The organism is Micromonospora sp. LOL_015 (assembly GCF_048060275.1).
Lineage (GTDB): Bacteria > Actinomycetota > Actinomycetes > Mycobacteriales > Micromonosporaceae > Micromonospora_E.
The window spans coordinates 57,672-114,508 of record NZ_JBHMIO010000004.1 but is presented as its reverse complement, the minus strand read 5'-3'; the positions used below and the strand labels follow the sequence as shown (position 1 = coordinate 114,508).

General features: G+C 70.2%; 54 protein-coding genes and 1 pseudogene (2 of these 55 cut by a window edge). 33 read left to right on the top strand and 22 right to left on the bottom strand.

The genetic code is table 11. From position 1 onward, the window contains the following. Window positions 1-284, bottom strand: partial view of a hypothetical protein gene (locus tag ACFHWU_RS05945; protein ID WP_416590005.1) — the 5' end (the start) only. The gene continues 664 nt to the left of window position 1, outside the view; the window shows 284 of its 948 coding nt (coding positions 1-284); its start codon is at window positions 282-284; its stop codon lies beyond the left edge, outside the window. 273 nt (window positions 285-557) lie between these two features. Then, window positions 558-1,580, bottom strand: a complete 1,023-nt coding sequence (locus ACFHWU_RS05940) for a LacI family DNA-binding transcriptional regulator (protein ID WP_416557006.1) — start codon at window positions 1,578-1,580, stop codon at window positions 558-560. Window positions 1,581-1,727: 147 nt separating this feature from the next. Here ACFHWU_RS05940 and ACFHWU_RS05935 point away from each other — a divergent pair, with 147 nt between their 5' ends. The 10 genes from ACFHWU_RS05935 (at window position 1,728) to ACFHWU_RS05890 (ending at window position 14,125) form a co-directional block, all read left to right on the top strand. Continuing rightward, on the top strand, window positions 1,728-3,755 hold the full coding sequence (locus tag ACFHWU_RS05935; RefSeq protein ID WP_416590004.1) for a beta-galactosidase: 2,028 nt from the start codon (window positions 1,728-1,730) through the stop codon (window positions 3,753-3,755). Further along, complete coding sequence (locus tag ACFHWU_RS05930) at window positions 3,752-4,666, top strand: carbohydrate ABC transporter permease (RefSeq protein ID WP_416590003.1); 915 nt, start codon at window positions 3,752-3,754, stop codon at window positions 4,664-4,666. Before ACFHWU_RS05935 ends, ACFHWU_RS05930 begins: the two co-directional genes overlap by 4 nt. Next, window positions 4,663-5,553 carry a carbohydrate ABC transporter permease gene (locus tag ACFHWU_RS05925; RefSeq protein ID WP_416557009.1) on the top strand — a complete coding sequence of 297 codons (891 nt, stop codon included), beginning with the start codon at window positions 4,663-4,665 and terminating at the stop codon, window positions 5,551-5,553. Before ACFHWU_RS05930 ends, ACFHWU_RS05925 begins: the two co-directional genes overlap by 4 nt. 54 nt (window positions 5,554-5,607) lie before the next feature. Beyond that, window positions 5,608-6,930 carry an ABC transporter substrate-binding protein gene (locus tag ACFHWU_RS05920; RefSeq protein WP_416557010.1) on the top strand — a complete coding sequence of 441 codons (1,323 nt, stop codon included), beginning with the start codon at window positions 5,608-5,610 and terminating at the stop codon, window positions 6,928-6,930. Between the two features lie 10 nt (window positions 6,931-6,940). Beyond that, window positions 6,941-9,034, top strand: a complete 2,094-nt coding sequence (locus tag ACFHWU_RS05915; RefSeq protein ID WP_416590002.1) for an alpha-galactosidase — start codon at window positions 6,941-6,943, stop codon at window positions 9,032-9,034. Window positions 9,035-9,172: 138 nt separating this feature from the next. Further along, window positions 9,173-11,434 (top strand): FAD-dependent monooxygenase, encoded by a 2,262-nt coding sequence (locus ACFHWU_RS05910; RefSeq protein ID WP_416590001.1) that lies wholly within the window; start codon window positions 9,173-9,175, stop codon window positions 11,432-11,434. A 74-nt stretch (window positions 11,435-11,508) separates the two neighbouring features. After that, window positions 11,509-11,811, top strand: a complete 303-nt coding sequence (locus tag ACFHWU_RS05905) for a putative quinol monooxygenase (protein WP_416557013.1) — start codon at window positions 11,509-11,511, stop codon at window positions 11,809-11,811. After that, a complete protein-coding gene (locus ACFHWU_RS05900) occupies window positions 11,808-13,076 on the top strand; it encodes a cytochrome P450 family protein (RefSeq protein ID WP_416557014.1) in 1,269 nt (422 codons plus the stop codon). Before ACFHWU_RS05905 ends, ACFHWU_RS05900 begins: the two co-directional genes overlap by 4 nt. Before the next feature lie 62 nt (window positions 13,077-13,138). Further along, window positions 13,139-13,825: a TcmI family type II polyketide cyclase gene (locus ACFHWU_RS05895; RefSeq protein ID WP_416557015.1), complete on the top strand. Its 687-nt coding sequence runs from the start codon at window positions 13,139-13,141 to the stop codon at window positions 13,823-13,825. 105 nt (window positions 13,826-13,930) lie between these two features. Next, on the top strand, window positions 13,931-14,125 hold the full coding sequence (locus tag ACFHWU_RS05890) for a hypothetical protein (protein WP_416590000.1): 195 nt from the start codon (window positions 13,931-13,933) through the stop codon (window positions 14,123-14,125). Between the two features lie 39 nt (window positions 14,126-14,164). On the opposite strand, the gene ACFHWU_RS05885 is transcribed toward ACFHWU_RS05890, so the two are convergent. Next, complete coding sequence (locus ACFHWU_RS05885; RefSeq protein WP_416589999.1) at window positions 14,165-14,545, bottom strand: hypothetical protein; 381 nt, start codon at window positions 14,543-14,545, stop codon at window positions 14,165-14,167. A gap of 126 nt (window positions 14,546-14,671) precedes the next feature. Between ACFHWU_RS05885 and dapF the strand changes: the two genes are divergently transcribed. Together dapF and ACFHWU_RS05875 are read left to right on the top strand one after the other, a co-directional pair. Continuing rightward, window positions 14,672-15,667: a diaminopimelate epimerase gene (dapF, locus tag ACFHWU_RS05880; RefSeq protein ID WP_416557019.1), complete on the top strand. Its 996-nt coding sequence runs from the start codon at window positions 14,672-14,674 to the stop codon at window positions 15,665-15,667. Between the two features lie 323 nt (window positions 15,668-15,990). Then, window positions 15,991-17,862 carry a S8 family peptidase gene (locus ACFHWU_RS05875; protein WP_416589998.1) on the top strand — a complete coding sequence of 624 codons (1,872 nt, stop codon included), beginning with the start codon at window positions 15,991-15,993 and terminating at the stop codon, window positions 17,860-17,862. On the opposite strand, the gene ACFHWU_RS05870 is transcribed toward ACFHWU_RS05875, so the two are convergent. From ACFHWU_RS05870 to ACFHWU_RS05860, 3 genes are all read right to left on the bottom strand, one after another. Further along, entirely contained in the window at window positions 17,859-18,329 is a 471-nt protein-coding gene (locus ACFHWU_RS05870) for a hypothetical protein (RefSeq protein WP_416589997.1), read from the bottom strand. The genes ACFHWU_RS05875 and ACFHWU_RS05870 overlap by 4 nt on opposite strands. A gap of 211 nt (window positions 18,330-18,540) precedes the next feature. Next, window positions 18,541-20,289 carry a hypothetical protein gene (locus ACFHWU_RS05865; RefSeq protein WP_416589996.1) on the bottom strand — a complete coding sequence of 583 codons (1,749 nt, stop codon included), beginning with the start codon at window positions 20,287-20,289 and terminating at the stop codon, window positions 18,541-18,543. Window positions 20,290-20,624: 335 nt separating this feature from the next. Beyond that, window positions 20,625-20,882: a hypothetical protein gene (locus tag ACFHWU_RS05860; protein WP_416589995.1), complete on the bottom strand. Its 258-nt coding sequence runs from the start codon at window positions 20,880-20,882 to the stop codon at window positions 20,625-20,627. A gap of 339 nt (window positions 20,883-21,221) precedes the next feature. Between ACFHWU_RS05860 and ACFHWU_RS05855 the strand changes: the two genes are divergently transcribed. Continuing rightward, window positions 21,222-21,587, top strand: a complete 366-nt coding sequence (locus ACFHWU_RS05855; RefSeq protein WP_416589994.1) for a cellulose binding domain-containing protein — start codon at window positions 21,222-21,224, stop codon at window positions 21,585-21,587. A gap of 254 nt (window positions 21,588-21,841) precedes the next feature. Then, on the top strand, window positions 21,842-23,116 hold the full coding sequence (locus ACFHWU_RS05850; RefSeq protein ID WP_416589993.1) for a hypothetical protein: 1,275 nt from the start codon (window positions 21,842-21,844) through the stop codon (window positions 23,114-23,116). Here the strand turns inward: ACFHWU_RS05850 and ACFHWU_RS05845 are convergent. Beyond that, window positions 23,079-23,303 carry a hypothetical protein gene (locus ACFHWU_RS05845; protein ID WP_416589992.1) on the bottom strand — a complete coding sequence of 75 codons (225 nt, stop codon included), beginning with the start codon at window positions 23,301-23,303 and terminating at the stop codon, window positions 23,079-23,081. The genes ACFHWU_RS05850 and ACFHWU_RS05845 overlap by 38 nt on opposite strands. Window positions 23,304-23,329: 26 nt before the next feature. Then, window positions 23,330-23,467, bottom strand: a complete 138-nt coding sequence (locus ACFHWU_RS05840) for a hypothetical protein (RefSeq protein WP_416557027.1) — start codon at window positions 23,465-23,467, stop codon at window positions 23,330-23,332. 201 nt (window positions 23,468-23,668) lie between these two features. On the opposite strand from ACFHWU_RS05840, the gene ACFHWU_RS05835 reads away from it, so the two are divergent. Next, entirely contained in the window at window positions 23,669-25,507 is a 1,839-nt protein-coding gene (locus tag ACFHWU_RS05835) for a GNAT family N-acetyltransferase (protein ID WP_416589991.1), read from the top strand. 37 nt (window positions 25,508-25,544) lie between these two features. On the opposite strand, the gene ACFHWU_RS05830 is transcribed toward ACFHWU_RS05835, so the two are convergent. Then, complete coding sequence (locus ACFHWU_RS05830; RefSeq protein WP_416567732.1) at window positions 25,545-26,810, bottom strand: low temperature requirement protein A; 1,266 nt, start codon at window positions 26,808-26,810, stop codon at window positions 25,545-25,547. Window positions 26,811-27,022: 212 nt separating this feature from the next. Next, on the bottom strand, window positions 27,023-27,901 hold the full coding sequence (locus ACFHWU_RS05825) for a LysR family transcriptional regulator (protein WP_416557030.1): 879 nt from the start codon (window positions 27,899-27,901) through the stop codon (window positions 27,023-27,025). 132 nt (window positions 27,902-28,033) lie between these two features. On the opposite strand from ACFHWU_RS05825, the gene ACFHWU_RS05820 reads away from it, so the two are divergent. Continuing rightward, window positions 28,034-28,897, top strand: coding sequence for an aldo/keto reductase (locus ACFHWU_RS05820; protein ID WP_416589990.1), 864 nt, complete (start codon window positions 28,034-28,036; stop codon window positions 28,895-28,897). A gap of 319 nt (window positions 28,898-29,216) precedes the next feature. Further along, complete coding sequence (gene cas6, locus ACFHWU_RS05815) at window positions 29,217-29,426, top strand: CRISPR system precrRNA processing endoribonuclease RAMP protein Cas6 (protein WP_416589989.1); 210 nt, start codon at window positions 29,217-29,219, stop codon at window positions 29,424-29,426. Window positions 29,427-29,429: 3 nt separating this feature from the next. On the opposite strand, the gene uppS is transcribed toward cas6, so the two are convergent. Further along, a complete protein-coding gene (gene uppS, locus ACFHWU_RS05810) occupies window positions 29,430-30,206 on the bottom strand; it encodes a polyprenyl diphosphate synthase (protein WP_416589988.1) in 777 nt (258 codons plus the stop codon). Window positions 30,207-30,450: 244 nt separating this feature from the next. On the opposite strand from uppS, the pseudogene ACFHWU_RS05805 reads away from it, so the two are divergent. Then, window positions 30,451-31,071 (top strand): annotated as a pseudogene (locus tag ACFHWU_RS05805) (DUF6518 family protein). A 118-nt stretch (window positions 31,072-31,189) separates the two neighbouring features. On the opposite strand, the gene ACFHWU_RS05800 reads toward ACFHWU_RS05805, so the two are convergent. After that, a complete protein-coding gene (locus ACFHWU_RS05800; RefSeq protein WP_416589987.1) occupies window positions 31,190-31,588 on the bottom strand; it encodes a nucleotidyl transferase AbiEii/AbiGii toxin family protein in 399 nt (132 codons plus the stop codon). A gap of 201 nt (window positions 31,589-31,789) precedes the next feature. Between ACFHWU_RS05800 and ACFHWU_RS05795 the strand changes: the two genes are divergently transcribed. Continuing rightward, entirely contained in the window at window positions 31,790-32,323 is a 534-nt protein-coding gene (locus ACFHWU_RS05795) for a DJ-1/PfpI family protein (RefSeq protein ID WP_416557036.1), read from the top strand. A gap of 45 nt (window positions 32,324-32,368) precedes the next feature. Here ACFHWU_RS05795 and ACFHWU_RS05790 read toward each other — a convergent pair whose 3' ends face one another. The 3 genes from ACFHWU_RS05790 to ACFHWU_RS05780 all read right to left on the bottom strand — a co-directional run bounded on the left by ACFHWU_RS05790 (window position 32,369) and on the right by ACFHWU_RS05780 (window position 34,017). Next, window positions 32,369-32,920, bottom strand: a complete 552-nt coding sequence (locus tag ACFHWU_RS05790) for a Uma2 family endonuclease (protein WP_416589986.1) — start codon at window positions 32,918-32,920, stop codon at window positions 32,369-32,371. Window positions 32,921-32,998: 78 nt separating this feature from the next. After that, window positions 32,999-33,193: a DUF397 domain-containing protein gene (locus tag ACFHWU_RS05785; protein ID WP_416567739.1), complete on the bottom strand. Its 195-nt coding sequence runs from the start codon at window positions 33,191-33,193 to the stop codon at window positions 32,999-33,001. Beyond that, window positions 33,190-34,017, bottom strand: coding sequence for a DUF5753 domain-containing protein (locus tag ACFHWU_RS05780; protein WP_416589985.1), 828 nt, complete (start codon window positions 34,015-34,017; stop codon window positions 33,190-33,192). Before ACFHWU_RS05780 ends, ACFHWU_RS05785 begins: the two co-directional genes overlap by 4 nt. Window positions 34,018-34,225: 208 nt before the next feature. Here ACFHWU_RS05780 and ACFHWU_RS05775 point away from each other — a divergent pair, with 208 nt between their 5' ends. Further along, window positions 34,226-34,588, top strand: coding sequence for a hypothetical protein (locus ACFHWU_RS05775; RefSeq protein WP_416589984.1), 363 nt, complete (start codon window positions 34,226-34,228; stop codon window positions 34,586-34,588). A gap of 10 nt (window positions 34,589-34,598) precedes the next feature. Here ACFHWU_RS05775 and ACFHWU_RS05770 read toward each other — a convergent pair whose 3' ends face one another. The 3 genes from ACFHWU_RS05770 to ACFHWU_RS05760 are packed head-to-tail and all read right to left on the bottom strand — an operon-like array spanning window position 34,599 to window position 38,402. Next, a complete protein-coding gene (locus ACFHWU_RS05770; protein ID WP_416589983.1) occupies window positions 34,599-35,480 on the bottom strand; it encodes a hypothetical protein in 882 nt (293 codons plus the stop codon). 4 nt (window positions 35,481-35,484) lie between these two features. Further along, the gene (locus tag ACFHWU_RS05765; protein ID WP_416589982.1) at window positions 35,485-37,584 is read right to left on the bottom strand and encodes a hypothetical protein; all 2,100 of its coding nucleotides are present in this window, start codon (window positions 37,582-37,584) and stop codon (window positions 35,485-35,487) included. Then, entirely contained in the window at window positions 37,581-38,402 is an 822-nt protein-coding gene (locus ACFHWU_RS05760) for a hypothetical protein (protein WP_416589981.1), read from the bottom strand. Before ACFHWU_RS05760 ends, ACFHWU_RS05765 begins: the two co-directional genes overlap by 4 nt. Window positions 38,403-38,563: 161 nt before the next feature. On the opposite strand from ACFHWU_RS05760, the gene ACFHWU_RS05755 reads away from it, so the two are divergent. Together ACFHWU_RS05755 and ACFHWU_RS05750 are read left to right on the top strand one after the other, a co-directional pair. Beyond that, window positions 38,564-39,100: a hypothetical protein gene (locus ACFHWU_RS05755; RefSeq protein WP_416589980.1), complete on the top strand. Its 537-nt coding sequence runs from the start codon at window positions 38,564-38,566 to the stop codon at window positions 39,098-39,100. Between the two features lie 71 nt (window positions 39,101-39,171). Continuing rightward, the gene (locus tag ACFHWU_RS05750) at window positions 39,172-39,858 is read left to right on the top strand and encodes a Crp/Fnr family transcriptional regulator (protein WP_416567742.1); all 687 of its coding nucleotides are present in this window, start codon (window positions 39,172-39,174) and stop codon (window positions 39,856-39,858) included. A 965-nt stretch (window positions 39,859-40,823) separates the two neighbouring features. Here the strand turns inward: ACFHWU_RS05750 and ACFHWU_RS05745 are convergent. The 4 genes from ACFHWU_RS05745 to ACFHWU_RS05730 form a co-directional block, all read right to left on the bottom strand. Further along, complete coding sequence (locus ACFHWU_RS05745; RefSeq protein ID WP_416557080.1) at window positions 40,824-41,750, bottom strand: septum formation family protein; 927 nt, start codon at window positions 41,748-41,750, stop codon at window positions 40,824-40,826. A gap of 121 nt (window positions 41,751-41,871) precedes the next feature. Then, window positions 41,872-42,894: a polyprenyl synthetase family protein gene (locus ACFHWU_RS05740; RefSeq protein ID WP_416589979.1), complete on the bottom strand. Its 1,023-nt coding sequence runs from the start codon at window positions 42,892-42,894 to the stop codon at window positions 41,872-41,874. Next, window positions 42,891-45,104 carry a cytochrome P450 gene (locus ACFHWU_RS05735; RefSeq protein ID WP_416589977.1) on the bottom strand — a complete coding sequence of 738 codons (2,214 nt, stop codon included), beginning with the start codon at window positions 45,102-45,104 and terminating at the stop codon, window positions 42,891-42,893. The genes ACFHWU_RS05740 and ACFHWU_RS05735 overlap by 4 nt, the downstream gene beginning before the upstream one ends. A gap of 20 nt (window positions 45,105-45,124) precedes the next feature. Continuing rightward, a complete protein-coding gene (locus tag ACFHWU_RS05730; RefSeq protein ID WP_416590088.1) occupies window positions 45,125-46,420 on the bottom strand; it encodes a cytochrome P450 in 1,296 nt (431 codons plus the stop codon). A 428-nt stretch (window positions 46,421-46,848) separates the two neighbouring features. Here ACFHWU_RS05730 and rpe point away from each other — a divergent pair, with 428 nt between their 5' ends. The 11 genes from rpe to ACFHWU_RS05675 form a co-directional block, all read left to right on the top strand. Continuing rightward, the gene (rpe, locus tag ACFHWU_RS05725) at window positions 46,849-47,529 is read left to right on the top strand and encodes a ribulose-phosphate 3-epimerase (RefSeq protein ID WP_416557076.1); all 681 of its coding nucleotides are present in this window, start codon (window positions 46,849-46,851) and stop codon (window positions 47,527-47,529) included. After that, entirely contained in the window at window positions 47,523-48,488 is a 966-nt protein-coding gene (locus tag ACFHWU_RS05720) for a response regulator (RefSeq protein WP_416567746.1), read from the top strand. The genes rpe and ACFHWU_RS05720 overlap by 7 nt, the downstream gene beginning before the upstream one ends. Before the next feature lie 494 nt (window positions 48,489-48,982). Further along, window positions 48,983-50,044: a bifunctional diaminohydroxyphosphoribosylaminopyrimidine deaminase/5-amino-6-(5-phosphoribosylamino)uracil reductase RibD gene (gene ribD / locus ACFHWU_RS05715; protein ID WP_416567747.1), complete on the top strand. Its 1,062-nt coding sequence runs from the start codon at window positions 48,983-48,985 to the stop codon at window positions 50,042-50,044. Between the two features lie 4 nt (window positions 50,045-50,048). Next, complete coding sequence (locus ACFHWU_RS05710; RefSeq protein WP_416589976.1) at window positions 50,049-50,720, top strand: riboflavin synthase; 672 nt, start codon at window positions 50,049-50,051, stop codon at window positions 50,718-50,720. Beyond that, window positions 50,717-52,015, top strand: a complete 1,299-nt coding sequence (locus ACFHWU_RS05705; protein WP_416567749.1) for a bifunctional 3,4-dihydroxy-2-butanone-4-phosphate synthase/GTP cyclohydrolase II — start codon at window positions 50,717-50,719, stop codon at window positions 52,013-52,015. Before ACFHWU_RS05710 ends, ACFHWU_RS05705 begins: the two co-directional genes overlap by 4 nt. Next, window positions 52,015-52,500, top strand: coding sequence for a 6,7-dimethyl-8-ribityllumazine synthase (gene ribH / locus ACFHWU_RS05700; RefSeq protein ID WP_416589975.1), 486 nt, complete (start codon window positions 52,015-52,017; stop codon window positions 52,498-52,500). The genes ACFHWU_RS05705 and ribH overlap by 1 nt, the downstream gene beginning before the upstream one ends. 91 nt (window positions 52,501-52,591) lie before the next feature. Further along, a complete protein-coding gene (locus tag ACFHWU_RS05695; RefSeq protein ID WP_416589974.1) occupies window positions 52,592-53,158 on the top strand; it encodes a SigE family RNA polymerase sigma factor in 567 nt (188 codons plus the stop codon). After that, window positions 53,158-54,297: a Gmad2 immunoglobulin-like domain-containing protein gene (locus ACFHWU_RS05690; RefSeq protein WP_416589973.1), complete on the top strand. Its 1,140-nt coding sequence runs from the start codon at window positions 53,158-53,160 to the stop codon at window positions 54,295-54,297. Before ACFHWU_RS05695 ends, ACFHWU_RS05690 begins: the two co-directional genes overlap by 1 nt. 117 nt (window positions 54,298-54,414) lie before the next feature. After that, entirely contained in the window at window positions 54,415-54,678 is a 264-nt protein-coding gene (locus tag ACFHWU_RS05685; protein ID WP_123604575.1) for a phosphoribosyl-ATP diphosphatase, read from the top strand. 67 nt (window positions 54,679-54,745) lie between these two features. Continuing rightward, window positions 54,746-55,594: an ATP phosphoribosyltransferase gene (gene hisG, locus ACFHWU_RS05680; RefSeq protein ID WP_416557068.1), complete on the top strand. Its 849-nt coding sequence runs from the start codon at window positions 54,746-54,748 to the stop codon at window positions 55,592-55,594. 190 nt (window positions 55,595-55,784) lie between these two features. Then, window positions 55,785-56,837, top strand: the 5' portion of a protein-coding gene (locus ACFHWU_RS05675; protein ID WP_416589972.1) for a serine/threonine-protein kinase. 57 nt of this gene lie beyond the right edge of the window; only the first 1,053 of its 1,110 coding nucleotides appear in the window; it begins with the start codon at window positions 55,785-55,787; the stop codon falls past the right edge of the window.

Genomic DNA, 56,837 nt, shown 5'->3' with positions numbered 1-56,837 from the left:
CACTGGGCGCCGTACTGGCTACCCGAGTCGGGCAGCGCGAACAGATTGTATGAACCCGGATCGGGAACCGAGACATTCACCCGGCCCCGCGAGTCGCTGCGGGTCGGACAGACGGCAGGAAAGCTGAACGTGAATACCGGAACGGCGAATACGCAGATGCCGGTCACCGGCTCACCGGTGACGGCATCCACCACGTCGGTGCGGATGCCCGGCCCGTCGAAGGTCGTCGTCGCGTACGCCTGCGGTGCGATCGTGGCACCGCCCAGGAGGGCTGCGGCGACCACCGAACCGAGCGCGATCCTCCGTTTCCGGTTGCCGACCGAGCGTGGTTCGACGGCGCGGTGGGCCCCGCCTTTGCCGCCTGTGGAAAATCGAGTGATTCTCAACGAGGTTGCCCCTTTCGCATTTGCACTGCACTGCTAGGTGCCAGATGCGTTTGTAGCACGGATCATCGTCAATTCCCGGTTGCGGATGCCGGTGCGGCGAGCGTTTCGCTGTCGATCGGTGCCCGCAATGCCTGGAAACGCGCAACCAAGTTTGGTTCCGGGTGACGCCGCTCAGGCGGACTCGCGCCATACGACGGGGGTCGGCAGCAGCGTCCCGCCGGATGCGATGGAGTTGCCGTCGATCTGGTGCAGCACCAGGTCGGCGGCGCGGGCGCCGATCTCTTTCGCCGGCTGGTGCACGGTGGACAGCAGCGGGTTAGTGCGTAGCGCCCAGGCGCTGTCGTCGAATCCGACGACCCCGACATCGGCCGGCACGGTCCGGCCGGCCTCACGCAGGGTCTGGATCGCTCCGGCGGCGACCACATCCGAGGCGGCGAAGATGCCGTCGAGGTCGGGTGCCCGATCCAGGAGGGCCCGCATGCCGTTGACGCCGCACGAATAGTCGTAGAAGGGGACCTCGGCAACCAGGCGGGAGTCGAACCGGTCGCCGAGAGCCTGGCGGAAGCCGGTGAGCCGGTCGGCACCGGAGTCCCGGTTCAGGGCAGCAGCGATCATGCCGATCCGTCGCCGGCCGGTGGCGGCCAGGCGGGTGGTGATCTCGCGCGCTGAGCCGACGTTGTCGACGCCGACGAACGGGATCTCCTGCGCCAGGTCGGGCGGATGCCCGACGAAGGTGGCCGGCAGCTTCAGGTTGGTGACGACCCGGGTGATCGGGTCGTGCGCGCGGGCCGAGACGATCAGCGCGCCGTCGACGAAGCCGCCGCTGAGGTAGCGAGCAACCCGTTTGGTGTCCCGGTCAGAGTCGACCACCAGGTTGACCATCTGATACTCGGCGACGGAGAGCACCGCGTTGGCGCCCAGCATGAGGGCTCCGATGTTCGGGTCCTCCATGAACAACGAGTGCGGTTCGAGCACGATGAAGCCGACTGCCTGGGAACGCTGGGTGACCAGGTTACGGGCGGCGGTGTTGGGGACGTAGCCGACCTCGGCGATGGCGGCGAGGATCGCGGCGCGGGCGGCGGGGGAGACGTAGCCGCCGTTAAGGACCCGGCTGACCGTGCCCCGGGACACACCGGCGCTTGCGGCGACGTCGTGCACGGTCGCCCGCTTCGTCGTCGGTCTCGGCCGGTTCACGTCGAACACTGTAGCGGCCGGCCCTTGACCTGCGACGGAACGCGCCCTTAACGTGTGCACGTTCACACATTCGTTCGCCGACTGTTCGCCCGGCGAAATGTGTGCACGTGCACAGAGTCAGTTCGTTCCGGCAGCGAGGACACCCCGATGAAACCGCCCCGTGACCGGCCGGCCGCACCACTGCTGCCGTCGATCCGCGGCATCGTGCTGGGCTGCGACTACAACCCGGAGCAGTGGCCGGCAGCGGTGTGGCGCGAGGATGTGGCGCTGATGCGTCAGGCCGGCATCGGCCTCGTAGCCATCAACATCTTCGGTTGGTCGAGCATCGAGCCCCGGCCGGGCGAGTACGACTTTGCCGCCCTCGACGAGGTGATCGGCCTGCTGCACGACGCCGGCATCAAACTCAACCTCGGCACCGGCACTGCTTCCCCGCCACCCTGGCTGACCACCCGGCACCCCGAGCTGCTGCCGCAGGCAGCTGACGGCACCACCCGGTTCCCCGGTGGTCGGCAGGCGTGGTGCCCCAGCTCGCCGGTGTTCCGCAGGCACGCCCTGGCGCTGGTTGAGCAGGTCGCCCAACGCTACGGCGGGCACCCCGCGTTGGCGCTGTGGCACGTGTCCAACGAGCTTGGCTGCCACAACGCGCTGTGCTACGACGAGGCCAGCGCGGTCGCCTTCCGGAGCTGGCTGCGAAAGCGCTACGACAGCCTTGACACGCTCAACGACGCCTGGGGCACGGCCTTCTGGAGTCAGCGCTACGGCGACTGGGACGAGGTGGAACCACCCCGGGCGAACCTGTCAGTGCCCAATCCGGCGCAGCTACTGGACTTTCACCGGTTCAGCTCCGCGCAGTTGCTGGAGCACTACCGCGCCGAAGCGGCGGTGCTGCGCCGGCACAGCACCGCGCCGATCACCACGAATCTGATGGTAACCGCCCATATCAGAGATCTAGACTACTGGTCCTGGGCGCCTGACCTGGACGTCGTGGCCAACGACCACTATCTGGACCACCGGCTCGGCGACCCGGTCGCGGAACTGTCCTTCGCCGCCGACCTCAGCCGTGGGCTAGCCGGCGGAGCGTCGTGGATGCTGATGGAGCAGGCGACCGGCGCGGTCAACTGGCAGCCCTGGAACCTCGCCAAGGAGCCAGGCCAGATGATCCGCAACTCGCTCACCCACGTCGCCCGGGGCGCCGACGCGATCTGCTTCTTCCAGTGGCGGGCCTCCGCCGCCGGGGCTGAGAAGTACCACTCGGCGATGCTGCCGCACGCCGGCACCGACACCACCACCTGGCGGGAGGTGCTGCGGCTGTCGGAGGTCTTGGACCGCGTCGGTGAGGTCGCCGGCACTCGGGTGCGCTCCGACGCGGCCCTGCTGTTCAGCTGGGAGTCCTGGTGGTCCGCCGACGGTCCGGCCCGCCCGTCGACCGAGATCCGCTACCTCGACCAGGTGCACGCCGCCTACACCGGCCTGCGGGAGCTCGGCGTGACCTGCGACGTCGTCGCGCCGGACGTCGACCTCGCCGGCTACCGGCTGGTCGTCGTGCCGTGTCTGCACCTGGTGACCGATGAGCAGGCCGCCGCGCTGGCCGAGTACGTCGACGCGGGCGGCCACCTGCTGGTGACCTTCTACAGCGGCATCGTCGACGAACACGACCGGATCCGCCTCGGCGGCTACCCCGGTGCCTTCCGCGAGCTGCTCGGCGTGGTCGGCGAGGAGTTCGTCCCGCTGCTGCCCGGTGTCGAGGTCACCCTGGACAACGGAGCCCGCGCCCGGTGGTGGACCGAGCGGTTGCGAACCACCACCGCCGCGCCCCTCGCCCGGTACGCAGACGGCCCGCTGCCCGGCACCCCGGCGGTCACCCGCAACGCCCACGGCGCCGGCACCGCCTGGTACGTGGCGACCGCGCTGGCCTCCGACGGACTGCGGGACGTGCTGCGTACCGCCGCCGACAGGGCCGGGGTGACCCCGCACGGTCCGGAGAACGACGGCTCGGTCGAGGTGGTCCGGCGCGTCGGTACCGACCGCAGCTACCTGTTCGTCGTCAACCACGGCCGTCGGGAAATTCGCCACGCCGCCAGCGGCTACGAGCTCGTCACCGGGACCCCGGTCGACGGGCAGCTGCGGGTCGGCCCCGGCGAGGTCCGGGTGGTCAGAGAGGAGCCGGCTCGGTGAGCAGATTCCGTACGGTGCGGTCGACGGCTACCGGCCGTCGCCGGGCACCCGTACCGCACAAGCGCGCCATCGCGATATTCGTGGTGCCGTTCGGGGCGCTTTTCGTGCTGTTCTACGCCGTCCCCATCGGCTATGCCGTGGTCCAGTCTCTGTACGTGGTTGAACGCACCGGCACCTTCGGTCCGGCCCGGGAGGTCTTCGGCGGGCTCGCCCAGTACCAGCGGGTGCTCACCGACAGCCCCTTCTGGTTCTCGATCGGCCGGGTGCTGCTGTTCGGCGCGGTGCAGGTGCCGGTGATGCTCGGCCTCGCCCTGCTGCTGGCCCTGCTGCTCGACTCGGGTCTGGTCCGCGGTCGGCGCTTCTTCCGGCTCGCCTTCTTCGTGCCGTACGCGGTGCCCGGCGTCGTCGCGGCGATCATGTGGGGCTTCCTGTACTCGCCCAACCTGTCGCCGTTCACCGCCGTCACCGGTCGGGCGGACCTGCTCGGCGCGGACCTGGTGCTGTGGTCCATCGCCAACGTCGTGACCTGGGTCTACGTCGGTTACAACATGCTGATCATCTACTCGTCGCTGCTGGCGATCCCGCCGGAAATCTACGAGGCGGCGCGGCTCGACGGTGCCGGCCTGGCCCGGATCGCCTGGTCGATCAAGATTCCGATGGTGATGCCGGCGATCGTGCTGACCACCGTCTTCTCCATCATCGGCACCCTGCAGCTGCTGGCCGAACCGCAGGTGTTCCGGACCTTCAGTTCGGCGGTGTCCAGCACCTACACCCCGAACCTGACCGTCTACTCCACTTCGTCGATCCCCAACTTCAACCTGGCTGCGGCCTTCTCGGTGGTGCTCGCCTTGGCGACCTTCGCGCTGTCCTTCACGTTCCTGAAGTTCACCCAGCGTCGGGGCGTGCGATGAGCGCCCCAGCCCGCACCCCCGCCGGCCACTCGCCTGGCGGTACGCCGCTGCGGAGTTCGATGCTGTCGCGGTCCGCCGCCACCCTGGTGATGCTGGTCTGCACCGCGTACTTCCTGGTGCCGATCTGGTGGCTGTTGGTCGCTTCGGCGAAACCCGGCGGGCGGGTCACTCAGGGGGCGCCCCTGTGGTTCGACGACTTCGCGCTGGTCGACAACGTTGCCGAGGTGCTGACCTACCGCGACGGAGTGTTCCCCCGGTGGATTCTCAACAGCCTCGCCTACACCGGCGGCGCCGCCCTGATCGGCACTCTGCTCGCCGCGATGTGCGGGTACGCCCTGGCCAAGTACCGGTTTCCCGGCCGGGAGACGCTGTTCAACGTGGTGCTCGGCGGCGTGCTGGTGCCGGCGACCGCGCTCGCCCTGCCACTGTTTCTGATCTTCAGCCGGTTCGAGGCGACCAACACCTTCTGGTCGGTGTTCCTGCCCAGCCTGGTCAACCCGTTCGGGGTCTACCTGGCCCGGATCTACGCCGCCGCGAGCGTGCCGGACGATCTGCTGGAAGCGGCCCGCCTCGACGGCGCTGGTGAGGTACGGACCTTCTTCACCGTCGCCACCCGGCTGATGCTGCCCGCACTGGTCACCATCTTCCTGTTCCACTTCGTCGCGGTCTGGAACAATTTTCTGCTGCCGCTGATCATGCTCGGCGACGAGCGGCTGTTCCCGGTCACCCTCGGCCTCTACACCTGGAACACCCAGGTCAACCAGTTGCCCGAACTGCGTGGTCTGGTGCTCGTCGGCGCGTTGCTGTCGATCGTGCCGCTGGTCGCGGCGTTCCTGCTGCTCCAACGGTTCTGGCGGACCGGCCTCGGGGCGGGCTCGGTCAAGTGACCCCGCCTTTCGCCGGACCCCCGTCCATCCACCGATAATGAGAGAAGGATTTCGATGAGATTCCCCGCCTCGACAGTCGGCGTACTGCTCGCCAGCACGCTGGCGCTGGTCGCCTGCTCCTCCGGCGATTCCGGCGATTCCGGTTCCGGCGCCGACTGCAGCCCGGCCGAAGGCCCGGTCACCCTCGACTTCACCTCCTGGATCCCCGGCATCGAGCAGGTGGTCGAGGTCTGGAACGAGCAGAACCCCGACATCCAGGTCAACGTGCAGACCGGGCCGAACGGCAACGGCGGCACCTACCAGAACTTCTTCAATCAGCTGCGGGCCGGCAACGCGCCGGACCTGGGCCAGATTGAGTACGACGCGTTGCCCAGCTTCAGGGTGCAGGACGGCCTGGTCGACCTCGGTGCCTGCGACATCGTGCTCGACGCCCGGGACCAGTTCGTCGACTGGACCTGGGGGCAGGTCAGCTTCGGCGAGGAGGGTTCGGCGTACGCCGTACCGCAGGACGCCGGACCGATGGCCCTGTTCTACCGAGCGGACCTGTTCGAGGCCAACGACATCGAGGTGCCGACCACCTGGGCCGAGTACGCGGCCGCCGCCGAGACAGTCCGCGCAGCAGGCGGCTACATCACCAACTTCTCGCAGAGCGACATCAACCAGTTCGCCGGCCTGGCGTGGCAGGCCGGCGGCCGCTGGTTCGCCAACGACGGCGATCAGTGGACGGTAGACCTGACCGACCCGCAGACCACCCAGGTCGCCGAGTTCTGGCAGGACCTCATCGACCGAGACCTCGTCTCGGCCGAGCCGCCGTGGACCACCGAGTGGGACAACGCCTACAACAGCGGTTCCGTCTGGACCTGGGTATCAGCGGTGTGGGGCGCCAACTCGATCAGCTCCGGTGCGCCGGACACCGCCGGCAAGTGGGCGGTCGCGCCGATGCCGCAGTGGAATGCTGGCGAGCAGGTAGCCGGCAACTGGGGAGGTTCATCCATCGCCGTGTTCCAAGGCAGCGAGCACGTCTACGAGGCAGCTCAGTTCGCACTCTGGTTGAACACCTCCGAGGAGGCGTTGACCCTGCTCAACGCAGAAGCGAACATCTACCCGGCCACCACCGCCGGTACCCAGCTGCCGGCGCTGCGCGAAGGCGTGGAGTTCTACGGCGGCCAGCCGATCTACGAGGTCTTCGCCGAGGCGTCGCAACAGGTTGCCGCGGACTTCGTCTGGGGCCCGACGATGACCCAGACCTACGCTGACGCCTCCGATGGCTTCAAGGCGGCGGTCTCCGGTCAGGGCACCCTGCTGGACGCACTGACCGCCGCCCAGGCCTCGACGGTGGATACCCTGAAGTCGCAGTCCATCCCGGTCACGGAGTAACCGTTTGATCATGTACCTGCGGGCCGCGGGCACCAGCCTCGTGCTGGACGCCCGTGGCCCGCACCCACCGGTCGTCCTGCACTGGGGCGGCGACCTTGGCGACCTGACCGAGGGCGAGTTGACCGACCTGGCCGACGCGGCGGTCCCGCCGGTGCCGCCCAGCGCGGTCGATCAGCCGCTGCGGTTGACCCTGCTGCCCACCCCGGGCCAGGGCTGGACCGGCCGGCCCGGCATCGCCGGACACTGGTCCGGGTCCGGGCGGCCCGTTGACGACCTGCGGCTGCGAGCGGTCAGCCGGACCGGCCCCCGCGATCTGGTGGTCGACTGTGACTGCGCCGCCAACGGGTTGCGGGTGAGCACCGATGTCTCGCTGAGCGACCAGGGCGTTCTACGGATCCGCCACCAGGTACGCAACACCTCTGAGGCCGACCTGCACCTGGCCGCGTCGGACGTGGTGCTGCCAGTGCCGGAGCAGGCTGCGGAGGTGCTGGACTTCACCGGGCTGTGGGCCCACGAGCGACGTCCGCAGCGCGGCCGGCTGCGCGACGGTACATGGATGCGGCAGACCCGCCATGGCCGGCCCGGGCACGACGACCCGTTCCTGATGGTCGCCGGCACCGCCGGCTTCGGGTTCCGGCATGGCCGGGTGTGGGCGGTGCACCTGGCGTGGAGCGGCGACAAGCAGCTGTACGCCGAACGCCAGGCAACCGGGCACAGCCTGCTCGGCGCCGGTGAACTGCTCGCCCCCGGCGAGCTGATCCTGCCGCCCGACGGCAAGTACACCACCCCGTGGACGGTCGCCGCTTTTTCCGCCGACGGCCTCGACGGTCTCTCCACGCGGCTGCACGGCTGGATCCGGGCCCGCCGGCCGCTGCGCGGGCCTCGGCCGGTGGTGCTCAACACCTGGGAAGCGGTCTACTTCGACCACGATCTCGACCGGCTGACCCGGCTGGTGGACGCCGCCGCGCAGGTCGGCGTCGAACGATTCGTCCTCGACGACGGCTGGTTTACCGGTCGGGTCGACGAGCGGCGGGCGCTCGGCGACTGGGCCGTCGATCCGCAGCGCTGGCCGGCTGGTCTGGGGCCGCTGGTCGACCGGGTCCGCTCCCGGGGCATGGACTTCGGGCTGTGGGTGGAACCGGAGATGGTCAGCCCTAACTCCGAGCTGGGCCGCGTCCACCCCGAGTGGCTGCTCGGGCCGGCGCACGCTCCGACCTGGCGGCACCAGCGGGTGCTCGATCTGGGCAACCCGGACGCCTACCGGTATCTGCGGGGGCGGCTTGGCGCGCTGCTCGAGGCGTACCCGATCGCTTACCTCAAGTGGGACCACAACCGGGACCTGCTCGCCGCAGCCGGCGCGCACCGGCAGACCACGGCGCTCTACCGGCTCCTGGCCGACCTGCGGGTGGCCCACCCTGACCTGGAGATTGAAAGTTGCGCCTCCGGTGGCGGCCGCATCGATCTGGGCATCGGTGAATTGGTCGACCGGTTCTGGACCTCCGACACCAACGACCCGCTCGACCGGCAGCGGATCCTGCGTTGGACCAGCGTGCTGATGCCGCTGGAGTATCTCGGCGGGCATCTGGGTGCCGGCACCGCGCACGTCACCGGCCGGGCCACCGATCTGGGCTTCCGGCTGGCCACCGCGCTGTTCGGACACGCCGGCATCGAATGGGACCTGACCTCCGCGACCGACGCCGAGCGCGCCGACGTCGCCGAGTGGGTCGCCGCGTACCGGCGGTTGCGGCCACTGCTGCACACCGGGACGCTGGTGCGCGCCGACAGCCCCGATCCGGCCCGGCAGCTGTACGGGGTCGTCGACGCCGACCGGCACACCGGCGTGTACGCCCTGGTGGCGCTCGACGCGGCGCGGTCGGCGTTGCCGGTGCCGCTGCGGCTGCCCGGCCTCGACCCGCAGCGTCGCTACCGGGTGAGCCCACTGCGGATCGGCCCGGCGCCGGCGACGCTGCAGGTGCGGCCGCCGGCCTGGCTGCACCCCGGTGAGGTGACCCTGCCCGGCCGGGTGCTGGCCGAGGTCGGACTGCCCGCACCGCTGCTGCACCCGCAACAGGCGGCGCTGTTCACCGCCGATGCGGCCGGCTGAGCGCACACCTGTAGATCGTTCCCCCGATGGGTCGCTGGCGCGTCACCGGCCGCCCACAGTGCCCCGTGCCGTGTTGACGGTCGGGTGACGCGGTGTTGGCGAAGGTCAGGTCCACCGCACGCCGTTCAGGGGGACCAAATGATCAGGACGATGCTCCGGGTCCGCGCCCGCAGCGGATTTGAGACGGTTGTGGCGTCGGCGTGGCGCGCCGTCGCCGACGACATCGGTGCGATGCCCGGGAACCGACTACGCCAGCTGCTCGTCGACGCCACCGATCCGGGTACCTTCGTCGTGGTCACCGAGTGGGCGGACGACGCCGCGCTGCGCGACTATCTCGACGGACCCGTCGCCCGGCGGTGGGCCGACGCCGTACAGGCCGCCTGCGAACCGCCTGCCGTCGACAGCTACCGGGTGATGCACGGCCGGGCCGGCACCGCCGCCCGGATCTATGTCGACGTGGCGATCATCGTTCCCGTCGACCGGATCGACGAATTTCACCGTGGGCACGCCGAGGTCGTCACCCGCATGTCCGGAGTGGATGGCTACCTGCGCGAGGAGCTGCTGCGCGAACCCGGCACCCCGGTGCACCACATCTTCGCCGAGTGGCGCAGTCAGGAGCAGTTCCGCCGATGGATCTCCGACCCCGACCACGAGCGGGCCGAAGCCGGTCCGATCGCGGAGTTCCTCGTCGGGATCCGGCCCCGGATCTTCCACCCCGCCGACCCGTCGAACGACCCGCCAGCGGCACCGGCACGCAGCACCGACGTGCTGGTGGTCGGCGCCGGGCCGACCGGGCTGACCACGGCGATCGAACTGGCCCGCCGGGGTGTCGACTGCCAGATCATCGACAGACTGACCAGCCCACCGGACCAGGCAGACAAGGCGATCGGGGTGCACTGCCGCACCATGGAGATTTGGGCGGACCAGGGCGTCGACCGAGAGGCCATGAACGCCGGCAGCTGGCTGGTCGGTCAGGCGGTCTTCGTCAACGGGCACCAGGTGCACCGGGGCAGCTGGGAGCTGCCCGGGCTGCCGTACGCGCACCTCGGGCTGCCGCAGTACGAAACGGAACGGATTCTCACCGACCGGCTCGCCACCCTCGGCGTACGGCCCCGGCGCGGCACCGAACTGGTCGACTTCACCAGCGACGACGACGGGGTCACCGCCAACCTCGCCCACGCCGACGGCGGCACCGAAACGGTCCGCGCCAAGTTCCTCGTCGGTGCCGACGGCGCGCACAGCCGGGTACGCCAACTACTCGGCCTCACCTTTACCGGCGGGCTGGGCCGCTTCCCGCAACTGTTCATGCTCGGCGACGTCGACGTGGGCTGGGACATGCCCGCCAACCACCTGCTGCGGTTCATCCACGAGACCGACGGCCAGCTGGACAACATGCTCGTCTGCGTACCGCTGCGGGGTGAATCCCGCTACCGGATCGCGACGATGGCGCCGCCGCGCTACTTCGCCGCTACCTGCGGCGAGAACGCCCCGCCCGGGTTCAGCGCCGAACTCGGCGAACCGACCCTCGCCGACGTGCAGGCAGTGCTGGACCAGCTCGCGCCGGCCGGTACGACCGCGGCCAACCTGCGGTGGTCGTCGATTTTCCGGATCAGTCACGGCATCGTCGACCGCTACCGCGATGGGCGGATCTTCGTCGCCGGCGATGCCGCCCACCTGCACCCACCAGCCGGCGGCCAGGGCATGAACACCGGCATTCAGGACGCCTGGAACCTGGCGTGGAAGCTGGCGCTGGCGGTCCGTGGTGTCGCCGCGCCCGGCCTGCTGGACAGCTACGAGATCGAGCGTCGACCACAGGGGGAGGAGGTCGTCGGGCGGGCGGTGCGGCTGGCCTTCACCGACGAGTTGGAGCGTGAGGACCTCGAACGGCAGTTCCTGCAGGAGATGTCGATGCTGGTCAGCTACGCCGACAGTCCACTGGTCGGCGAGTCGCTGGCCACCGTGGACGCGCTGCGCACCGGCCCGGCCCCGGGGGAGCGCGCTCCCGACGTGTCCGGCCTGCGTCGGCGCGGTGTCGGGCATCCGATGCGGCTGCACGAGCTGACCCGGGGGACCCGGCACACCCTGCTGCTCTACGCCGACCGGACAGCGGACGAGGCCACTCTGGCCGCCATCGACAAGCTCAGCGCCGACCTGCCGGAGCGGACGTACGGCGAGGTCGAGGTCTACCTGCTGCTCAGCCCGGACACGCCAGCCCCGCCAGCAGACCATCCACCGGTGCTGCACGACGCCGCCGGTGGGTTCCGGGCCGGGTACGGCACCGCCGGCGCCGCCGCCTACCTGATCCGGCCGGACGGCTACGTCGGTTTCCGCAGCCAGCCGATCAACGTCGAGGCACTACGCCACCACCTGCACCTGGTGTTCAACGGCGGTGCCCGGTGACCGCCGCTTCCCCGAACCACACGGGCCAGACGGGCCGGACAGACCAGATAAACCCGGCCGGCCCAGTCCGTGCCGTGCTGTCGATGCGAACCCGCCCCGGGTGCGAGCGGCGGTTCGAGACCGAGTGGCAGGCCATCGCCGATCAGATCCGCATGCTCGACGGTTGCCTGCGCCAGGACCTGGTCCGCGACGCCGACGATCCCCGTAGCTACCTGATCATCACCGACTGGGCAGACCGGGAACGCCTCGACGCGTTCGGCCGCAGTGCGCAGCGCGACCGGCTGCTGCGGGTGATCCGGGAGTTGCGTGAATCCGCGCAGCGGCACACCTACCAGGTGCTGCACAGCGTGCCGAGCGAACGAAAGGAGCCGCGATGACCGCCGACCCACGACCGGCCGAGCCGGTCGGGTCCAACGAGCCAGCCGTCCCGGCGGCGGAGTTCTACACCGACGGTTACGCCGCCGACCCGTACCCCACCTACGCCCGGATGCGTGCGCAGTGCCCGGTCCGGTTGGTCGCCTCACCTCGGTTCGACTCCTATCTGATCACCCGCTACGACGACGCGCGGGCGGCGTTGACCGACCCTCGGCTGTCCAAGGACCTGTACGGCCCGGAAGGCCACTACCTGCGGTTCTTCGGGCCCAACTCGGAGGGCCTGAACAAGAACATGCTCAACTCGGATCCGCCGGAGCACAGTCGGCTGCGGCGGCTGGTGTCGCAGGCGTTCGCGCCCCGGCGGATCGAGGCCCTGCGGCCCCGGATCGGCCAGGTCGTCGACGATCTGCTCGACAAGTTCGCGCCGAGAGGCGAGGCGGACCTGATGCACGAGTTCGCCGTACCGCTGCCGATGGTGGTGATCTGCGAGCTGCTCGGCGTGCCGAAACCCGACCACGAACAGGTGCTCGGCTGGACCCAGGTGATCCGGACCTCCGGCTCGGCCAGTCGACCGCCCGACCAGGAGCGGGCGGCGGTGCAGCAGGTACAGGCACAGCTGCACGACTACCTGACCGGGCTGGTCCGGGCCAAACGCGCGACGCCGGCCGACGACATGCTGACCGCCTTGATCGACGCCTGCGACCACGGTGGGGCGCTCACCGAACGGGAGCTGGTCTCCACCGCGTTCCTGCTGCTGTTTGCCGGTCACCAGACCACCGCCGACTTCCTCGGCAACGCCATGCTGGCTTTGTTGACCAACCCTGGACAGTACGAGCTGCTGCGGGCCCGGCCCGAGCTGCTGCCGGCGGCCGTCGAGGAGCTGCTGCGCTTCGACGGCCCGCTGCCGATCGCCAGCCCTCGGGTGGCCACCGAGGACGTCGAGTACGACGGTGTCCGCATCCCCCGCGGGGCAGCGGTCGGGGTGGTGCTCAACTCGGCCAACCGCGACCCGGACCACTTCACCGACCCCGACCGCCTCGACGTGACCAGCGAACGCGGACCCCATCTGGGCTTCGGCCACGGGGTGCACTACTGCCTGGGGGTTTCGCTGGCCCGCATCGAGGCCCGGACCGGTATCGGCGGGCTGCTGCGCCGGCTGCCGGACCTGCGGCTGGCCGTACCCGCCGCCGAACTGCGTCGACTCCCGGCAGCCTCGCCGTTTCGCGGGCTGCTCGAGCTGCCGGTCCGGTTCACCGCCGCCGGCTGACCCACCACCGGTCACCGGGCGAACCGACCCGGCTGATCCCCACCGTTCTGCGAGGAGTTGTCATGGTCTTCCGCAACGTGATCGTCTGCCGCATGGTGCCGGGCAGCGAGAACAAGATCGCCAAGACTTTCGGCCACTACGACAAGGCCACCCGGCCGCAGGACTTCGGCGTCATCGGGCGCATCCTGCTGTCCCACCACGACCTCTACATCCACATCGTCGAACGCAACGAGGACCCGGCGGTCTCCGGGCAGACCCGGGGCCTGCCGGCGTTCAAGGAGATCGCCGAGGCGATCGGCCCGTACGTCACCCCGTACCCGCGCAACTGGCAGAACCCGTCGCACTCGGTGGCCAAGGAGTTCTACCGCTGGGCTGCGGAGGGGAGCAGCCCGGCGGGAGGGGCCGGCCCGGACCCGGCCGGCCGGCATCTGACCGTGATCGTCGGGCGGATCAAGCCCGGCGCGGAGGACAACGTCGCCCGGATCTTCACCGAATCCGACGCCGGCACGTTGCCGGTCGAGATGAGCGTGACCGCACGCTGGCTCTACTCGATCGACGACGTCTACGTGCATCTGCTGGAACGTTCGGTCCCGCACACCGCCGACGACGCGCGGATCCACGACAAGCCGAAGTTCGGCAAGATCATGGAAGAGTTGAGCCCGTACATCAGCCCGTACAACCAGGACGCCTGGCGCGGCCCGGTGGACGCGGTCGCCAAGGAGTACTACCGCTGGCGGGCTGAGGACTGACCCCGACGGTGCGGTGACCGGCGGTCGCCGCCAGCCGGCTACCGGGAGGCGGCGACCAGCCGGTTGGAGCCGGCCCGGGTGACGTCGTAGCCGACCCGACCGGCGGTGCCGAGCAGCTTCAGCGCCGCGCGCACCCTGGGCGGCGGCCAGGCCGGACGCCTCGGCCAGCGCGCCGACGTCGATGCTCGGATCCCAGTCGAGCAGTTCGCCGATCAGCTCGGCGTCGTCGGCGACCTCGTCGCCGGCCAGGGCGGGCAGGACGCCGCCCTCGCCGGAGAAACGCCGGGCCGGCTCCGGTGACAGGGTCAGCGACAGGCCCATCCCGGCCAGGTCCAGCTCTCACACGGTGGCCGCCGGTGCCGCGCCGGCGGCCACCGGCGGTCCGTACACCCACAGCACCGACCGGTCGCCGGCACCGGGCAGCCGGCGCAGCAACGTCGCAGCCTCGGCGGCCGGGATCTCCGCCCGCAGGTCCGTCCCCGCCGCGATCACCTGCACCTCGGCGAAGCCGCGTAGCCAGCGGCGGGGCAGCGGCACCTTCCGCTCCACGACCAAACTGTCCATCATAGACGCCGCCAGGTCGTCCGGGGTGACGTCGAGGCGGGCGTACACCCCGCAGCAGCCGGAGAAGGACTCGAACCGCAGCCGGTCGCGGCCGCCGGTGACCACCGGGTCGAGGCTGGCCGGGTCGATGGGCCGGTGGTAGCGGGTGCGGGCCACCTCGGCGACGGGCGGACGGGTTCAGATACCGGTAGGTCGCGACGGCGTTCACGGTGGCGCAACCGTAGACTGGTCGCCGGTGCCGGCCGGTCGCGGCGGCGAGTGACAGCGGGGGAGTGCGTACGGATGAGGTCAGGCCTGCCGATTCTGAAGGCGCACGGCTCGCAGAACGACATCCTGGTCGTCGAGGGCCGGCCGGGCGACTACGCGGCCGAGGCGGACGTGCCGCACCTGGTCCGCCGGCTCTGTGACCGGTCTGGGCCGCTCGGCGGCGGCGACGGCGTCTACTTCGTCGATCTCGGCCCGGCGGTGCCGCAGGCAATGTTCTTCAACCCGGACGGCTCGTTCGCCAAGCTGTGCGGCAACGGGATGCGCTGCGTCGGACGGCTGGTGCTGGACACCCGCGACGCCGAGCGGGCGGTGGTCCGGGCCGGGGACAGCGACTTCGTGGTGCTGCGGGCCGAGTCGACGCCGGAAGGAGTCCGGCAGACCGCGGTCGAGATGCCGAAGGTGGATTTCGATCCCGCCGAGCCGGTGGTCGCCGTGGCGCAGCCGCACGTCGACACCCCGCTGCCGGCGCTGCACCCCACGTACGGACTGACCGCACTCTCCGTACCGAACGACCACCTGGTCGCGGTGGTGGAGAAGTTCGACGAGGCCGAGCTGGTCGCTACCGGGGAGCGGATCACCGCCGCCACTGACCTGGTACCGCGTGGGGCGAACCTGTCGTTCGTGTTCCCGCTCGACCACGGCGAGATCTACGTGCAGACGTACGAGCGGGGCGCCGGGCTGACCCCGTCGTGCGGTTCGGGCGTCGTCGCCTCCCGGGCGGTCTGGTCGCGGCTCGGCCTGGCCGGGGCCGGCGAGCGGATAATCGTCCGAAACCCGGGTGGGGTGGCGACGGCCTGGCTGACCGGTGACCCAGCGGCCTGGCAGGCCACCTTGCAGGGCAACGCGTCGTACGTCTACCGGGCCGACGTCGACCTGGCGGCGGTCGTCGCCGGCACCTTGGCGTCGGTGCGGCGGGACACGTTCGTCGACGAAGTCGAGGCGTTCGCCCAGTTGCGGGAGAACAACCACGCCGTGCTGCACGCCGCCGGCGTACACCCTTCGATCGGCTGATTTCTGTCCCGACGCGGGCCGGCTCCGGCCCGGCTCCGGCCCGAAGTCGGGCACTTCCGATTTTCCGACCGGCCACCGACCGGGTGGCGACTGATTCCAGTCTGGTCAGCGTCAACTCTATGTCGATGGACATCAATGCAATGTCGAGTGATGCGGAGTTCTGGCGGTATCGGCAAAAGGTGCCAGCGTACGGGAGCACAAGACAGAATGACATACCTCTACATCAATCTGTTCTGCGCCTAACATCTGTGTCAGTCAGGTACCCCGGTTACCCGGTCGGCCTGTCACAAACAGGTCGGCCGTGCATCGAAAGGAGGCGGGAGATGACACTCTCCCGGCCACCCCGGCGCCGCTGGCGCCTCGGGCTTACCACCATCGCAGTAGCGACCGCCGCGCTGGCGTTCGCCGCGCCGGCCAACGCCGAACCAGCGGAAGGCCAGATCCTCTACGCGGGCGGTGCGAACACCGTCGCAGGCTCGTACGTCGTAGTCTTCGACGAGAGCAAAGTGGACAGCGTCGGGGTCGGGCGTACCGCACGCACTCTCGCCGCAAAGCACGACGGCGCGGTGGCCCGCACCTACTCGACCGCGCTGCGCGGCTTCGAGGCCCGGCTGACCGAGAAGGCCGCCAAGCGCCTCGCCGCCCACCCGGCGGTCGACTACGTCCAGCAGAACCGCACCGTCACCCTCGCCGCCACCCAGACCCCCACCCCGTCCTGGGGCCTGGACCGCATCGACCAGACCGCGTTGCCGCTCGACGACAGCTACACCTACCCGAACTCCGGATCCGGTGTCACCGCGTACATCATCGACACCGGCATCCGGTTCGCCCACAACGACTTCGGCGGGCGGGCCGTCACCGGCTTCGACGCGGTCGACGGCGGCAGCGCCGACGACGGCAACGGGCACGGCACCCACGTCGCCGGCACGGTCGGCGGCACCGCGTACGGGGTGGCCAAGGATGTCACCCTGGTGGGGGTCCGGGTGCTGAACAACAGCGGCGGCGGCACCTACGCCGGGGTCATCGCCGGCATCGACTGGGTCACCGCCGACCACGCCGCGGGCGAACCGGCGGTGGCCAACATGAGCCTCGGCGGCGGCTTCGACCAGGGAGTCAACGACGCGGTCACCCGCTCCATCGCCGACGGCGTTGTCTACTCGCTCGCCGCCGGCAACAGCAACGCAAACGCCTGCAACTACTCGCCGGCCGCCACCCCCGACGCCATCACCGTCGGCGCCACCACCAGCACGGATGCCCGGGCCAGCTACTCCAACTGGGGCACCTGCCTGGACATTTTCGCCCCGGGCAGCAGCATCACCTCGGCCTGGCACACCACCAACAGCGCCACCAACACGATCAGTGGCACCTCGATGGCCGCCCCGCACGTCGCCGGGGCGGCAGCGCTGGCATTGGCGGCCAACCCCGGCTATACCCCGCAGCAGATCCGTGACCTGCTGGTCGACGACGCCACCAGCAACGCAGTCAGCAACCCGGGCAGCGGATCACCGAACAAGTTGCTGTACATCGGCGACGTCGAGCCGCCCACCCAGGACTTCACCCTCGCGGTCACCCCGACCAGTGGTGCGGTCGACCCGGGCGATTCGGTGACCGCGACGGTCAGCACCACCACCGTGATCGGAGCCCCGCACACCGTCACCCTCGGTGTCACCGGGCTGCCGAGCGGTGCGACCGCCATCTTCAGCCCGCTGTCGGTCACCTCCGGCGGGTCGGCGACGCTGACCATCGCCACCACCACCGGGGTCGGCACCGGCGTCTTTCCGCTGACCGTGGTGGGCACCGGGCCGGAGACGGCGCAGTCGGCGCCGTTCACCCTCACCGTGAACAGCCCGCCCGGCTGCTCGCAGACCAACTCGACCGACGTCGCGATCAACGACAACAGTACGGTGGAGAGTTCGATCACCATCACCGGCTGCCCTGGCAACGCCAGCTCGACCAGCACCATCGAGGTGAACATCTTCCACACCTGGATCGGTGACCTGACCGTGTCGCTGATCGCCCCGGACGGCAGCATCAACGTGCTGCACAGCCGGTCGGGCGGCAGCACCGACAACATCTTCCAGACCTACACCCGGGACCTGTCCGGTGAGGTGGCCAACGGAGTCTGGAAGCTGCGGGTGCAGGACTCGGCCAGCCTGGACACCGGCTACCTGGACAGCTGGACGCTGAACCTCTAGCCGAAACGGCGACGGACCGACCGGAACCCGGTCGGTCCGTCGCCGTCGCTGTTGCGCCTCGCGTCGCTGGTCAGCCGCCGAGCTCGTCGGCGAGGTCTTGCAGGTCCTGCATCGTCTCGGCGAAGTCCGCCGTCTCGTCGGCCGGCGGGGCCTCGATGGTGACCGCCCTGCCGTAGTCGGTAGTTCATCGTGATGTCGTTCTTCGTGCCCATGACGAGCTTCACCCGACGTGGCTGGTACTGCTCGTCGACCCACACATCGACGGCGACCACGGTGATCTCGCCGTCCTCGGGGTCGACCTGGGTCAGCTCGGCGGCCGGTGAGTCGCCGAAGCTGATGACGCCGCTGACGTCGACCGGATCGCTGCTGGGCCAGGTCCGCTCGCAACGCCACGGCGTCCAGAGCTCGTTGTCGACCATGGTGCCGGCCACGGTGGTGCCGGCGAGTGTGCGTCGGGTGCTGACCATTCTGCCTCCATCGGTACGGCGGCCGGACCGCCAAAGCCTAGGGCGATGCATTGGCGCACTCCACTTTCGCCGTCGGTTGTTCCGCGATCCGCGCACCTCGACTGCCAGCGCATGAGCGGTATGAGCGAACAGTCAATTAGGCCACCGACAGTGGGCACGCACCGCCCGACGTAGAGCGGTGCGTGCCCACTGAGGAGTGAGTCGATCGTGGTCAGGAAGCAGCCGGGGTCAGTTTGATCAACTCCCAGCCGCCCTCCGGCACGTCGTCGGTCGGATCGGTCCGTAGATTCATCGGGTTCGCCATGCCCAGGTACAACGTCGATCCGTCGGCCACCATCGTGCGGATGCCGTAGTTGAGGTAGTTGCCGGCCAGTCCCTGCGTGTCGACCGCCGTTGCCGGCCGCAGAGTCGAGCCGAACATCCACAGGTCGCCGCCGTACCGCTGCGGGTCGATGGTGATCGGGTCGGGCCCGGCGGTCGACGCGGTGGCCGCCGCCGGATAGCCCATCCCGGCCGCGGTCTGCGGCAGCAGGTCCTTGGCGAGGTAGCTCCAGTCCATCGTCCCGACGAACAGCCGGCCACCGGACACCGCCATCGTCCAGGTGTAGTTGTTGTAGATGTTGCCGAAGCCCATGTGGCCGTACCGGGGCCGGTAGCCGGTCAGCGCCCACCGCCAGGCACCGGCGCCGTCGTTGGCGTCGGCGTCGTACGCCGGCAGCACCGCCTCGCCGTACAACAGATCGACCCGCTGCGTCGCGGTGCCGAACCGCTTGCCCCGGAAGATGCTCACTGCCCGCTGCGACCGCTCCAGCGTCGTGCGGGCCGCCAGCTCGTCCACCGGCGGGTACGCCTCGGCCACCATCGCGGTCGACTTCATCGGCACATGCATCGTGCCCCAGTAGAGATATCCACGGTACGAGGCCAGCGCGCCGAGTCCGTACGAGCCGGCGATCACCGGATCCGGCTCGTAGGACGCGGCACTCCACACCTGCGTCCACCCGGCGGTGTCGTCCGGGGTCAGACCGGGCTCGGCGGCGGCCAGCGGAGGACTCATCCACACCCCGGCGATGCCCGGGTCTGGCTCGTCGGTGACACCGATGCGGCCGGACCGTCCGCTCTCGGCCGTACGCGCGCCGGCCGATTCGCTGCCAGCGGCCGACCAGGTGCTGACGAAGACCCGGCCGCCGTGCAACTCCAGGTCGGCGACCTGCGCCGGCAACTGCCCGACCTCGACGAAGTTGAACGGGTCGGTACGGTCACCCGCCCAGCGCAGGATGTGCCCGCCGTCGCGACCGTTGGGGCCGACACCGACCCCGGCGTACAGCACGCCGTCGGCGACCAGGAAGTTGCGGATGTTGCCGTACTGGGTGAAGTTGGCCGAGCCGAGATAGTCGCCGGTCACCGTGTCAAAAGCGAACATGCTCACCGTGGCCCCGAGCGCCGGCCCGGCCAGCAGCACCACGCCCTGATGGGTACCGCCGGCCCGAAGACCCAGTGTGCGGCGCAGCCGGGACAGATCGTCGGGCGACGCGGAGGTGATGTCACTGGTCTTCTCGGTCAACGTGCCGGAGGCCAGGTCGTAGACGTACGCCCGGGGCTGCCGGTGGTCACCGACGCTGACCGGCATGATCGGATTTTCCTTGGCGACCTGGCTCTCGGCGAACTCGCACACGTAGTCGTCGGTCATCCGGGGATTCGGCAGGGAGAGCGTCGCCCCGGTAACGATGCAGTTGACGTTCGACCCGGTGCCGAACCACAGCCGGTCGTGCGCCTGGGTGAGTGACCACACGTACGCCTGGTTGACCTTGGCCTGGCCGGACTCGCACGCCGGGCCGGCCGGGTAGGGCAGGCCGATACCGGCGAAGCACTCGTCCGGGGTGGCCTTGGCGAGCAGTTGCGTGTCGAACGCCGATCCGCTGGGCGAGGGTAGCGGCCTGGCGGTGGCCGGTGACTGGGCCACCGCCAGAGCGGCGGGCAGAGCTATGAGGACGGCGGCGGACAGCAGGCGCCGTCGTGATGTCTGAAGCCAGCGCATTGATTCCCTTTCGGTCAGTGCGACCAGGCCCGGTGCCGAAGGGCGAGGCCCGGGGTGGACGCTGCGCTGACAGTAAGCTAGATCGATTACCGGTCCATGTCCGACCTCCGAGCGGATCGTTGTCGCAGGTGGCCGGCGCACGGCTCAGGCGCGTCACGCCGGGCTCAGCCGCAGGCGGCGCCGTTGAGGGTGAACCCGCTGGGCGCGCGGCGGCGTCGTACAGCGTGGGGTCGCTGTAGGCGCGGTTGAACCTCAGCGACTCACCGACCATCAGCTCGGTGTCCCGGACGGCGGCACCGTGGTCGCGGATAAAGTGCGCATTTCTCGACGTCGGGTGACACGACGGTCCGGACGATCGACAGACCGAGCTGCCCCTGGCCCATGCCGACGAGCGTCTGGGTGTCGCTGGTCGTCCATTGGTCGCCGCCGCTGCTGAAGATCGGGGTGGCGGCACCGAACCCGTCGATCGTCTGGTGCGACGAGCCGGTGTTGACGGTGATGTCGGGCGTCGCGGCCATCGACGGTGGGCGGTCAGGACGCCCGCAGCGGTCACTGCGGCGAGTGCTGCCGCCGCGCCGGTTTTGCCCGCGGCTCGGACTTTCAGCACTGCCGCTGCCGCCCACTAGCCATAGACGCCCATCGTTCAAACGCGCTGTTTGGTGGGCAGTCGACTCCCGACGGGCTTTCGGTGCCCTACGGAATACGTGGATGAAACTCGCATATATCCTACGGTGACCCGGTCTGTCATGCGATTCGCGCATCGCTTTATGCCGCAAGAAGTGGCATTGAAATGCGGCTATGTAAGGTCGTAGGGTCATGTCACTTGGCAGAACTAGTGGATGGTGGTGGTGGTCTCAATGCGGAAGCTGCTCGGCTTCGTTGCGGCACTGGCAATCGGTGTTTACGCGACATTGTTCTTCGCGCCGTCGGCGCAGGCGACGGCGGCAACATTTACCCAGACAAGTTCCTGGTCGTCCGGTTATGTCGCCGAGATCGTGGTCACGAACGACTTCACCGTGCCGATCACCGGTTGGGAGGTGGCGTTCACGCTGCCGGCCGGGTCGACCATCTCCAGTGCGTGGAGTACCCAGGTGGCGACGACCACTCCGCATTACACGCTGATCAACACAAGCTGGAACGGATCCCTTGCGCCGGGGCAGTCCGTCGCCATCGGGTTCGTGGTGACCGGCACCGGCTTGCCGACCATCCTCTGGCCGCTGTAGCGTCCGCACTCCGGCGTCGGAGCGCCTGCGGCGTTTCTGGCCGCAGCCGGTCCGACCGGGCATCCGGTCGGACCGGTGTGATCTCGCCCATTTTCCGCCCCGTCAGCGGCGGAAGATCCGGCCGGGGGCTTGCGTACGCCGATCCAGTGGTTACGGTCGGCTGACCGTACCGGTGGAAAAGCGGCGAGGTGACCTTGTCTGAGGTAGAGCGGAATCGGCCGACAGTGGCGCAACGCGCCCGCCGTACCGTGTTTGTGGCACGTTTCGCGAGGTGGCTGGCGGGTCCGGCCGGCACCGGGTTCATCGGCGTCTTCTTCACCGTCGGCACCGCCGCGTTCAGCGCGGCCGGCGGGATCGCGCCTGACCTGGCCGCCGAGGGCCGGTCGCAGGGGCGGGACCGGGTCTGGTGGCTGGTCGTCTTCCTCTGTCTGGGGGTGGCGGCGGTCGCCGGTGGCGCGGCGCTGTGGTGGTGGCGCAACCGGCTGCGGGAGACCCGGGGCATCGCGTACGTCGTCAATGAGACGGCCGCCGAGTGGACTCCGGAGCAGAAGGAAGGCTTCCTGAGCGAGGTACGGGACCAGTTCGCGGTGTTCCGGCCGGTGCCGCCCCTGCGCAGCTTCGACCGGACGGCGGTGTGGCCGCACGGTGAGGAGGCGACCCGCTGGGGCCGTGACATGGACGCCGTGGTCCGGCACTTCCAGGTCGCCAACCACGACCCGGACGGCCGGGACGCCGCCTTGGACCGGTCGCTGTTCGTGTGGGCACCGTGGCCAGTGGCGGTCGCCTTCGGACAGCGGACGACGGCGTTCAGCCGGGGACGGGCGGTGCGGGTCCGCCAGCGGGACAGCTTCGGCCGGCAGGGGCCGGTGCGGGCACGACCGCTGCAGGACGACGGACATTCGTTCCAGCAGCAGATCGAGCGCCCCGGCGACGGGCTGTTCGGCGAGTTGAACGTGCGACGTCACCAGGTGCGGCTGCAGATCAGCCGCAACGGTCAGCCGGACCCGGCGGCCGGGCAGGAGCCGGTGCCCGATATCGCGCCGGGGACCGCACTGGTGTCGGTGCCGGAGGTGCTGCTGCTGGTGCTGCGAACCAACCACAACCGGTTCGGGCTGCTGCCGAGCCTGCCAGTGGACGTCACCGACCGGGCCGCCCACGACGACGCGGCGGCAGGCAGCCGCGAACCGGTCGTCTTCGAGCTGCACGACGCGGTCGGGCTGGGACTGCCGGCGATGGTGTCGACGGAGCTACGGGAGTGGCGTTACCTGCCGCCGCCCGGCGAGACCCAGCACCGGTGGGCGGACTATCCGGCGATCGTCGCCGCGGCGGCCCAGTGGGTGGCGGATCAGGCCGCCGCCGCTCCGGAGGCGATCGTCCTGCTCGGCACGCAACTGCCGCAGGAGATCTCGGTCGGGCTCGGCATCTGGTCGGCCCGGCAGTACCGCTGGCCGCGGCATGTGTGGCCGATCTACTTCCAGCTCGGTGCGCAGTTCACGATCCCGCACCTCGATCTGGGCCGCCCCACCTGACACCGGGTCCCGACCGGTCCTTGCCGGTCGGTTGTCGCTCGTCGGGCCAGCGGCGGAACCCGGTGCAGTCCTCGGTCACCACGATGTGGAACGCGACGGTCTGGGTGGGACTGTCGTTCGACCCCGGGTAGTTGGGATACGTCGCCACCGATGACCCGGCGGGCAAGTGGTTGGTGCCCGTTGCCAACTGCGGCCAACCGCCGACGAGCCTGATCAGGACGAGACTGCGCTGCCCGACGGTCGGCCGGGTGTGCCGCTTGTGGCTGCGGCCGGTAGGCCACCGTACGTCACCGATGCCAGCGCGGCGGCCAGGCCGAGCGCGTACGCCGTCGCGCGGTGCTTGGATTCCATGGCTGGTTTCCTCGGGTCAGGGGCCGGCTGCACGCCGATCGCATCCCCCGACCGGATGGATCAGGTGATCGTGACGGCCGGGCTGTAGTGGCCCTTCAAGCCATGGCGGCCACCGATCTGTGTCAACGGTCGGCCGGGGTATCCCCTTGGACACGCCCCGGTAGACGGCAGCGGAGATATCTCTGACTATAGTCAGAGATTGTGAGCTTGGAATCTCGGATCCAGACCATCCGCGCGTTCAACCGCGACGTCACCGAACGACTCGGCGTGCTGGAGGACCGCTACCTGGCACGCGACCGACCGCTCAGCCTCGATCGTCTGCTGTGGGAGATCGGCACCGACGGCATCGAGGTCCGTGAGCTGCGCAGCCGCCTCGGACTCGACTCCGGTTACACCAGCCGGCAGCTGCGCGCACTCGAGCAGGAAGGACTGGTCGTCGTTTCCCCTTCGGAACATGACAGCCGGGTCCGCCGGGCCACCCTCACCCCGTCGGGGATGGCGGAGCTGGCGGTGCTGGATCAGCTCTCCGACGAACTCGTCGGGACGATCCTGGCGCCACTGACCGAACACCAACGCGACGAGCTCGCTACCGCGACCGAGACCGTACGCCGCCTGTTCGCCGCGTCCACGGTCGCTATCGCCGCCGCCGACCCGGCATCGGAACCGGCGCGGTGGGCGGTCGACGCGTACCGCCGTACGCTCGACGACCGTTTCGACGGCGGGTTCCGGCCTGAGCGGACCCGGCCGACCACCGATGATGTCCTACGTCCACCCTCCGGGCTGTTCCTGCTCGCCACGTTCAGGAGTCGACCCGTCGGATGCGTCGGCGTCACCCGGGTGGCCGACGCGACTGCGGAGATTCGCCGGCTCTGGGTGTCGTCCGAACTGCGCGGTCTGGGGATCGGGCGACGGCTCCTCGCCGCGGCCGAGGACGCCGCCGTGACGCTCGGAGCGGGCGTCGCCCGACTGGAAACCAACCGGACCCTCACCGAGGCGATCGGCCTGTACCGGGCCGCCGGGTACGACGAGGTGGCCCCGTTCAACGATGAGCCGTACGCGCACCACTGGTTCGCCAAATCGCTGACCGGTGAGTCGTCGACCGGCGAGCCGCTGCCTTCGGGCGGTGCCGGTGCCCCGCTCGGCCGGGTCGGGTTTCTCGGCCTTGGCATCATGGGGCTGCCCATGGCCCGCCGGCTCGCCCGCAGCGGTGTCGGGCTGACCGTGTGGAGCCGTACCCCGAAGTCCGACGACGAACTCGCGGTCGCCGGCGCCCGCACCGCTGCGAACGTCCCGGAGGTGTTCGCGCAGTGCGACACGGTGATCGTGATGCTGCGCAACGCGGCCGCCGTGGATCAGGTCCTCCGTGACGTCCCCGGCGGCATCGCCCACCTCGTCGCCGGACGCACGATCGTCAACATGGGAACCCTTTCCCCCGAGTACTCCAAGGCACTGGCCGACGAGGTCGAAAGCGCTGGCGGACACTACGTCGAAGCCCCGGTCTCCGGCTCCCGCCGCCCGGCGGAGGACGGCAAACTGGTCGCGATGGTGGCGGGCCGCCCCGACGTCGTCCGGCGCACCGTCGCGCTGCTCGACCCGATGTGCGCGCAGGTCACCGTCTGCGGACCGGTGCCGTCCGGACTCACGATGAAGCTCGCCGCCAACGTCTTCCTGATCGCCCTCGTGACCGGTCTCGCCGAGGCGTTCCACTTCGCCGACCGGCACGGTCTCGATCGGGAGTTGCTGCGTGGCATCCTCGATGCCGGTCAGATGTCCTCGCCGATCTCCCGGGTCAAGACCGCGAAGCTGGTCGCCGACGACCTCTCCGCGCAGGCGGCCATCGCCGACGTGCAGATGAACGCCGAGCTCATCGTCGACGCGGCCGCCGTGGCTGGGGCAGGCGTCCCGCTCAGCGAGCTGTGCCGGGCGCTCTACGCCGACGCGGTCGGCCGTGGCGACGGAGCCATCGACATGGTCGGCGTCATCCGGACCATCGCCGCCGGACGGCAGATCGCCGTCAGTTCCGTGGCCGGTGGGGAATAGCGACCCGTGGCGCACACCGCAGGTGCCGCCACGGCCGTCACCCGTGGCGGCGTCGCCACCCGCTCTCCTCACGTTCCAGGGCCTGCTGCTCGGCGAGCCGGTGTTCGCGCAGCTGGCGCCGCCAGGCCCCGGACCGCCGGCTGTCGGCGGTGATCCCGGCGACGGTGATCGCGGTGAGCAGCAGCAGCGCCGCGAACGCCGGGACCCGGTGGACCACCGGCAGCAGCGCGGCGAGCAGCAGGACGGGGACGGCCAGACTGGCGGCGACGCTGCGGACGGTCCGCAGCTGGAAGGCCGACAACGCCACCAGGTAGAGCAGGACCCCGCCGTAGAGCGCGCGCAGGTGGATCGGCTCGAGCGGGGCGTCGTGGTCGGTCGACGACGCCCCGGCGAGGAAGGCCAGCGTCTGCTTCAACCCGAGGGACAGCAGGATGATGCCGAACAACATGGGCAGGTGCAGCAGGGTGTACGCGTCGCGGGCGAGCCGGTCGCGGCGTACCCCATGGGTGTGGTGCAGCACCTGCTCGGCGGCGTACGACCGGGTGTCGAAGTAGGCCCACCACAGGGCGCAGATCAGGGCGATGCCGAGCAGCGTCGCGGTGATCACCGGGACGGTGCCCGGCGCCCCGATCGAGGCGCCGGAGCCGAGCCCGAGCGACAGCAGCGCCTCACCGAACCCGATGAGGACGATCTGCGCATGCCGTTCCGTCCAGTGCCCGGCGGAGACCACGGCGAATGGTTCGAGGCGGACGGTGGTCAGGTACGCGACACCGACGCCGAGCATCCAGAGCAGAAGGAGCGTGACGGTGCCCTCGCCGGGCCACCCCAACAGCGGTACCACCGCGGCGGCGAACAGCAGCGCGGTGCTGGCGGCCAGCAGCGGTGTGTCCCTCCACCAGGTGCCCAGCAGTTCGGGGTGCCTCCTCGCGGCGCCGCGCAGCGCCGCGGCTTCCAGCAACCAGATCAGCAGGTAGCAGGTGGGGAAGATGAACTCGCCGGGAATGATTTGTGGAACGCCGGGCTGTGCCTGCGGCGGTTCGTCGCCGATGCCGGGCAGCGTCGCCACCGCGATGAAGACGATCGCCATGATGGTGAAGCCGTGGATCGGCATCATTCCCCAGTCGGCCCGGAGATTGTTTCCCAGCAGGGCGAACCGGGACCAGACCAGCCAGAGCACCGACAGGAGCAGAAAGATCGCCACCAGTCCGAACGGTTCGAGATCCTCGACCGAGGCAGTGGTCACGTGGATGAAGGCGAACACGAAGACCAGGTCGTAGAACAATTCGAGGCGAGAGACCTTCATGCCTGGTGCGGCGGGCATGGCCGGGGATGTCGGTTTTGTGGCTTCCACGACCGACAGTATGCGACGGTGGCTGTGGCTTCCGAGCCCGGAACGTCGGTGCGTGAAGTCGAGGGAACCGCCGTTGTCGTCAAACCGGCTCCGAGACAACCATGTGGGTTCCCTCGATCGGGTGGCGTGCTCGATCGGGTGGCGTGGCGGACGACCACCCCGGGTCAGGATCGGGGGCGGAGGCCGTCGATGGACAGCAGTGCGGTCGCGGCGGTGCTCGGGTGTCGGCCGCTCGCGGTGGCCACCGCGACGTTCCAGTGCGGCGGGTCGGTGATCGGCACGAAGCGCGCGGCGGTCTGCTTGGTGGTGAAGAACTGCGGTACGACGGCGACGCCCAGCCCGTGACTGACCAGGTCGAGCAGCCAGTGCACGTCGTTGACCTCGAAGGCGACCCGCCGGTCGACGCCGGCGGCGACCATTGCCTGGTCGACGACGTCCCGGCTGATCCAGCCGGGGGAGAAGTCGACGAAGGTCCCGCCGGACAGCTCACCCAGGTCGACCTCGGCGCGATCGCCCAGCGGATGCTCCGGCCCGCAGGCCAGCACCATCGGCTCGGCCCGGATCGGGGCCAGCGTGACGCCGGTCGGCGCGCTGGCCGGCGTCGACACGAACGCCAGGTCGAGGTCGCCGGTGCGGACCCGTTCGACCAGGTCCGGTGACCCGCCCTGGCGGAGTCGGATCTCGACGCCGGGGTGGGCGGCGTGGAACCGGGCCAGTGCCGCCGGCAGGTCGACAGCGCCCAGACACTGCAGGGTGCCGACCGCCAGGTTGCCGCGCAGCAGCCCCCGAACCTCGGCCACCGCGTCCTTGGCAGCGGCGACGTTGGCCAGGGCGTGCCGGGCCTGGGTGAGCAGCGCCCGGCCCTCGTTGGTCAGCTCGACGCTGCGGGTGTTGCGGACGAACAGGCTGGCCCTCAGTTCACGCTCCAGCGAGCGGATGGAGGCCGACAGGCCGGACTGCGCGACGTGCATCCGCTCGGCGGCCCGGGTGAAGTGCCGCTCCTCGGCGACCGCCACGAAGTACTCGAGCTGACGCAGCTCCACGATTCATCACCCAAACTGATCGCCGGGATCGGATCCTTCTGTTGGACAGCTTAACCGCAGGGTAAGAGGGTGGAACCCGGGCGCGTGGGGTACGACAACCGCGCCCACGGACCATCCCGCAGAGGAGACCTCATGCACACCCGTCACATCGGTGACGTCGCCGTCGGGGCGATCGGCCTCGGCGGCATGCCGATGTCCATCGAGGGCCGGCCTGACGAGCAGCGGTCGATCGCCACGATCCACGCCGCGCTGGACGCCGGTGTCACCCTGATCGACACCGCCGACGCCTATCACCTGTACGCCGACGACGTCGGCCACAACGAGTCGCTGATCGCCCGCGCCGTGGCGACCTTCGGCGGTGACGCATCCGACGTGCTGATCGCCACGAAGGGCGGCCACCTGCGGCCCGGCGACGGCTCGTGGACCAAGAACGGCTCGCCCGAGTACCTGAAGAGCGCCTGCGAGGCGTCGCTGAAACGGCTCGGCGTCGAAGCGATCGGCCTCTACCAGTTCCACCGGCCCGACCCCACCGTGCCGTACGCGGACTCGATCGGCGCCATCCGGGACCTGCTCGATGCCGGGAAGATCCGGCTCGCCGGCATCTCCAACGCCGACCCGGAGCAGATCCGGCTCGCCAACGACATCCTCGGCGGCCGGCTGGTCAGCGTACAGAATCAGTTCTCCCCGGCCTTCCGCTCCAGCGAGCCGGAGCTGACGCTCTGCGCCGAGTTGGGCATCGCGTTCCTGCCGTGGAGCCCGCTCGGCGGCATCGCCAGCGCCGCCGACCTGGGGTCGCGGTTCGCGGCGTTCGCGCAGGTCGCGAAGGAGTACGGGGTCAGCCCGCAGCAGGTCTGCCTGGCCTGGCTGCTGGCGAAGGCGCCGGTCGTGGTCCCGATCCCTGGGGCGTCGCGTCCGGAGACGATCCGTGACTCGGCGGCCGCCGCCGACCTCGAACTGTCCGCCGAGCACCTGGCCCGCCTCGACCCACCCGCCTGACCGACCAACCCGCCACACCATGCGCAGGATCAAGTGAAGGCCAGGTACCTATCAACCGCCGGTTGAGGTATCTGGCCTTCACTTGATCCTGTCTCGACCCCCGCCCTCAGCTGCGGGCCGGGGCGGCGACGGGGGCGGTGATCCGGTTCGGTGGTCAGGTCGGCGCGCTCGTTACCGGGGCGCGGCAGGTGGCCGGGCTGCGTGCGGTGTGGCGGGCGAACGCCCCGGCCGGGCTGCCGGAGCTGGTGCTTCCGCTCCCGGGTGTCGGTGGGCCGGGCATCGGCGGGCCGGGGAGCGGCCGGACCGGGACACGCTGTGGGTGAGCGACATCGACGGCGCCAGCGACGTGGTCAAGGTCAACGGGCGTACGGTGTCGGGCTTCCTGGGTCGCATCCGCTACGTCTGCGACGGGCCGACCGCCCTGGTCGGGGCGGTGGACCGGCTGATGCGGCTGGCACCGTACAGCGGGGTCGGTGTGCAGCGCGGCTGCGGCTTCGGCCTGGTCCGCCTGGAGCCGACCTGGCGGTAGCGGTCAGGGTTTCCGCTTGCGGGCGGCGTACGAGCGCAGCGCCCGCAGCAGGTCGATCTTGCGGAAGCCAGGCCAGTAGACGTCGCAGAAGTGCAGCTCGGAGTGAGCGGCCTGCCACAGCAGGAAGCCGGACACCCGTCGTTCTCCGCTGGTGCGGATGACGAGATCCGGGTCCGGTTGCCCACTGGTGTACAGGTGGGCGGCGATCTGGTCGGCGGTCAGTCGCTGCGCGATGTCGTCCAGCGTCGCCCCGCACCGTGCCTGGTCGTCCAACAGCGACCGTACGGCGTTGACGATCTCCTCCCGGCCGTCGTAGCCGATGGCCACGGTCAAGTGGTGGCCGGTCTCCCGCTGCCGGGTCGCCTCCTCGGCGAGCTTCAGCGCGTGCCGGGTCGAGTCGGGCAGCACCTCAAGCCGACCGGCCAGGTGCAGCTGCCAGATGTTGCCGTCGCGGGTCAGCCGATCCGTGACGACGGTTTCGATCATGCCCATCAGGTTGTCGACCTCGTCGGAGGCGCGTTTGCGGACGTTGTCGACGGAGGCGACGAACACCGTGACGTGCCGGATGCCGATCTCGGCACACCAGCTCAGCACCTCGTCGAGGTGTTCGGCACCGTGCCGGTGGCCGACCTTGGGGTCGTCGAAGCCCATCTGCCGGGCCCATCGCCGGTTGCCGTCCACCACCATGGCGAGGTGGCGGGGCAGCTCGCCGGCGGTGAGCTGGGCGCGCAGCCGGCGGGCGTACAGCCGGTGTCCGGCGTCGAGCAGAGGTCGCATCATCGCCTGATCTCACCACGCTTGCTCGCCCGGACACAGCAGCGCAGGTCGGTCTGCTAACTCGGCCAACGACCGGGTAACGGCGGGTGGTGACAGCGGCAGGAGACGGGGTGCGGGCCGGTGGGGCTGTCGGCGGGTGTCCGCAGCTGGGCGTTGCGTGGCGACGTCGGAGTGGGCAGGTGGCGGTGCGGCGGGTGCCCGCTGCAGGAGGAGCGCCCGTGCTTGCGGCACGGTATGGTCCGGCAGCATGTATCCGGACAATCGGCGCGTCGCGCTCGTCGCGGTGCTCGGCGGCTTCCTGTTGGGCTTCGTCGACTTCGTATGGATCAAGTTCATGCCTTGGTGGCCGCTTGCCGACCTGGGGAACTCGTCTGCGGTGTGGGCGGTCGCCGCGTTCTTCTTCGGCTACTGGGTCCGTACCGGGTGGCTGCGGGCTGCTGCCGGTGCTGCCGCCTGACTGGTGATCGCCGTACCCGCCTACTACGTTGCGGCGGCGCTGATCCAGGGCGACGACTGGTGGCTGCTGTGGGCGCCGACATCTCTGCTCTGGATGGCCTTCGGGGTCCTCGCCGGAGTGGTCTTCGGTGTCGGCGGTGTCTGGGCACGCGGATCGGGCTGGCGGCAGACCATCGGTACAGCCCTGCCGGGAGCGGTGTGCTGTACCGAGGCGGCGTTGGAGGCGGCCCGGATCGGTGACCCCAGCTACGGCAGCGAGCAGATCCCGCATGTCGTGGTTCGGGCGGTGCTCGGCGTACTGGTGATCGTCCTGGCTGGTCGGACCACCCGCAGCCGGATCCTCAGCCTCGCCACGGCGTTGCCGTTGGCGCTGCTCGGCCTCGGGGCGTTCCTGGCGGCCGGCTTCCGCTGAAGTCGCGGTGCTTGGGGTGGTGCGGCAGGTGAGTGTCGTGGCGCTGGCTGGCGGCAAGCCGCGATGGCTGCTCCGCCGCGCTGGTCGGAGGGCCCTATCCGAGCTGCAGGAATAGGTGTTACTGGTTGAGACAGGCAATTTCGTCGGCCCAGGCCAGCCAATGATTGCACAGCGTGACGATCTCGTCGGGGCTTAACCGGTACGGGTCGAACGCCGAATCTGGGAAGCGGCGCACTGCACGGAGCGCTTCCGCGAAGACCTGCCGATCGAAGCCTGGGTCGTGATCGCGCAGCATCTCGCTGCCAGAGTAGCGTCCGTCCCGTAACACGCCATATACGTCGATGTAGTCACGTACCTCGGCGCGTCCGAAGAGCGCACACAGCTTGTTCGCCACCGCATCTGCCGGGTGAAGGACCGGACCGATCGCGAGCTGGACTGGCGGATATGCGCGCCAGTCGATTCCCCGCTCGACAGTGCTGGTACTTGCGGTCTCGACGTCGGCTACCGAGCCGGGCAAAGGACGGGCCCTCCCGCCCGGCGGTCACGTCAAGGTCATCAGCGCGCAGCGCCGCCGCTACGGCGGCAACCGCAGCTGGGAAGTCTGAGGCCGCAGGCATCGTGGTGAACAGGTCTACGTCTTTGGACATGCGGTCGACGAAGCCGTGAGCTTGTACGGCGTACCCGCCGGCCAGGCAGTACCCGAATCGTCCCAAAGGAAGTGTTCTCGCTGGCCGGCTGGTACAGCGAGCGAGAGATCGACGTCAACTACATGGTGCACGGTCGGCCACGCCTGGTCACCGCAGCGTTCGGCACCGAGGTACGGGTCAAGCGCGGTTGGCAGCCCGAGGCGGCCGACGTGATCATCGTGCCCGGTGGCGGGCGACCCGGCGAGCCCGGTATTTGGGCGGAGATCGAAAACGGGGCGCTGCCCAGCGCGCTGGCGGCGGCTCCCCGGTCGAGGCTCATCATGTCGTCGTTGTGTACCGGCGCGGTGCTCCTCGCCGTGGCCGGCCTGGTTGACGGCCGCCCCTGCACCACGCACACCGTCGCGAAGCAGCAGCTGACCTCGCGCGGCGGCATCGTCAAGAACGCCCGCGTGGTCGACGACGGCGACCTCGTCACCGCCGCCGGAATCACTTCCGGCCTGGACCTGGGGCTGCACCTGGTGAAGCGCCTGCTGGGTGCGGACGTCGCCATCCGGGTAGAGGAAGCCCTCGAATTCCAGGCACGGGGCACCGTCTGGACCCAGTGAACCAATCCGAACCTGGCCACCGCCATAGCTCGGCCGGCCGGGTGTCTACTCGTCGAGCGGTGCGGCCGTGTCGAGGGTGAACTGAAACGGTTGATCGGTGGTCAACACGTCGTCCTTGGTCGCGGTCAGGTGCTCGACGTAGTGCTCGTTGTCGAGCCGGAAGAGCCGGAGTGTCACCGCCGACGGATTCGGCAACTCTGGCTCAACCAGCAGATACCACGAGATTCGGGCGGCGGCGTACAACTGCAGCTTGAGCAGTCGATCGGTGGCGGCGTTGCTCGGAGATGTGATCTCGCAGATGAGCAGGACCTCAGCCGCGTCGGTAATGGATCCCTCGCTGTCAGTGTCTGCGACGACGAGGTCCGGAATCACGATCCGATCGGTACGCAATCTGACGTTGATCGCCTCGTACGCCTTAAGGCCGGCAGACCGGGCCGCCGGATACAGCGCGGACATCAGCAGGAAGGAAAGCTGCTGGTGACGCTTGCTCGGTGCGGAGCTGGTCCACAAGCAGCCGTCGAGCAGCTCTGTCCGGTCGGGCGTCCTGCCCAGTGCAGAGTAGCTCGCTTCGTCCCAGGTGCGGTCGGGGTCAAGCACGTTTACGCGTCACCAGCGTCAGGAGGATGACGGTCCCCCACCCAGGGAAGGGGTGGGGGACAGGGCGGTCGGTAGCGGTCAGTGGGGGAGGGTGCCGGTTTGTAGGGCGGTGGTGAAGGTGCCCCAGTGGCGGGTGGTGAAGGTGAGGGTGGGGCCGGTGCGGTCCTTGCTGTCGCGTACCTCGGCGTGGCCGGCGTGCCGGCGGGCCTCGACGCACTCGCCGCCGTTGCCACCGCTGCGGCTGGAGGTGAACCAGGGGGTGTCGGGCTTCATCGCAGGTGCTCCTCGATCGGGACCGACTGCTCACGGATCAGCCGGAAAATTCGACGGTACTCCGCCAACTCCTCCGGCCGCTCCAGGTAACGAGCACCCACATGAGACTCGACGTAGGCGATGTCCGGGTCGTCCGGGTCGGCGAAGTCCAGCAACGTGAAGGGGCTGACCATCGCCGCATGCGCACCCGCCGACCAGGGTAGGACGCGGATCTCCACCCGTACCCGTCGACCCAGCCCGGCCAGGTGGGCGCGCTGCTCGGCCATCACCGCCGGTCCGCCGACCTCGCGGGCCAGCGCACCCGCACCGAGGACCGCGACGATCCGGGCCGGCTGCTCGCGGTCGTAGTAGGAGATCTGCCGGTCCAGCCGCAGCGACACCTGACCTTCGATCTTCTGCTCGGTCGCCTGCGGGTCGGCGGCGCGGAAGACCGCACGCATGTAGTCCGGCGTCTGCAGCAGGCCGTGGATCAGCTCCGGGTTGTAGTTGTGGATCTCGGTGGCGGCGGCTTCGAGGCCGACGTACAGGCGGAACCAGTCTGGTACGGCGTCGCCGTGCGACTCCCACCACCCGTGATCATCACTGGCGGCGGCGAGCCGGGTCAGCGCGTCCGTCGTCTCCGGGTCGGCACCGTAGAACCAGCAGAGACCGCGAACGGTGTTCATCTTGACCGGAAACTTGCCGTTCTCGATGCGCCACAACGTCGTACGCGAACAGACCTTCGCCCGCTCCACCTCCTGCTCGGTGCGGGCCGCCTCCTCCCGCAGTCGGCGCAGCCGTCGCCCCAGCTGGCGGCGCACCACAGTCGGTCCGGTGACCGGCATCGCTTCACCTTCCTCTCATCCGACACACCCAGCACCCGCGCCAATGTTTCAAAAGGAAACCGCTGGCCGGGCTGGTCGCCGAAATCGCCACATCACAGTGGAGACGAGCCGGCGTCCACGATTGAGTCTGCCGTACGCCGGCTGGAAGTGTTGTCCGCCACAAGGGCTAATTCACGAAATCCGGTATCTCGTGACGGAGGTTGCGAACATGAGCGAGCGCACCACCGGCGGTGGACACGTCCCGCCGACCGGCATGTCCCGCGTCGACCGTGCGGGCCGTTCCGAGTTCCCACTCGACGGACTGCTGACCTGCGCCGGCTGCGACCGCCGGCTGGTCTGCCTGCAGACGTTGAGCGGCCGGGCGTACGGCGCACCGTGCGGCTGCCGGCCCGGCCCGGTCAGCGCCGAGAAACTCGAACGCCTCGTGCTCGACGCCGTCGTCGCGCACGGACGCGGCGTGCTGATCCAGATCGAGGACGCCGCCGACCCGGGCAGCCTGATGCGCCGCTTCCTGGCCGAGGTCCACGTCGGCAACACCATCGACGAGCTTGAGCTCAGCTGGCTGTACTGACGACCTCGGCTCAGGAGCGGGTGGACCCGTTGCGGCCCGGGTCGGGCGGCTTCGGAGTCCGCTGACGGTAGCTGTCTGCCTGCTCCTCGAGCCGCTGGAACAGCCGGTCGAAAAGGTTCGCCTGCTCGTAGCCGTTGCCGTTGCGTGCGTGTTCGGCGAGCAGGTTCTCCAGCCGGTCGGTCTCGGCCTTGCGCTCGGCGAGGGACTCCCGCACGACGGCGGCCAGGTTCTCGTTGGCCAGCGTGGCCGCGGCGGCGGCAACCGGGCTATCCATCAGCTGCTCCAGGACCGTCGACCACTGCCGGCTCATCCGCTCCACGTACTGCGCGCGTCTGGTGTCCACGTCGTACTGGTAGTCGAGCTTGATCAACTGATCCCAGTACGGCTCGACGGCCCGTTTGACCCGGTCGTCGAGCTCCACCGAGACGTACGCCTGGCAGGTGACCCGTGCCCCACCGCGCTCCCCCACCAGCGGCTCCGATTCGGCGACCGCGCGCTGCAACTCCACCTCCAGATCCCGGGCCCGGTGCGCGGCGAGATTCCGGGCGCGGGCAGCGGCGAGGCGGGTCAGCGCCCGGATGGCGTACGGCATGAAGAACTGCGCGGACCCGCTGAGCACCTCCCTCGGCAGCCCGTTCGACGACCAGACGAAGCTGGCGTGGATGCGGAAGGTGAACACGTACCCCCGGGCGGGCACGATGATCGGCGCCGGCGCGTCCCGACGCTCGGTCAGCCGGCCCGGTGGCGCGGGCGGTGGTGGCGGTGGTGGCAGCAACGGTTCGGGCTCGGGGCCACTGAGCGCCGCCACGAGCCGCTGCCACAACCTCAGCAGCCACGACCCGAACCGACGCCACCATCCGCCGCCGGAGCGCTGCATCCGAAAATCCGTCACGTCGTCACCTCCTCACCGCGGCATCAAGCCACTCCGGCAGCCCACCGTTAAAATGCGGGGACCGGTCAAGACTGAACTTCATCCGGCGGCGCAGGGACGGCCCGGCAGCGAGGTCCGCGACCAGCGAGGCGACGGCCTTGCGTACGGTCTCGTCGGTGTCGGCGTTGATCAACCAGCGCCCGAACGTGTGCCAGGCCCACCGGGACCGCGCCGGACTCAGCAACGCCAACCGCCAGAGCCGCACCAGCGCGTCGCTGTCGACCTCCTGCGTCGCGGCTCTGACCAGGAGATCGGGTACGCCGCCAGGGGAATCGTCGTCCACCTGCTCGGCGAGTTCGAGCAGGGCATGGGCGGCATGCGGTTGCAGCTGCCGGTCTTCCGACCAGGTCACCAACTCGGCGACGATCCGGTGTGCGGTGCGCGCGGTGTACAGCTGGCGGATGCCCTGAGTGACTGAGTATGTGTGCTGCTGCATCGGATCCTGGGCGATGCGGCGCAGGTCGGCCAGGCTCCAGCTGAGGTCGGGCTGCTGCAGCCCGCTGGCGTAGACCCGGGCGGCGGCGTCCCGCTGATAGTTGCGCCCGCCACCGGCCCAGTCGCGGATCTGCCGACGGACGAGATGCCCCACCTGGCCGCCCATGTCGGCCGCGACCATCGCCCAGGCCGCCGCCTGGCGCAGTCGCGGCTTCGGCGCGGCAGCCCACTTGTCGACAAGGTCGGTACAGACCCGGTCGAAGTCGTGGTGGGCGAGCAGCCCGGCTGCCTCGGCGGCTGCCCGCTGCATCGGCTCGTCACCTGCGGCGACCAGCTTGTTCAGCCATTCGAGCAGGGCTGGTCGGGTGCTGTCGAACTCATGCCACGCCTCGTCGATGATTGCGCCCCGCATCGCGCCGTCGCGCAGCCAGGCCGAGCGAGACGACCCGCCCGGCGAGTTCGTGGCGTCGCGGCTCTCGTGCCAGTCCACCTTGAGCGGCCCGAGCAGCTCCGCGACCGGATATTGCAGCGCCATCCGGCCCCAGTCGGTCCGCTTGGCCTGCCCGTCGATCTCCTCGAGCAGGAGACCGGCGGCCTCGAAGACGTAGTGCAGCGGCTGTCGGGCGAAGACGGCGTACGCGATCCGGAAGGCCCGCTCGTGCTGATCGATCCGGCGCGGCCGGCGGCCGGTGCCGTTCTCGCCGGTACTGCCGCCGTCGGTGCCGAGGACTTCCGCCGCGTGGATCCTACGGCGCGGCTGCGACCTGGCGAGCACCTGCGCCATGGCGTCGTCGTCGGCCGGATGGACCGCCCCGACAGCCTCGGCGATCGACACCGCCTCCTGCGGCCCGTAGCAGCTGTGCAGATCAGTGGTTAGACCGTCGTGCTGCAGGTACCCGTCCACCGCCCGGTCGCACCCCTCGTCGGTCGATCCCAGCCGGTCGCGCAGGTGATGGCGCAGATGGGCATGGAAGACGGCGACGGGGTCAGGTGGGCGATGCGGTACCTCGGCCCCGGGCCGTGCACCTGGCCGGCTGTCGTCGTCGCGGATCAGCACCAGGCTCGCGCCACGCCTACGAGAGAGGCCGGCCAACATCCGGATCATCCGGCCGTGCTTGTTGCCTGGCAGCCGGAGCACGTACCCGTGATCATCTTTGATGCTGTCGCCGACTCGGCGTAGCTCGTCGGGCTCGACATCGTTTGGCAGATCGATTTGACGTACCCGGTCTGGGCCGTGCTGCCGAGCCAGCGTCACAAGTGCCGTGCTGAACCGGCCGGTGTACGGCCTGCCCGCCAGGCACACCGCCGACAGCCTACCGAGCTCTCGTTGCAGCTCCTCGTCCGTAGCGGTCGACACGTACACCTTGAGCAGGTCGGCTATCCCGACCAGGTCCGCGATGATGGGTCTCGCCGAGGGAGGACCCAGGTTGTTCACGATCCTGATCGTGTTGCCGATGCCGACGGCGCCCACCCCGGAGATGCCCAGCCGCGAGTAGATCGCGGAGAGCCGGTCGCCGTACAGCTCCGCGCCGACCTGCGGGTCCAGCCATACGGACTCCGGATCGACCTCGTCCTGCGGCTCGGCCTCTGCCTCCGAGGTGGATCCGTGGTCAGGAATCGTGTCCGTCATCGAGGCGACTCCCAGGAACCGAGATCCTCTGGCCGGCCCGAAACCGAGACGGAATTGCCGGTACCGATGGCACCAGTTCCCCCTATCTGGTTGTCCCGGAACACCTGCCCACCGCCTGCGGGGCGAGGCCGGGGACCGGACCGCCGGTGGTCGACGCCCGCGTCGCCGGCACCGTCCGGTTGGTCGGGCACGGAATCTCGTGGGTCTGGCCGCTTACCGGTCGCTGGGATGCTCTCGCCTGGGACGTAGATCCAGGCGGCAGCCTCGAAGCCCTTGTCCGCGATCCGCGCGGTCACCGGCTGAAAGTGATCAAGCCGAAGGTCTTGGTACTGCCGGACGATGTCCTGGTAGAGCCGATCCGACACGATCAGCGCGATCGCGGCGTCCGGGAACTGCCGTAGCGCGGTCTTGAGCTGGGGTGAGTCGACCAGCCGGCAGACTGTCACGACCGCGTCGCTCGGAAATCCGTTGGCCCCGTCGAGATGGACCGGACCTTCGTGGACAGCGACCCGCAGGCGGATCCGAGCCTCGTCGCTGAGTCCACGGTTGGTCTCGCGCAACAGTCGGTCAAGAACCGGGGTCAGCCGGGCCAGGACCGCCCGTTCACTTGTCCCCTGCGGGAGGACGGCGAGTTCCCCGTCTCCACCCTGCTGGGTCTGCCAACTGGCGCGATCGAAGCCCACCTCGCTGCACGCAGCAGCCATGACCTCCTGAAAGGTCAGCTGCGCGCGGTACTGCAGGACGTTGTCTCGACGGCTGTAGGACTCCATGTCCACGGCGACCAGGACACGTCGGTCTGGATCCTTGATGTAAGGCATGCTCTCCATCTCCTACTGGGCGACAAACCGTTCGATGCTCATCTCTACAGAACGGCGGCGATGGGGATCCCATAAAAGGATGGAATCAGCGCGACAGTCGAATGGGCGACAAGTGGTGCTCCGACACTGTGGCTCCCGCCGGTCTCACGTTCACTCGATGTATGGAGCGGATGAAGAGGGCGAGCAGCGGCGCCGGCCCGGACGCGTGGCGCGATCTGCAAGTTAGTCTGACCACAGTGGCCTCACTGCAGACATCGATCAGACACGCTGACGCGAAGGCACTGGCCCTGCTGTCGATCGAAGGTGCCATCGCGGCGACGGTCGCCGACCAGGCCCTGCCGACGATGCTCGACGGCGCCCCTGCGGTCGTGGCGATCTCGGTCTGCCTCGCGGCCGGCATGCTCGGCGCCATGGTGGTCGCCACCTGCCGGCTTGCGATGGCGTTCCAACCGCGCATTACCGGTGTGGGAGGTGCCAACCGGTTCGGGTTTCCGGACCTCGTTTCGGCTGGCGGGCGCCCGTCGGCCGCCTGCGTCCAACAACATCGAGACGAGGCATGGGACCTCGCAGTCGTCCTCGCCCGTATCGCCCTGACCAAGTACCTCTTGATCAAGAACTGTATGCCCTGGTTTCTGGTGGCGGTCGGCTTTGCCGGCAGCTTGCTGGTCGTCACCGGTGTGGCAGGAACCTCGTCTTGAGTCGCGCTTCGGACAGTAGCGAACCTGAAGCTGAACGTGAATGATGGCTCTCGGGCCCCGAGGAGGTGCAGATGGAGAAGAACGCCCCGTCGCCGCCGGGGACCCTCCTGGCCCGGCTGCAACCGTCGACGCGCGTACGCCTCCTGTCGGTCGGGGTACGACGCTCCGTCAAGGAAGCGCAGGTCATTCTCCGGGAGGGTGCTGAAGAGTCCTATGTGATCCTGCTCGAGGACGCACTGGTCAAGGTCACCGCTGCATTGACCGACGGTCGGCACGCCCTGCTGTCGATCCGTGTCTCCGGCGACATCATCGGCGAGATATCCGCATTGAACGAGACACCGAGGACGGCGACGGTTACCGCCTGCCGCCCGTCGGTGATCCGCGTCATCCACCGAAACGAGTTCATGGCATTCCTCCGTGACAACCCCGACGCTGCCCTCACCGTGGCCGGGATCATCGCGGACCGTCTCCGCTGGGCCAACCGGCGTCGGATCGACTTCACTCACTACCCGCTACGTGTTCGCCTCGCCCGGGTTCTGTGGGAGATCGCCGCTGCCTACGGACGGCGGAGCCCACAGGGCATGGTCGTCGACATCCGGTTGACCCAGGACGAGATGGCCACCCTCTGCGGTGCCGCCCAGGTCAGCCTGCAGAAAGCACTCAGTGAACTTCGGTCGGAGGGCATCGTCTCGACCCACTACCGGGGGATCGTCGTACGAGACAGCGAAGCACTACGCTCGGTAGCAGACCTCGCCTGAACCGTCCGCGGCTGGTCCGCCGCCCGCAGCCGCTGCGCCAGCTCGGCCGGCCCCGTCAGCACCCGGTCCGCCCCGGCTGGTCGTCCGTCGTCCGGGGCGACGCGTTCTCGGCCAGTTCGGCCGCCAGGACTGCGCGCAGGTCGTCGTCCAGGCCGGCGGCGCGGGCGGTGGCGACCCAGGCCGCGAGCTGGGTGCGGATCGCCGGGTTCGAGGCCGCGCGGCGCGCCGACAGCGACGCCAGTACGAAGGTGCCGACGCCGGGCCGGGATGCACCACACCGTCGTGTTCCAGTTCGCGGTACGCCTTGTGCACGGTGTTCTGGTTGATGCCGAGTGCGGCGACGACCTCCCGGGCGGTCGGCACTATGCCTGGTCGGGGTCGGGTCAGCTGGAGGGCCAGGGATCGTGAGCGGCTACCAGACCGGGAACAGGTCGGGACCGCCGCCCTCGGCGGAGCGGAGCAGCGGGGTGGTGAAGTCCGGCACGTACAGGAAGCAGCGGACTCGCAGGTCGCCTTCCCACACCGAAGGGTTCCCGTCCGGAACCAGAAGGTGGCCACCCGGTAGGGCAGGTCCTCGTCGACCGGCTCCAGCGCTTCGAGGTGGTCGTCACCCCACCGCACGTCGTGGCAGCCCAGCCGAAGCGCGCCCGTCGGTCAGCGGGCCGCGCAGGCTTCCGGTCCGGGGCAGCACCTTGCCCCGGAACACACTGCTGATCTCGGTCAGGTCGCAGCGGAACCAGCCGGTAGTACCTGCCGCTGCCCGAGGCAGCCTCGTCTCGGTGGCAGGTGCCGGCCTGCGGGACGAAGGTGGTCGGCTCGTCGAACCCGGCCCAACCGTCGGTGAGGGTGCCGTCGGTCCCCCGGCGGCGGTGCCGCACAGCCGGCCGGCACGGCCAGCGACGCGGCGGCCAGTAGCGCGACCATCCTGGTGCGTAGCGGCTGCAAGATCATGAGAACCTGCCGCTTCACTGGTACTGGATGGGCAGGGCGCTGGTGCCGCCGTCGCGCACCGAACCGGTCAACAGCGGGTCGGCCCGCCAGGCGAAGCAGCGGATCGTCCTGTCGCCCTCCGCCCAGTCAAGGACGTCGGAGAAGGTGTAGATGGTGCCCACCCGGTACTGCAGGTCGCCGTTGTTCGGCACCTTCGCGTAGTCGGCCACCACCTTGCGGCACTGGGTGTGGACCCGCTCGTCGTTCAGCTCCACCTCGTCGTACCCCAGTTTGTCCTCCACGTACGTGCCGGCGAACTCGGCCTGGTGTGGAGTGTCGCAGTCCAGCGGCTCGGTCAGCGGCTCGTCGTCGACACCGACCGCCGCCGAGTCATAGCACGTCAGTAGCAGCGGATGGCCGGGAGCCTGCAGCGCACCCTCGACGGTTCCGTACCAGTCGACCAGTGGGCCGCCAGGACTGTCCACGACACCGACGTCGCACCCGAACCAGCGGGCCCCGCCGGTCCAGGCGGCGTCGGACGGCGTCACGACCGTCATCCGTAGCCGGGCGGTCTGCCAGGGACCGCCGAGGAACTCGTTCACCCGTCGGTCACACTCGGGCCGGGCGGCCCGTCGGGCCGCGATCAGGCCGTCCGCCGCGCCGTCCTCGTCGAACGGCACCGCCGGGTCGTCGCCGAGCGTTCCGACGTGCACGGTCTCCACCAGGTGGTACCGGACGCAGCCGACCGGGCGGTAGCTCTCCCAGTCGATAAAGCGCCGACTATCGTTGTGGCAGCTGCCGGCCTCGGGGGTGAGGTGGACGGGTTCGTCGAATGCGGCCCAGTTGTCGACCAGATCCCCGTCCACGCCCGGAGACGGCGGCACACAGCCGGCCGTCGTGGTCAGCGACGCGGCGGTCAGCAGCGCTACCAGCCTCGCCCGGGCATCCCACCGTCGCGCCATGATCCTGCCGCCTCCCCGTTGTCCACTCAAGCCGACGAGGGTACGACACCGGGCCGGCTACGGACCGGCCGGGCCCGTGCGTCAGCCGTCCATCAAGGTCTGGAACGACGGCGGGTGCCGTTCAGCGGTCCCGGTGGGCGGCCAGGTCGGCGAACTGGGTGAGCGCTGTACCCGCGTCGGCTGCGGGCCGGGCCGTCGCCAGCCGGTCGAGCGCCGCCGCCCGGTGCCGGTCCGCCTCCCGCCTCGCCCAGTCCCGGCCGCCGGCCTGCTCGACGAGCAGCGCGGCCCGGGCCACCTGCCCGTCGGCGAACGCACCCGGTATCGCGTACAGCGAGGCCAGCTCGGCGCCGGCCGGTGTGCCGCTGCCCATCGCGAACACCACCGGCAGCGACTTCTTGCGCTGCCGCAGGTCGGCGCCGACCGGTTTGCGGGTCACCGCCGGGTCGCCCCAGATGCCGAGCAGATCGTCGACCAGCTGGAACGCCATCCCCAGGTGGTGGCCGTACCCTTTCAGTCCGTCGACCCGGTCCGGGTCGGCGCCGCCGCTGATCGCGCCGACCGCGCAGGCGGCGCCGATCAGCGACGCCGTCTTGCCGGCAGCCATCGCCAGGCAGGCATCCAACCCCACGGCGGTACGCGACTCGAACGCCACGTCGGCGCTCTGCCCGGCCACCAGCTCCAGCAGCACCTGGCACAGCTCGGCGGCGGCCGGGGCGGCCTGCCCGCGTACCGTGTCGAAGGCCAGCGCGAGCAGCGCGTCACCGGCCAGGATGGCCTGCGCGTCGCCGAACGCGGCCCCGGCGGTGGGCCGGCCCCGCCGGGTCCGGTCGCCGTCCATCACGTCGTCATGCAGCAGGGTGAAGTTGTGCACCAGCTCCACCGCGACCGCCGCCGGCACCGCCCGGGCCGCCGGGGCGCCGACCGCCTCGGCGCCGGCCAATGCCAGGCCGCCGCGCAGCCCCTTGCCCCAGCCGGCGTCGGCCGGGCTGCCGCCGGCGGTGTACCAGCCGAAGTGGTAGCCGGCGACGGTGTGGATCGGCTCGGCGAGCCGGTCGACGGCGCGGCGCAGCTGCGGCCCGATCAACGTCCGCGCCGCCGCCAGCCGCGCCCAGGCGTCGCGTTGTGCGGTGGTCGCGGCGGTCAACCCTGGCTCCCGAGCAACGTGGCCTCCAGATACTCCTGTGGTGCCGGTTCAGTGGTCGTCTGCGTCGGCTGGTAGCGCTTTGTCCGGCTGGACCATTCGACGTTGCCGCGCATCCAGCTGCGCATCCCGGCCAGGTACGGCTCCAGCACCGCCGCCCGTCCGGGGAAGGTTCGCCGTAGCTGCGCCTGCGCCGTCAGGTACAGGTCGGTCTCGGCGCCGATTGCCCGGGTCACCCGGTCCATGGCGGCGTCGCGGTCCAGCCCGTGGTGGTAGCCGACGATGTACGCCAGGTTGTGCACCTCGCCGAGGGCGCGTTCCTTGTCCAGTGAGTAGATGTCGTTGGTCCAGCAGACCACGTTGCAGGCGGCGTCGAGGGCGGTACGGAACGGCGCGCTGTCGTACACCTCGTCGGGCATGTCGATCCGTTCGATGACGTCGATGAAGTCCATGCAGACGTAGATCGCCCCGGTGTGCCGGCGTTTCTCGATGTAGGTGGCCTCGTCCGGCACGGTGCCGGACAGCCGGTTGCCGGCCTCCCAGGTGGCGGCGGTGGTCAGGCACTGCTCCAGGTGCCGGACGAACAGTCGCCGCCAGCGCGCGGTGGCGTCCGGCGCGGTACGCCACCACAGGTCGGCCAGCGACGACACCGCCCGGGGCAGGTCCCGGCGCCGCGCGTCGGCGGCGCCGAAGTCGTCGGCGGACAGTACCTGCCGCATCGCGGCCATCACCTCGGCGAGGTGCTGCGGGCTGCGTCCGTCGGCGCCGTCGTCCAGCTGGTCGTCGACCAGGAACAGCCAGGTGAACCAGTCGGCCATCAGCTCGGCGTGCGCCGCGTCGGCGGTCGGGTAGACCAGCGCCTCCGGTCGCACCTCGGGCGCGCCCGGTGGCAGTACGAGCCGGTGCCGGCGGGCCACCGTGGCCAGCACCAGGACCAGCTCGGACAGCGCGAAGTGTTTGCCGATGCAGACCCGGTGGCCGCTGCCGAACGGCACGTAGACGTGCTTCGGGCGCCGGGCCACCTGCTCCGGGGTGAACCGCTGCGGGTAGAAGCGTTCCGGGTCGTCCCAGAAGTCGGGATGCCGGTGCAGCAGGTAGCTGTTGATCAGCATGTTGGTGCCGGCCGGCACCCGGTAGCCGTCGATCACGTCGGCCGAGCTGGCCCGGCGCATGAACTGGTACGCCGGCGAGTAGATGCGTAGCGTCTCGTCGGCGACCATCCGGTTGTACGGCAGCCGGGGCAGGTCCTCGAAGGTCGGCGTCCGCCCGGCGAGCACCGAGTCGACCTCGGCGTGCAGCTTCGCCTCCACCTCCGGGTGCCGGGCGAGCAGGTAGAACGCCCAGGACAGGGTGTTGGTGGTGGTCTCGTAGGCGCCGATGCAGATGTTGAGCACCTCGTGGTGCAGCTGCTCCAGGTCCATCCGCTGGCCGTCGGCCTCGTCAACGGTGTGCAGCAGCAGGGTGAGCAGATCGGTCTCCTCGCCGGTGGGCACCTCCTCGTGCAGCCGGCGGTTGATGAAGGTCGACACGAAGGTATCCATGTCGGCGATCGCGGCCCGCAGCCGGCGGTGCCGGGGGGTCGGCACGCTCAACGGCGGGAACGGGAACCGGAAGAACGCGCCGAGGATCGCGTTGGCCTCGCCAAATGCCCGTTCGAAGGCCTGCGCGATGTCGCCGACCTGTGCGCTGAACAGCGACCGGTTGACGATTCGCAGGGCGAGTTGGCCGATCTCGTCGGTGACGTCCAGGGTGCCGCCCCGGCCGTAACTCTGCTCCCACCGGACGAGCATTTGTTCGGCTTCGTCGGTCATGTTCCGGGTGAAAGAGCTGACCGTACGGGGGGTGAAGTGCGGCGCCATCATCCGCCGTTGCCGTCGCCACAGATCCATGTCCGGGTTGGCGATGAGCCCTTTGCGCAGCACCGGCCGGACAATCTTGAACAGGACGGCGTTCTTGTCGTACTTCTCGCCCTCGTCGACCAGCACATGCCGGATGTAGTCGGGGTGGTTGACCAGCACCATTGGGATGCCCAACGGCCGGAACCGGAAAATGTCGCCGTAGCGGTCCACGCCCCGGCCGAGGAAGGCGAGCTGGTCGCGTTTGAAGGCCAGGGTGCCGCCGACGCCGCTGCCCGGCGTGACGGTGGGTATCTCCCGGGCGCCGCCCGGGGCTCGGCTGCGTACCTGCGGGGACATGCTCTTCTCACTTTCCACGGGTCGACGCGGTGAACCGGTCAGCGATGGTGCAGTCGGAGTCGCATGCCGCCCGCCGGGTGCAGCGTGACCAGCGGCGCGAAGCCGACCGGCGGCGCGCCCTCGGGCAGGCTGACCGCGAATGTCTGGGCGAGCATCACGGTGATCAGATGCAGTTCGGTACGGGCGAAGTGTTTGCCGATGCAGTGCCGTGGGCCGCTGCCGAACGGCTGGTAGACGTGCCGGGGCCGGGCCGCGACCGCCGCCGGGGTGAACCGGTCGGGGTCGAAGCGGTCCGGGTCGGGCCAGAAGTCCGGGTGCCGGTGCAGCAGGAACAGGTTCATCAGCACCTCGGTGCCCTGCGGGATGAGGTAGCCGTCGATCACGTCGTCGGTCACCGCCCGCCGCATCGTCTGCCAGGCGGGGGTGAACAGTCGCAGCGTCTCGTCGATGACCATCCGGGTGTACGGCAGCCGGGTCAGGTCGTCGAAGGTCGGCACCCGCCCGTCGAGGGCGGTGTCGACCTCGTCGTGCACCCGTTGCTGCACCTGCGGGTGGCGGGCCAACTGGTAGTACACCCAGGAGATCGAGTTGCTGGTGGTCTCGTACCCGGCAATGATCATCGCCAGGATCTCGGTGGAGAGCTGGTCCGGGGTGAGCCCGGTGCCGGTGACCGGGTCCACCGCGTGCCGTAGCAGGCTGAACAGGTCCCGGTGGTCGCTGTCGCGCTCGTGCTGGCGGGTTTCGATCAGGTAGCGGACGAAGCCGTCCAGCTTCCGGGTCAGTGCCCGGGTCCGGTTGCGGGACGGGGTGCGCCAGCTCAGCGGCGGGAAGGGGAACCGGAGGAAGTCGCCGAGCCGGCGGTTGACCTCCAGGAAGTCGCGTTCGAACTGGTGGCTGCGCTCGTCGGGCTCGACGCCGAACAGCGACCGCAGGACGATCTTCAGCGCCAGTTCGGTGAGCGGTCCGACGACATCGACCGGCGCACCGGAGGCGGCCTCCGGCACCCATCGGCGGATCATGTCCGCGGTCAGGCCGGTCATGTTCGGGGCGAAGCGGGCCACGCTGGCGTGGTTGAACGTCGGCTGCATCAGCCGGCGGTTGCGTTGCCAGGTCGCGTCGCCCCGGTTGCCGATCAGTCCTTCCCGGAGGATCGCCCGGACCGTACGCCAGAGGAAGCTTTCCTTGTCGTAGTTGGCGTGTTTGTCGACCAGGACATGGTGGATGTGCTCCGGGTTGGTGAGTACTACCATCGGCATACCACCGAGACGTATCCTGAAGATGTCGCCGTGGTTACGGACCGCCTCCTGAAGAAAAGCAAGCTGGTCCCGGCGCATAGCCTGCATCCCGACGAGGTTTTCCCGGATGCTGAGCCGTGGAACTGGCCTCGCTCTGCTGCGGGCAGCCGGATCTGCGCCGACGCGACGCTGGTCGGTCATGGCGGTCACCTTACCGAAGGTGCTGGCGCAGCTACAATCAGAAATCCTGCATTGCCGCTGGTGGATCTTGGAGCTATTCGAGCCACTACCGGCCCCGTCGCGTGATGTCGGCAAAAAGGCAGTCAATAACGCATTCGCGCGGATTGTTGGGTCGGCGTACCCGCCTGCGACGCCTGGTCGCAGGCCCGGCGCCGACCGCCCCGGCTACTGCCCGGTCGGCCGTCCATCGGCGGGTCCGCCGGCGGATCCGGCCGGCGGATCACCCGTCGGGCGGGCGATCGTCGTGGCGGGTGTGGAACGCTTGCTCACGTTCGTAGACTGGCGCGGTGACCGCACCAGCGCCGCTCATCGCGCCCAGCATCCTGGCCGCCGACTTCTCCCGTCTGGCCGACGAGGCCCGCGCGGTCGAGGGGGCGGCGGACTGGCTGCACGTCGACGTGATGGACAACCACTTCGTGCCGAACCTGACCATCGGGTTGCCGGTGGTGCAGAGTCTGCTGCCGGCCACCTCGCTGCCGTTCGACGTGCACCTGATGATCACCGACCCGCGCCGCTGGGCACCGGGCTACGCCGACGCCGGCGCGTACAACGTCACCTTCCACGCCGAGGCGTGCGACGACCCGGTGGCGCTGGCCAAGGAGCTGCGGTCGGCCGGGGCCAAGGCCGGCCTGGCGGTCGACCGGGACACCCCGGTGGAGGACTACCTGGAGCTGCTACCCAGCTTCGACACCCTGCTGGTCATGACGATCAAGGCGGGGTTCGGCGGCCAGCGGTTCATCCCCGAGATGCTGGAGAAGGTCCGCGCCGCCCGCCGGCACGCCGCCAGCGGCCATCTTGAGCTGCGGATCGAGGTCGACGGCGGGATCGCCGCGGACACCATCGAGCAGGCCGCTGCGGCCGGCGCGGACGCGTTCGTCGCCGGCACCGCCGTGTACGGTGCCGAGGACCCCGCCGAGGCGGTCCGCAGACTGCGGCAGATCGCCGAGCGGACCGCGCCACGGTGGTGAGCCCGGAAGGGGCCGAGTCCCGGCCGGACCTGATCCTGGTCGCCGACGACGACGTCGACATCGCCCGGTTCGTCGAGGTCAACCTGCGGTTGCACGGCTTCGACGTGATGCTCGCCCATGATGGTCAGGAGGCTCTGGAGATCATCGAACGGCACCGCCCGGACCTGGCCGTGGTCGACCTGATGATGCCCCGCATCGGCGGGCTGGACCTGACCCGGCGGCTGCGGGCCGACCCGATGACCGCGGCGCTGCCGATCATCATGCTGACCGCCAAGGGGATGACCGTCGACAAGGTCGTCGGGCTGACCGCCGGCGCCGACGACTACCTGGTCAAGCCGTTCGACACCTCGGAGCTGATCGCCCGGGTCAGCTCCACTCTGCGGCGCAACCGCGAGTACCGCGAGGTGTCCCCGCTGACCGGGCTGCCCGGCAACACCCGGGTCAGCCGGGAGATCACCGACCGGGTCCGCAGCGGTGCCGACTACGCCGTCGGCTACGTCGACATCGACCGGTTCAAGAGCGTCAACGATGTGTACGGCTTCGCCCGTGGCGACGAGTTCATCTCTGCGCTGGCCCGCTGCATGCACCGGGCGGTGGTGTCGATCGGGTTGCCGCCGGCGTTCCTCGGCCACATCGGCGGCGACGACTTCGTGGTGGTCTGCGCGCCCGAACAGGTGCGGCCGATCATCGAGCAGGCGATCCTCGACTTCGAGAAGGCCGCCGACGAGCTGTACGACCCGTCCGACGCCCGGCGCGGCTACGTGGAGGTCAAGGACCGGCGCGGCAACCTGCAGAAGGCGGCCCTGGTCACTCTCTCGGTCGGGGTGGCGGTGTCGGCGGGCAGCCGCCGGTTCAGCGACCCCCGCGAGATCATCACGGTGGCCAACGAGATGAAGTCGGTCGCCAAGAGCCAACCGGGCTCGTACATCGCGGTCGACCGCCGGCTGTCCACCAACTGACCTGCGCGAACGAACCGACGATAGACAACTGTCGGGTATCCGACAGTTGCGAGGTCGGTCGCGTCCCTGGCGGTGATCCCGGTGTCCCGTGTAACACTCGGAGAAGCACCCACCACGCGCTGGCGGGACTCGGTGAAATTCCGAACCGGCGGTGATCCACGGCGCAAGCCGTGGCCAGCCCGCGACCCGGTCGTCGTCGCAGACGACGCCCGGTGGATCCGGTGAGACTCCGGAGCCGACGGTTGGGTCAGACCGTGCCAACCCGGCACGGACCGGCCCAGACAGTCCGGATGGGAGACAGCGCGCGGAACGGACGCTCTGGTGTGGCGTGCCCCGACCGGCACCGCCGTACCCGTGCAGCGCCCCGGGGCCGGTCCGTCGTGGCCGCGCGCCGAGGCGTTCCGCCGCCGCCACGCTGTCGCCGGCCACCCCCACCGGGCCCGGCACCTCCCGCCCGCCGCGCACCCCGGCAGGCGAGGAGAAGAGAAACGGCCATGGCGATCCTCTCCGAAGACGAGGCGATGCGGCGCGCCATCAACCTCGCGGTCCGTGGCCTCGGCTCGGTCAGCCCCAACCCCATCGTCGGCTGCGTCCTGCTCGACACCGCCGGCCACGTCGTCGGCGAAGGTTTCCACGCCTACGCCGGCGGACCGCACGCCGAGATCGCCGCCCTCGCCCAGGCCGGCGACCGGGCCCGCGGCGGCACCGCCGTCGTCACCCTCGAACCGTGCGACCACGTCGGGCGCACCGGACCCTGCTCCACCGCCCTGGTCGACGCCGGGCTGGCCCGCGTCGTGCTTGCCGTTCCCGACCCCAATCCGATCGCCGCCGGTGGCACCGAGACACTGCGCGCCGCCGGTATCGACGTCGAGGTCGGGCTGCGCGCCGAGGAGGCCGAGAACGCCAACATCGCCTGGTTGACCGCCGTCCGCCGGCGCCGCCCTTACATCATTTGGAAGTACGCCGCCACCCTCGACGGCCGCTCCGCCGCCGACGACGGCACCAGCATGTGGATCACCTCGGAGGCGGCGCGCGCCGACGTCCACACGCTGCGCGGCACCGCCGACGCGATCATCGCCGGCGTCGGCACCGTTCTCGCCGACGACCCTCGGCTCACCGTCCGGACCCCGAGCGCCGGCGGGCCCGCCGTCCGGCAGCCGCTGCGGGTGATCGTGGACAGCTCCGGGCGTACCCCGGCCGACGCCCGGGTCCGCGACGCCGCCGCCGGCACCTGGATCGCCACCACCGCGGACGTCGGCGCCGACCACCGTGGCCGGGTCGACCTCACCGCCCTGCTGACCGCCCTCTACGACCGGGGCATCCGCTCCGCGCTGCTCGAAGGCGGCCCGGTGCTCGCCGGGGCGTTCCTACGGGCCGGCCTGGTCGACCGGGTGGTCGGCTACCTCGCCCCGAGACTGCTCGGTGCCGGCCCCGCCGCGCTCGGCGACGCCGGAGTGCACACCATCACCGACGCCATCGACCTGACCATCGTCGACGTCACCCAGGTCGGCCCCGACCTGCGGATCACCGCCGTACCCCGGCAGAAAGAGGGCTGAGTCGATGTTCACCGGCATCATCGAGGAGCTGGGCGAGGCCGGCCCGCTCGACTGGCACGGCGCCAGCGGCGTGCTCACCGTCCACGGCCCACTGGTCGCCGCCGACGCCCGGCACGGCGACTCCATCGCGGTCAACGGAGTCTGCCTCACCGTCGTCTCCGTCGACGGACAACGGTTCGCCGTCGACGTGATGAAGGAGACCTTCGACCGCAGCTCACTGGGGACGCTGCGGCCCGGCGACCCGGTCAACCTGGAACGCGCCGCCACCCTCGCCACCCGCCTCGGCGGGCACCTGGTGCAGGGCCATGTCGACGGGGTCGCCACCGTCGTCGGACGCACCCCCGGCGACCGCTGGGAGCAGGTCCGGTTCAGCCTGCCCGCCGGCCTGCGCCGGTACGTCGTGGAAAAAGGTTCGATCGCGGTCGACGGCGTCTCGTTGACCGTCATGGAGATGTCCGACGGCGACGCCGCGGCCGCGACCGCGACCGGCGGGTCGGGCGGGCCCGGCGTGGCCGGCTGGTTCGGCGTCGGACTGATCCCCACCACCCTGCAACTCACCACCCTCGGCCGCAAACCGGTCGGGGCCCTGGTCAACCTGGAGGTCGACGTGATCGCGAAGTACGTGGCGAAGCAACTGGACGGGGCACGGTCCGTCGGCGGGGGGGTCCGCCCGTGACCGCCGCCGGGTTCGGCACCGTCGAACAGGCCCTCGACGACCTGGCCGCCGGCCGGGCCGTGGTGGTCGTCGACGACGCCGACCGAGAGAACGAAGGCGACCTGATCTTCGCCGCCGAACACGCCACCGCCGAGCTCGTCGCCTTCATGGTGCGCCACACCTCCGGCTACATCTGCGCGCCGCTGCCCGAAGCCGAATGCGACCGGCTCGACCTGCCGCCGATGTACCACACGAACCAGGACCGGCGGGGCACCGCGTACACCGTCACCGTCGACGCCCGCGAAGGCGTCAGCACCGGCATCTCCGCCGCCGACCGGGCACACACCCTGCGGCTGCTCGCTGACCCCGACGCGGGCCCGGCCGACCTGTCCCGGCCCGGCCACATCGTGCCGCTGCGGGCCCGGGCCGGCGGCGTCGTGCACCGGCCGGGACACACCGAGGCCGCCGTCGACCTGGCCCGCCTCGCCGGGTTGCACCCCGCCGGGGTGCTCTGCGAACTGGTCAACGACGACGGCACCATGATGCGTCTGCCCGACCTGGAGAAGTTCTCCGCCGACCACGGGCTCACCCTGATCACCATCGCCGACCTGATCGCCCACCGGCGGCGGACCGAGTCCCACGTCGAGCGGGTCGCGCAGGCCCGGCTGCCGATGCCGTACGGGGTGTTCCGCGCCGTCGGGTACCGGGTCGCCCATGACCCGGCCGAACACATCGCCCTGGTCCACGGTGACCTCGACGACGGCCGTGACGTGCTGGTCCGGGTGCACTCCGAGTGCCTCACCGGGGAGGTGTTCGGCTCGCTGCGCTGCGACTGCGGCCCGCAGCTGGACGCCGCCCTGGCCCGGGTCGCCGCCGAGGGCCGCGGCGTGGTGCTCTACCTGCGCGGCCACGAGGGCCGCGGCATCGGCCTGGCCCACAAGCTGCGCGCCTACCAGCTGCAGGACCAGGGACGAGACACCGTCGACGCCAACCTGGAGCTCGGCCTGCCCGCCGACGCCCGCGACTACGGCACCGGCGCGCAGATCCTGCACGACCTCGGGGTCCGGTCGATCCGGCTGCTCACCAACAACCCGGACAAGGTGTCCGGGCTGACCGGGTACGGCCTGAACGTCGTCGATCGGGAACCGTTGACCGTCCACCCGCATCCGGAGAACGTGCGCTACCTGCGTACCAAACGGGACCGGATGGGCCACCTGCTCGACGGTCTCGACCAGCCGGCCGGCGCAGCACCGGCCGACCTCGACGGCGCGACCGACCTCGACCCGGTCGGCGAATTATCCGGAGGGCGGGCCTGATGGCCGGATTCGGCGAACCCGGGGTCTCCAGCGTCGACGCCGCCGGGCTCACCGTCGGCGTCGTCGCCGCCCGCTGGCACACCGGCCTGGTCGACGCGATGCTCACCCGGGCGCTCGACGCCGCCGACGCCTGTGGTGTCGCCGATGTGCAGGTGGTCCGGGTCGCCGGCTCCGTCGAACTGCCCGTCGTCGCCCAGGCCCTGGCCCGGCGCTGTGACGCGGTGGTCGCCCTCGGCGTGGTGGTACGCGGCGCCACCGCCCACTTCGACTACGTGTGCCGGTCGGTCACCGACGGCCTGACCCGGGTGTCACTCGACGAGTCCACCCCGGTCGGGCACGGCGTGCTCACCGTCGAGACCATCGACCAGGCCCGCGACCGGGCCGGGCTGCCCGACTCGGCCGAGGACAAGGGCTGGTCGTCGATGGTCGCCGTACTCGACGCCGCCCTGGCCCTGCGGGCCGTTCACGCCGTACCGGTGGGCTGAACCTGACCCTCGCCAACAGCAGTACCCCGACCCGTCACGTTCCCGCCGCTCACGCGGTAAACCAGATGCGCTGGTGACACGTCGTAGTGGCGTGACGCCCGAACTGGTCACCGACCTGGGCTCGGGGAGGACGATGCCACGACAGCGGGCACAGACGACGACGTGGGCGGCGGACGAGGCGGTCACCCGCCTGTTCGCCGCGCACTACCGCCCGCTGGTGCGCCTCGCCACCCTGCTGCTGCGGGAACCGGGCATGGCCGAAGAGATCGTGCAGGACGCCTACGTGGCCCTGCACAGCCGCTGGTGGCGGCTCCGCGACGCTGACAAGGCGCTCGGCTACCTGCGGGTCACCGTGGCCAACCGGTGCCGGTCGGCGATCCGCCACCGACGGGTCGTGCAGGCCCACCTGGCCGCCGCCCGGCCCGACCCCGACGCACCCAGCGCCGAAGCCGGCGCCCTCGACCAACTCCGCCACGCCGACGTGATCAGCGCGCTGCGCGCCCTACCGCCCCGCCAGCGGGAGGCGATCGTGCTGCGCTACTACGCCGACCTGTCCGAGGCGCAGATCGCCGACGCGATGGGGGTCAGCCGGGGCGCGGTGAAGAGCCACACCGCACGCGGCATCGCCGCGCTGCGTACCAGCCTGGACGGCATGTGATGGACACCGACCACGACAACCAGCCCGACGACGCCCGCACCGCCGACCTGCTGCGCCGGGCGCTGCACACCGAAGCCGACCGGACCGACGTACGGCCCGACGGGCTGACCTCGATCCGCAGGAAGATCGACGCCCGTCGGCGGCGCCGGGTGCCGGCCGTGCTGCTGGGTGCCGCCGCCGCGACCGTCGCCGCCAGCCTGGTCGGCGTGGTCGGCTGCCTGCCGCCGGCCCCGCAGCCCGACCCGCCGTCCGGGGCGGCCAGCGCCGGCCCAGCCCCGCCCGGCCCAGCCCCGCCCGGCGCGGCATCGACCAGCCAGCCGACGGACCGGCCGGCCGACCGCGACGGCCCGGTCGCCGGCCCGGCGACCGGTCGTCCGCCGACCGCCGGTGCCGCCGGACAGCAGGCCGGTACCCCGGTGGCGACCCTGCCGGTCTACTACGTCGACGCGGCCGACAGCGGCGGGTCGCGGCTCTACCGCGAGTTCCACCGTTTTCAGCTGACCGACACCGGCGTCGTCGCCGAACTGCGGGCCGCGCTCGGCGAGATGCTCACCGCGGCCCGGCTCGCCGACCCCGACTACCGCACCCTGTGGCCGGCCGGGGCCAGCGTGGCCACCGTGTGGACCCAGTACGACATCGTCGGCGTCAACATCACCGGAGCCGGGGTCGCCAACCTCGACGCCGCCGGGGCCGCCGCCGCGGTGCAGCAGCTCGCCTGGACCGTCGCCGGCGTCACCGGCGGCGACCCGAGGATCCGGCTGCTGCTCGACGGCGAGCCGGTGGACCGGCTGTGGGGTCACATCGACACCGGTAACGAGATCACCAAGGGGGCCGCGCTGGACACCCTGGCCATGCTCTGGCTAATCGACCCGCAGCACGGCGACACCGTCGGGTCGACCTTCACGGTGCACCTCGCCGGCAGCGTCCACGAGGCCACCGCCCAGCTGCGGATCCGCCAGGGCGGACAGGTCGTGCACCGGCAGTACGTCACGCTCGACGCGGGCGCACCCGGCCGGGGTGAGGCGTTCGTCGAGCTGAGCCTGCCGCCCGGTGACTACATCATCGAGGCGTACGAGGAGTCGATGGTCGCCGACGAGGCCCCCCGGCACCTCGTCGACGCCGCAATCACCGTACGGTGACCGATCGCCCGGCGGACGGACGGCGACCCGCACCGACCGCCGTACGGTGATCAGCAGGTGGACCGGTGCGGACCCGGTGCCGACCCGCCCGGTGCCGGGCTGCCACAATCGGGCACCGTGAAGACGTTCGAGGAGCTGTTCGCCGAGCTGCAGGCCAAGGCGGCGGCCGGGACCCCGGGCTCGTCGACGGTGGCCGCGCTGGAGCGCGGCGTGCACGCCATCGGCAAGAAGGTCGTCGAGGAGGCGGCCGAGGCGTGGATGGCCGCCGAGCACGAGACCCCCGACCGGGCCGCCGAGGAGATCTCCCAGCTGCTCTACCAGGCGCAGGTGCTAATGCTGGCCACCGGCCTGGAGCTCAAGGACGTCTACCGACATCTCTGACCCGCCCTTGCGACCGTGAACCGCACCCTCGTGTGACCCTCACACCCTCGACAGGAGCGAGACCGAGATGCTGCGCATCGCCGTACCGAACAAAGGCACCCTCTCCGGACCGGCCGCCGACATGCTGCGCGAGGCCGGCTACCGCCAACGCACCGACCCCAAGGACCTGGTCTGCCGCGACGAGGCCAACGACGTCGAGTTCTTCTACCTGCGGCCCCGCGACATCGCCACCTACGTCGGCAGCGGTGAGCTGGAGCTCGGCATCACCGGCCGGGACCTGCTGATCGACTCCGGCAGCCCGGCCGAGGAGCTGCTCGACCTCGATTTCGCCGGGGCGACGTTCCGGTTCGCCGCCCGCCCGGAGACCCTGACCCGGGTGCCGGAGCAGATCGCCGGGCGACGCATCGCCACCGCGTACCCCGGGGTGGTCGAGAGCTACCTCGGCGAACACGGGCTGAAGGCCGAGGTGGTCCGGCTCGACGGAGCGGTGGAGAACGCCATCCGGCTCGGCGTCGCCGACGTCATCGCCGACGTGGTGGAGACCGGTGCCACGCTGCGTCAGGCCGGGCTGGTCACTGTCGGCGAGCCGATCCTGCGGTCCTCGGCGGTGCTGGTGCACCCGGCCGGCACCGCCACCACCGGCCAGGCCGACCAGCTGATCCGCCGGCTGCAGGGGGTCCTGGTAGCCCACCGGTACGTGATGCTCGCCTACGACGTGCGCGCCGACCTGCTGGAGCAGGCGACCGCGCTGACCCCGGGCATCGAGTCGCCGACCATCTCGCCGCTGCACCGGGAAGGCTGGGTGGCGGTGCAGGCGATGGTCCGCCGCGCCGAGGTGCACCGGATCATGGACGAGCTGTACGAGGTCGGCGCCCGCGCCATCCTGGTCACCTCCATCCACGCCTGCCGCCTCTGAGCACGGCCACGCCTCCATCCGCGTGTTGCTGGACCACTTGGGCAGCGTGTGTGGATCGGGCGTAGGTACGCGGCAGAAAACGCCATTCGGTTGGTAGCGGGACGATCTATGACGCGATAGCGTCATGCGTCCTGACGGACACGTTCCGTCATTTGGGTTGGGCTTGGTTCGCGTCCGCCGAGGAGGTCACGTGGCGCCGGAGCGGATCGGCGGCTACCGCATCGTCGACCTGATCGCACCCGGGGGCATGGGGGAGGTGTATCTCGCTGTCTCCCCGACCGCCGACCGGGTCGCCCTCAAGTTGATCAAGCCCGAGCTGGTCGAGGACGAGAGCATCCGGGCGCGGTTCGCCGCCGAAGTCGACAGTCTCAAGCAGGTGTACGGGTCGTTGGTGGCTCGCCTGGAGGACGCCGACCCGTACGCCGATCCACCCTGGCTGGCGGTGGATTACGTGCCGGGGGCCACCCTGCGCCAACACGTCGATGCCCATGGTCCGTTACCGCTGCCGACCGCCGCGATGATCGCCGCGCTGCTGGCCGAAGGGTTGGCCAAGGTGCATCAGCAGGGGCTGCTGCATCGCGACCTGAAGCCGCAGAACGTCATCCTCGGCCCTGCCGGCCCCAGGCTGATCGATTTCGGCCTGGCGGTGCTGATCGGTCGTGAGCACGGGCAGACCCGACCGGGTGAGATGGTCGGCACCCCCGCCTACATGGCGCCGGAGCAGATCGACAGCGACGGCGAGCTGACCTCGGCGGTGGACGTCTACGGGCTGGCCGCCACTGTCGTGTACGCATTGACCGGGCACCACCTTTACCCGCAGGCGCATGGCTGGCACCTGGTGCGGCGCATCGCCGACCCGGCGGACCTGCCGGACCTGACCGGGCTGCCGGCCGAGCTGACGCAGCTCATCGGGGCGATGCTGGCCTTCGACTCGACCGCCCGGCCGAGCCTGGCCGCGGTCAAGGACCGGATGCTGCAGGTCGCCACCGCGACCAGCGGCTCCAGCGTCGCCGACCTGCGCCGCACGGTCGTCGAGACGACCTTCGACGCCAGCCGCGAGCTGTCGATCCCGCCGGAGCTGACCGACCCGGTTGTCGACCCTGAGCGGGGGATCTTCGGTGACCCGGAGCCGGAGCCACCATCGACGGATCCCGGACCGTCCGGCGCTGAACAGCCGGCACCGGTCGACCCGGCACCGACCCCGGTCGACCCGATCCCGCCCGCGCCCCGCCCCGAAGTGTCC

Coding starts and splice junctions, on each gene's coding strand:
- ACFHWU_RS05745 (WP_416557080.1), bottom strand. CDS start 41,750: ATGGCGCGACGGTGGGATGCCCGGGCGAGGCTGGTAGCGCTGCTGACC.
- ACFHWU_RS05730 (WP_416590088.1), bottom strand. CDS start 46,420: ATGCGCCGGGACCAGCTTGCTTTTCTTCAGGAGGCGGTCCGTAACCAC.
- hisG (WP_416557068.1), top strand. CDS start 54,746: ATGCTGCGCATCGCCGTACCGAACAAAGGCACCCTCTCCGGACCGGCC.
- ACFHWU_RS05895 (WP_416557015.1), top strand. CDS start 13,139: ATGGTCTTCCGCAACGTGATCGTCTGCCGCATGGTGCCGGGCAGCGAG.
- ACFHWU_RS05785 (WP_416567739.1), bottom strand. CDS start 33,193: ATGAAGCCCGACACCCCCTGGTTCACCTCCAGCCGCAGCGGTGGCAAC.
- ACFHWU_RS05830 (WP_416567732.1), bottom strand. CDS start 26,810: ATGAAGGTCTCTCGCCTCGAATTGTTCTACGACCTGGTCTTCGTGTTC.
- ACFHWU_RS05690 (WP_416589973.1), top strand. CDS start 53,158: ATGGACACCGACCACGACAACCAGCCCGACGACGCCCGCACCGCCGAC.
- ACFHWU_RS05760 (WP_416589981.1), bottom strand. CDS start 38,402: ATGCCTTACATCAAGGATCCAGACCGACGTGTCCTGGTCGCCGTGGAC.
- ACFHWU_RS05925 (WP_416557009.1), top strand. CDS start 4,663: ATGAGCGCCCCAGCCCGCACCCCCGCCGGCCACTCGCCTGGCGGTACG.
- ACFHWU_RS05875 (WP_416589998.1), top strand. CDS start 15,991: ATGACACTCTCCCGGCCACCCCGGCGCCGCTGGCGCCTCGGGCTTACC.
- uppS (WP_416589988.1), bottom strand. CDS start 30,206: ATGATGCGACCTCTGCTCGACGCCGGACACCGGCTGTACGCCCGCCGG.
- ACFHWU_RS05710 (WP_416589976.1), top strand. CDS start 50,049: ATGTTCACCGGCATCATCGAGGAGCTGGGCGAGGCCGGCCCGCTCGAC.
- ACFHWU_RS05765 (WP_416589982.1), bottom strand. CDS start 37,584: ATGACGGACACGATTCCTGACCACGGATCCACCTCGGAGGCAGAGGCC.
- ACFHWU_RS05755 (WP_416589980.1), top strand. CDS start 38,564: ATGGAGCGGATGAAGAGGGCGAGCAGCGGCGCCGGCCCGGACGCGTGG.
- ACFHWU_RS05910 (WP_416590001.1), top strand. CDS start 9,173: ATGATCAGGACGATGCTCCGGGTCCGCGCCCGCAGCGGATTTGAGACG.
- ACFHWU_RS05935 (WP_416590004.1), top strand. CDS start 1,728: ATGAAACCGCCCCGTGACCGGCCGGCCGCACCACTGCTGCCGTCGATC.
- ACFHWU_RS05840 (WP_416557027.1), bottom strand. CDS start 23,467: ATGGAATCCAAGCACCGCGCGACGGCGTACGCGCTCGGCCTGGCCGCC.
- ACFHWU_RS05915 (WP_416590002.1), top strand. CDS start 6,941: ATGTACCTGCGGGCCGCGGGCACCAGCCTCGTGCTGGACGCCCGTGGC.
- ACFHWU_RS05860 (WP_416589995.1), bottom strand. CDS start 20,882: ATGGCCGCGACGCCCGACATCACCGTCAACACCGGCTCGTCGCACCAG.
- ACFHWU_RS05820 (WP_416589990.1), top strand. CDS start 28,034: ATGCACACCCGTCACATCGGTGACGTCGCCGTCGGGGCGATCGGCCTC.
- dapF (WP_416557019.1), top strand. CDS start 14,672: ATGAGGTCAGGCCTGCCGATTCTGAAGGCGCACGGCTCGCAGAACGAC.
- ribH (WP_416589975.1), top strand. CDS start 52,015: ATGGCCGGATTCGGCGAACCCGGGGTCTCCAGCGTCGACGCCGCCGGG.
- ACFHWU_RS05920 (WP_416557010.1), top strand. CDS start 5,608: ATGAGATTCCCCGCCTCGACAGTCGGCGTACTGCTCGCCAGCACGCTG.
- ACFHWU_RS05750 (WP_416567742.1), top strand. CDS start 39,172: ATGGAGAAGAACGCCCCGTCGCCGCCGGGGACCCTCCTGGCCCGGCTG.
- ribD (WP_416567747.1), top strand. CDS start 48,983: ATGGCGATCCTCTCCGAAGACGAGGCGATGCGGCGCGCCATCAACCTC.
- ACFHWU_RS05775 (WP_416589984.1), top strand. CDS start 34,226: ATGAGCGAGCGCACCACCGGCGGTGGACACGTCCCGCCGACCGGCATG.
- ACFHWU_RS05780 (WP_416589985.1), bottom strand. CDS start 34,017: ATGCCGGTCACCGGACCGACTGTGGTGCGCCGCCAGCTGGGGCGACGG.
- ACFHWU_RS05900 (WP_416557014.1), top strand. CDS start 11,808: ATGACCGCCGACCCACGACCGGCCGAGCCGGTCGGGTCCAACGAGCCA.
- ACFHWU_RS05870 (WP_416589997.1), bottom strand. CDS start 18,329: ATGGTCAGCACCCGACGCACACTCGCCGGCACCACCGTGGCCGGCACC.
- ACFHWU_RS05855 (WP_416589994.1), top strand. CDS start 21,222: ATGCGGAAGCTGCTCGGCTTCGTTGCGGCACTGGCAATCGGTGTTTAC.